This window comes from Streptomyces sp. NPDC057287, from assembly GCF_042667905.1.
In the GTDB taxonomy this organism is placed as follows: Bacteria; Actinomycetota; Actinomycetes; order Streptomycetales; family Streptomycetaceae; genus Streptomyces.
This window is the reverse complement of the sequence record NZ_JBHUYV010000013.1, coordinates 57,672-115,342: the sequence shown is the minus strand read 5'-3', so window position 1 is coordinate 115,342 and position 57,671 is coordinate 57,672. Positions and strand designations below refer to the sequence as shown.

The 57,671-nt window shown below is 72.2% G+C and carries 34 protein-coding genes and 1 riboswitch (1 of these 35 only partly in view); of the genes, 12 read left to right on the top strand and 22 right to left on the bottom strand.

Features of this window, described 5'->3' with window-relative positions; translation table 11 throughout:
• Positions 1-157: 157 nt before the first annotated feature.
• Both ACFUNE_RS24610 and ACFUNE_RS24605 read right to left on the bottom strand, forming a co-directional pair.
• Positions 158-709: a PadR family transcriptional regulator gene (locus ACFUNE_RS24610; RefSeq protein ID WP_383571969.1), complete on the bottom strand. Its 552-nt coding sequence runs from the start codon at positions 707-709 to the stop codon at positions 158-160.
• Positions 710-742: 33 nt separating this feature from the next.
• Positions 743-2,758: an FAD-dependent oxidoreductase gene (locus tag ACFUNE_RS24605; RefSeq protein WP_383572293.1), complete on the bottom strand. Its 2,016-nt coding sequence runs from the start codon at positions 2,756-2,758 to the stop codon at positions 743-745.
• Positions 2,759-2,969: 211 nt separating this feature from the next.
• Between ACFUNE_RS24605 and ACFUNE_RS24600 the strand changes: the two genes are divergently transcribed.
• Together ACFUNE_RS24600 and ACFUNE_RS24595 are read left to right on the top strand one after the other, a co-directional pair.
• Positions 2,970-3,509, top strand: coding sequence for a DoxX family protein (locus tag ACFUNE_RS24600; protein ID WP_383571967.1), 540 nt, complete (start codon positions 2,970-2,972; stop codon positions 3,507-3,509).
• Between the two features lie 78 nt (positions 3,510-3,587).
• Positions 3,588-4,430, top strand: a complete 843-nt coding sequence (locus tag ACFUNE_RS24595; protein ID WP_383571964.1) for a DUF1206 domain-containing protein — start codon at positions 3,588-3,590, stop codon at positions 4,428-4,430.
• A 49-nt stretch (positions 4,431-4,479) separates the two neighbouring features.
• On the opposite strand, the gene ACFUNE_RS24590 is transcribed toward ACFUNE_RS24595, so the two are convergent.
• The 4 genes from ACFUNE_RS24590 to ACFUNE_RS24575 form a co-directional block, all read right to left on the bottom strand.
• Positions 4,480-5,859 carry a cryptochrome/photolyase family protein gene (locus tag ACFUNE_RS24590; RefSeq protein WP_383571961.1) on the bottom strand — a complete coding sequence of 460 codons (1,380 nt, stop codon included), beginning with the start codon at positions 5,857-5,859 and terminating at the stop codon, positions 4,480-4,482.
• Positions 5,856-7,367: an SDR family oxidoreductase gene (locus ACFUNE_RS24585; protein ID WP_383571958.1), complete on the bottom strand. Its 1,512-nt coding sequence runs from the start codon at positions 7,365-7,367 to the stop codon at positions 5,856-5,858. Before ACFUNE_RS24585 ends, ACFUNE_RS24590 begins: the two co-directional genes overlap by 4 nt.
• Before the next feature lie 142 nt (positions 7,368-7,509).
• Positions 7,510-7,734, bottom strand: a complete 225-nt coding sequence (locus tag ACFUNE_RS24580) for a twin-arginine translocase TatA/TatE family subunit (protein WP_383571955.1) — start codon at positions 7,732-7,734, stop codon at positions 7,510-7,512.
• A gap of 128 nt (positions 7,735-7,862) precedes the next feature.
• Positions 7,863-8,840 (bottom strand): sporulation protein, encoded by a 978-nt coding sequence (locus tag ACFUNE_RS24575; RefSeq protein WP_383571952.1) that lies wholly within the window; start codon positions 8,838-8,840, stop codon positions 7,863-7,865.
• Between the two features lie 155 nt (positions 8,841-8,995).
• On the opposite strand from ACFUNE_RS24575, the gene ACFUNE_RS24570 reads away from it, so the two are divergent.
• The 5 genes from ACFUNE_RS24570 to ACFUNE_RS24550 all read left to right on the top strand — a co-directional run bounded on the left by ACFUNE_RS24570 (position 8,996) and on the right by ACFUNE_RS24550 (position 14,387).
• Positions 8,996-9,490, top strand: coding sequence for a MarR family winged helix-turn-helix transcriptional regulator (locus ACFUNE_RS24570; RefSeq protein ID WP_383571949.1), 495 nt, complete (start codon positions 8,996-8,998; stop codon positions 9,488-9,490).
• A 94-nt stretch (positions 9,491-9,584) separates the two neighbouring features.
• Complete coding sequence (locus ACFUNE_RS24565) at positions 9,585-11,714, top strand: MMPL family transporter (RefSeq protein WP_383571946.1); 2,130 nt, start codon at positions 9,585-9,587, stop codon at positions 11,712-11,714.
• A gap of 127 nt (positions 11,715-11,841) precedes the next feature.
• Positions 11,842-12,510: a TetR family transcriptional regulator gene (locus ACFUNE_RS24560; RefSeq protein WP_383571943.1), complete on the top strand. Its 669-nt coding sequence runs from the start codon at positions 11,842-11,844 to the stop codon at positions 12,508-12,510.
• A complete protein-coding gene (locus tag ACFUNE_RS24555; protein ID WP_383571940.1) occupies positions 12,507-13,283 on the top strand; it encodes an SDR family NAD(P)-dependent oxidoreductase in 777 nt (258 codons plus the stop codon). Before ACFUNE_RS24560 ends, ACFUNE_RS24555 begins: the two co-directional genes overlap by 4 nt.
• Before the next feature lie 63 nt (positions 13,284-13,346).
• Positions 13,347-14,387 (top strand): NAD(P)-dependent alcohol dehydrogenase, encoded by a 1,041-nt coding sequence (locus ACFUNE_RS24550; protein WP_383571937.1) that lies wholly within the window; start codon positions 13,347-13,349, stop codon positions 14,385-14,387.
• Positions 14,388-14,520: 133 nt separating this feature from the next.
• Here ACFUNE_RS24550 and ACFUNE_RS24545 read toward each other — a convergent pair whose 3' ends face one another.
• Positions 14,521-16,005: a SulP family inorganic anion transporter gene (locus ACFUNE_RS24545; RefSeq protein WP_383571934.1), complete on the bottom strand. Its 1,485-nt coding sequence runs from the start codon at positions 16,003-16,005 to the stop codon at positions 14,521-14,523.
• A gap of 266 nt (positions 16,006-16,271) precedes the next feature.
• Complete coding sequence (locus tag ACFUNE_RS24540) at positions 16,272-16,664, bottom strand: hypothetical protein (RefSeq protein WP_383571931.1); 393 nt, start codon at positions 16,662-16,664, stop codon at positions 16,272-16,274.
• Positions 16,665-17,742: 1,078 nt separating this feature from the next.
• Here ACFUNE_RS24540 and ACFUNE_RS24535 point away from each other — a divergent pair.
• The 3 genes from ACFUNE_RS24535 (at position 17,743) to ACFUNE_RS24525 (ending at position 40,382) form a co-directional block, all read left to right on the top strand.
• Positions 17,743-17,961 carry an MbtH family protein gene (locus ACFUNE_RS24535; protein ID WP_383571928.1) on the top strand — a complete coding sequence of 73 codons (219 nt, stop codon included), beginning with the start codon at positions 17,743-17,745 and terminating at the stop codon, positions 17,959-17,961.
• A 402-nt stretch (positions 17,962-18,363) separates the two neighbouring features.
• Entirely contained in the window at positions 18,364-32,808 is a 14,445-nt protein-coding gene (locus ACFUNE_RS24530; RefSeq protein ID WP_383571925.1) for an amino acid adenylation domain-containing protein, read from the top strand.
• The gene (locus tag ACFUNE_RS24525; RefSeq protein WP_383571922.1) at positions 32,805-40,382 is read left to right on the top strand and encodes an amino acid adenylation domain-containing protein; all 7,578 of its coding nucleotides are present in this window, start codon (positions 32,805-32,807) and stop codon (positions 40,380-40,382) included. The genes ACFUNE_RS24530 and ACFUNE_RS24525 overlap by 4 nt, the downstream gene beginning before the upstream one ends.
• A gap of 30 nt (positions 40,383-40,412) precedes the next feature.
• Here ACFUNE_RS24525 and ACFUNE_RS24520 read toward each other — a convergent pair whose 3' ends face one another.
• The 14 genes from ACFUNE_RS24520 to ACFUNE_RS24455 form a co-directional block, all read right to left on the bottom strand.
• Complete coding sequence (locus ACFUNE_RS24520; RefSeq protein WP_383571919.1) at positions 40,413-41,279, bottom strand: energy-coupling factor ABC transporter ATP-binding protein; 867 nt, start codon at positions 41,277-41,279, stop codon at positions 40,413-40,415.
• Entirely contained in the window at positions 41,276-42,025 is a 750-nt protein-coding gene (cbiQ, locus tag ACFUNE_RS24515; protein WP_383571916.1) for a cobalt ECF transporter T component CbiQ, read from the bottom strand. The genes ACFUNE_RS24520 and cbiQ overlap by 4 nt, the downstream gene beginning before the upstream one ends.
• Before the next feature lie 6 nt (positions 42,026-42,031).
• Positions 42,032-42,400 carry an energy-coupling factor ABC transporter substrate-binding protein gene (locus tag ACFUNE_RS24510; RefSeq protein ID WP_383571913.1) on the bottom strand — a complete coding sequence of 123 codons (369 nt, stop codon included), beginning with the start codon at positions 42,398-42,400 and terminating at the stop codon, positions 42,032-42,034.
• Positions 42,400-43,113, bottom strand: coding sequence for an energy-coupling factor ABC transporter permease (locus ACFUNE_RS24505; protein ID WP_383571910.1), 714 nt, complete (start codon positions 43,111-43,113; stop codon positions 42,400-42,402). The genes ACFUNE_RS24510 and ACFUNE_RS24505 overlap by 1 nt, the downstream gene beginning before the upstream one ends.
• Positions 43,114-43,142: 29 nt before the next feature.
• A riboswitch (cobalamin riboswitch) is annotated at positions 43,143-43,349 on the bottom strand.
• Positions 43,350-43,573: 224 nt separating this feature from the next.
• A complete protein-coding gene (locus ACFUNE_RS24500; RefSeq protein WP_383571907.1) occupies positions 43,574-44,125 on the bottom strand; it encodes a hypothetical protein in 552 nt (183 codons plus the stop codon).
• 111 nt (positions 44,126-44,236) lie between these two features.
• Complete coding sequence (locus ACFUNE_RS24495; RefSeq protein ID WP_383571905.1) at positions 44,237-45,268, bottom strand: hydroxyacid dehydrogenase; 1,032 nt, start codon at positions 45,266-45,268, stop codon at positions 44,237-44,239.
• Positions 45,265-46,191, bottom strand: a complete 927-nt coding sequence (locus ACFUNE_RS24490; RefSeq protein ID WP_383571902.1) for a carbohydrate ABC transporter permease — start codon at positions 46,189-46,191, stop codon at positions 45,265-45,267. Before ACFUNE_RS24490 ends, ACFUNE_RS24495 begins: the two co-directional genes overlap by 4 nt.
• Positions 46,188-47,087 (bottom strand): carbohydrate ABC transporter permease, encoded by a 900-nt coding sequence (locus ACFUNE_RS24485; RefSeq protein ID WP_383571899.1) that lies wholly within the window; start codon positions 47,085-47,087, stop codon positions 46,188-46,190. The genes ACFUNE_RS24490 and ACFUNE_RS24485 overlap by 4 nt, the downstream gene beginning before the upstream one ends.
• A gap of 71 nt (positions 47,088-47,158) precedes the next feature.
• Positions 47,159-48,481 carry an ABC transporter substrate-binding protein gene (locus ACFUNE_RS24480; RefSeq protein ID WP_383571896.1) on the bottom strand — a complete coding sequence of 441 codons (1,323 nt, stop codon included), beginning with the start codon at positions 48,479-48,481 and terminating at the stop codon, positions 47,159-47,161.
• Between the two features lie 271 nt (positions 48,482-48,752).
• Complete coding sequence (locus tag ACFUNE_RS24475; RefSeq protein ID WP_383571894.1) at positions 48,753-50,528, bottom strand: beta-galactosidase family protein; 1,776 nt, start codon at positions 50,526-50,528, stop codon at positions 48,753-48,755.
• 36 nt (positions 50,529-50,564) lie between these two features.
• Entirely contained in the window at positions 50,565-51,623 is a 1,059-nt protein-coding gene (locus ACFUNE_RS24470; protein ID WP_383571891.1) for a LacI family DNA-binding transcriptional regulator, read from the bottom strand.
• A 163-nt stretch (positions 51,624-51,786) separates the two neighbouring features.
• Entirely contained in the window at positions 51,787-54,228 is a 2,442-nt protein-coding gene (locus tag ACFUNE_RS24465; protein ID WP_383571888.1) for a polysaccharide lyase 8 family protein, read from the bottom strand.
• Positions 54,229-54,551: 323 nt separating this feature from the next.
• Positions 54,552-55,838, bottom strand: coding sequence for an MFS transporter (locus ACFUNE_RS24460; protein ID WP_383571884.1), 1,287 nt, complete (start codon positions 55,836-55,838; stop codon positions 54,552-54,554).
• Complete coding sequence (locus tag ACFUNE_RS24455) at positions 55,835-56,374, bottom strand: ArsR/SmtB family transcription factor (protein WP_383571881.1); 540 nt, start codon at positions 56,372-56,374, stop codon at positions 55,835-55,837. The genes ACFUNE_RS24460 and ACFUNE_RS24455 overlap by 4 nt, the downstream gene beginning before the upstream one ends.
• Positions 56,375-56,590: 216 nt before the next feature.
• Here ACFUNE_RS24455 and ACFUNE_RS24450 point away from each other — a divergent pair, with 216 nt between their 5' ends.
• Complete coding sequence (locus ACFUNE_RS24450) at positions 56,591-57,094, top strand: GNAT family N-acetyltransferase (protein ID WP_383571878.1); 504 nt, start codon at positions 56,591-56,593, stop codon at positions 57,092-57,094.
• 108 nt (positions 57,095-57,202) lie between these two features.
• On the top strand, positions 57,203-57,671 hold the 5' end (the start) of the coding sequence (locus ACFUNE_RS24445; protein WP_383571875.1) for a hypothetical protein. 569 nt of this gene lie beyond the right edge of the window; the window shows 469 of its 1,038 coding nt (coding positions 1-469); its start codon is at positions 57,203-57,205; its stop codon lies off the right edge, out of view.

Sequence of the window (57,671 nt, the reverse complement as noted above, 5' to 3'; positions counted from 1 at the left end):
CTGATTCATGAGGAAGGAAGTGTCGAACAATGCCCCCACTGTGAGGAACGGCAGACGTCGGCCGGTGCGAGTGCGAGACGTCGCAGAACCGCCGCGCACCGGAAAACCGGTGCGCGGCGGTTCATTCGATACTCATGGCTGTCGTCCGGACCGGAAACTAATGGTTGTCGTCCGGCCCCGAACCGGTGAGGTCCTCGATCGCCCTGCTCAGCCAGCCCGTCCAGAACGTCTCCAGGTCGATGCCCCCGCGCAGCACCAGACGACGCAGCCGGTCCTCGTCGGCGGTCCGCTCCGGCGGGAAGTCCCGCGCCTCGATCTCCAGGTACTCGGCAAGCTGCTCCTCGTGCAGCGCCAGATGCCTGCGCAGCTCCCCGACGAGGCCCGGGGCGCCCACGACCGCCGCTGCTCGCATCCTCAGCAGCAGCGGATCGCGGACCGGCCGCGGGTCCTCGGCGAGCGAGACCCAGGCCGCCAGCTCCGCACGGCCCCCCGGCAGCACCTCGTACTCCTTCTTCTGCCCGCGGGCCGGCCGTGCCGTCGGCAGGGCCCGGATGTGACCGGCGTGTTCCAGTTTTCCCAGCTCGCGGTAGATCTGCTGATGCGTGGACGGCCAGAAGTAGCCGATCGACCGGTCGAACCTGCGCGTCAGTTCGAGACCCGACGACGGCTTCTCGAGCAGGGCGGTCAGGATCGCGTGGGGGAGTGACATGGAGTGCATCCTAGGGACGGTGCGACCCGGTGCTCAGAGCTCCGCGGCGAGCTCCGTGCCCTGGCGGATCGCGCGCTTGGCGTCCAGCTCCGCGGCCACGTCGGCGCCGCCGATCAGGTGCGCAGGGCGGCCCGCGGCGAGCAGCTCCTCGTACAGCTCACGGCGCGGTTCCTGACCCGCGCACAGGACCACGGTGTCGACCGGCAGCAGGCGCTGCTGGCCGTCCACCGTCAGGTGCAGGCCCTCGTCGTCGATCAGGTCGTAGGAGGCGCCCGCGATCATGTCGACCCCGCGGTGGCGCAGTTCGGTGCGGTGGATCCAGCCGGTCGTCTTCCCGAGTCCCGCACCGACCTTGGTCGTCCTGCGCTGGACGAGATGCACCGTACGCGGCGACTTCGGGCGCTCCGGCACCCCCAGTCCGCCCCGGTCCGCGTACTCCGTGTCCACGCCCCACTGCCGGAAGAAGACCTCGGGGTCCAGGCTCGCCGCGTCCCCGCCGTCGGTGAGGAACTCGGCGACGTCGAAGCCGATGCCGCCCGCCCCGACGACCGCCACCCGGTCACCGACCGGGGCGCCGTCGCGCAGGACGTCCAGATAGCTCACCACGCTGGGGTGCCCGATACCGGGGATCGCGGGGGTGCGCGGCTCGACCCCGGTGGCCAGGACGACCTCGTCGAAGCCGTCGAGCGCGGCGGCCGTGGCACGGGTGCCGAGCCGGAGCTCGACGCCCTCCTCGGTGAGGCGGGTTCGGAAGTAGCGCAGGGTCTCGTCGAACTCCTCCTTGCCCGGGACCCGGCGCGCCACGTTCAGTTGGCCGCCGATCTCGTCGGCCGCGTCGAACAGTGTCACGGCGTGGCCGCGTTCGGAGGCCGTGACCGCGCAGGCGAGCCCGGCGGGACCGGCGCCGACCACCGCGACACGCTTGCGGGTACGGGTCGGTGACAGCACCAGTTCGGTCTCGTGGCAGGCGCGCGGATTCACCAGGCAGGAGGTGATCTGCAGGCTGAAGATGTGGTCCAGGCATGCCTGGTTGCAGCCGATGCAGGTGTTGATGGCGTCCGCCCGGCCCGCGGCGGCCTTGGCGACGAAGTCGGGGTCGGCGAGGAAGGGCCTCGCCATCGACACCATGTCCGCGCGTCCCGAGGCGAGGACCTCCTCGGCCAGCTCGGGTGTGTTGATGCGGTTGCTGGTCACCAGCGGTACGGAGACGGCGCCCCGCACCCTCTCCGTCACCCAGGTGAAGGCGCCCCGCGGTACCGAGGTCGCGATGGTCGGGATGCGGGCCTCGTGCCAGCCGATGCCGGTGTTGATGATGGTCGCGCCGGCCGCCTCGATCTCGCGGGCGAGGTGGACGACCTCCTCCAGGGTGGAACCGCCGGGGACCAGGTCCAGCATCGACAGCCGGTAGATCAGGATGAAGTCGGGGCCGACCCGCTCACGGACCCGGCGCACGATCTCCACGGGGAAGCGGATGCGGTTCTCGTACGAGCCGCCCCAGCGGTCCTCGCGGTGGTTCGTCGCCGCGACGATGAACTCGTTGATCAGGTAGCCCTCCGAGCCCATGATCTCGACACCGTCGTACCCCGCGCGCCGCGCGAGCTCAGCGGCACGGACGAAGTCCTCGACGGTCTCCTCGACCTCGTCGTCCGTGAGCGCGTGCGGGGTGAAGCCGCTGATCGGGGCCTTCAGCGCGCTGGGCGCCACCAGATCGGGATGATGGGCGTAGCGGCCGAAGTGGAGGATCTGCATCGCGATCCGGCCGCCCGCCGCGTGCACGGCCGACGTGACCTCGGTGTGCTGGTCGGCCTCCGCCTCGGTCGTCATCTTCGCGCCGCCCGGGAAGGAGCACGCGCGCTCGCTGGGCGCGATCCCGCCGGTGACCATGAGACCGACGCCGCCCCGTGCGCGGGCCGCGTAGAAGGCGGCCATCCGCTCGAAGCCGCGCTCCACCTCCTCCAGGCCGATGTGCATCGACCCCATCAGCACCCGGTTCGGGAGCGTGGTGAATCCGAGGTCGAGCGGGCTCAGCAGGGTGGGATACGGGCTCATCCGGGTCTCCTCGCAGGTGTCGTCGAGCCAGTTGTAGACCACCCGCCCCTCGTTATGCAACTAGTTGCACAATGACGTACGTCGCAGTCCCCGCAAGGGCGGGACACGAATGGCGTAACACCACCTGACCCCACCGCCCGGACCGGACGACAGTGGATCCGTACGGCTGGACGCCGCAGCTCCGCTCCTCCTCGTCGACAGGAGACACCCCATGACGTGCATCAACCGACGTGACCTCGGACTCCTCGTGCTCAGGGTCGGCACGGGAGCCGTCCTGGCGGCCCACGGCAGCCAGAAGCTCGGCGGGTGGTTCGGCGGCGGAGGCATCGAGGGGACCACCGCGGCGATGGAGGCCATGGGCTTCCATCCGCCGAAGCACAGCGCTCTGGCGGCCGGGATCGGCGAGGCGGGCGGCGGGGTCCTGCTCGCACTCGGCCTCGCCACCCCCGCAGCGGGTGCCGCCGCGGCGGGCACCATGGCGGGTGCCGTCGCCGTGCACGCTCCCGCGGGCTTCTTCGCCATGGGCGGCGGATACGAGTACCCGGCGTTCCTCGGCTTCACCGCGGCCGCGATCGGGCTGACCGGTGCCGGACGCTACTCACTGGACCACGCCACCTGCCACGTCCTCGACCGGCCGTGGGTCGTCGCCCTCGCGTTCGCGGGCAGCGCCCTCGCGGCGGCAGCCGTCGTCGGCCGGCGCGCCAAGGTGCAGGCGGCCGCCGAGGACGAGCCTGGTGAGGAGGGCGTGTAGCTCTCCCGCGTCGACGGCCTCTGACGGATCGAACGCGGCTTCCGCATTGATCGCCGTTTCAGGGGCACCCGGCAGTGCATGAATGCGAACGCACTGTCGACGAACGCACGCGGCCAGGCCAGAAGAGCCGCCCGGAGCCGCGCCATGGACGTGGGGGCCCGTGCCGGGTTCGTGGCGCGGGGAGTGATCTACCTGCTGGTGGGTGTGCTCGCCCTGCGCATCGCCTTCTCCGACGGAGGCGGAAAGCAGGCCGACCGCGGCGGCGCCATCGCGGAGATAGCCGAGAAGCCCTTCGGGAGCGTCCTGCTCTGGGCGCTCGGCCTGGCCTTGGCCGGCATGGCCCTCTGGCGGCTCTCCGAGGCGCTCTTCGGCCAGGCGGGCCCCGACGGCGACAAGGCCCACAAGCGGGCCATGGCCGCCGGGCGCTTCGTCTTCTACTCCTTCGTGTCCTACTCCGTGCTCTCCTACGCGGCCGGTGACAAGGGCAGCGGCAGCGGATCCAGCGACAAGCAGACCGACGACGTCACGGCACGGGCCCTGGAGTGGACCGGTGGCCAGTGGATCGTCGGTGCCGCGGGCCTGGTCGTGGCCGGTGCCGGTCTCTGGATCGCCTTCCGGGCCGCCACCCGCAAGTTCCACAAGCACCTGAAGATGGCGGAGATGACGAAGAGGGTCCGTCAGGCCGTCGACGTCACCGGCGTGTTCGGCGGCGTCGTTCGAGGCGCTGTGTTCGCCACGGCCGGCGGGTTCGCCGTAGCGGCCGCTGTCCAGCACGAACCGGGCCGCGCCAAGGGCATGGACGACACTCTGCGCTCCTTCACCGAGACGCCCGCGGGCCCCTGGCTGCTCGCCCTCATCGCACTCGGCCTGGCCTCCTTCGGCCTCTTCTCCTGGGCCAACGCCCGCTACCGCAAGGTCTGATCCGGAGGCGGCGGCCCGGTCCGCCCGGGCCCTGCCCGCCTCTCCCTGCTCAGTCGAGGCCCCGGGCCTCCTTGAAGCGGGACAGCCCCTCCGGCAGCCCCACCAGCGGCTCCGGGTAGTCGTAGCGGGAGCGCTCCTGCCCGGGCAGCTTCCATGGTTCGTGCACGGCCGCCCCCGCGATCCCCGCGAGCTCGGGCACCCAACGGCGTACGTACGACCCGTCCGGGTCGTACCGCTTGCCCTGCGTCACCGGGTTGAGCACGCGGTTGGGGCGGCTGTCCGTGCCGGTGCCGGCCACCCACTGCCAGTTGAGCTGGTTGTTGGCCACGTCCCCGTCGACCAGCAGGTCCAGGAAGTGGCGCGCCCCGGCCCGCCAGTCCACGTACAGGGTCTTGGCGAGGAAGCTCGCGGCCAGCAGCCTCCCCCTGTTGTGCATCCAGCCCTCGTGGAGCAACTGCCGCATCGCCGCGTCGACCACCGGATAGCCGGTGCGGCCCTCCTTCCAGGCGGTCGTCTCCTCCTCGGCCTTCCGCCCCGTGCGCCAACGGTCCTGCCGCGGGCGGTAGTCGGAGTGGGAGGCCGCCGGACGTGCGGCCAGCACCTGGTGGTGGAAGTCCCGCCAGCACACCTGCCGCACGAAGGCCTCCGCCCCCGGTCCGCCCGCGGCGCGGGCGCGGTGGACGACCTCGGCGGGGGAGAGCGTGCCGAAGTGCAGGTGCGGCGAGAGCCGTGAGGTCGCGTCGCCCGCGAGGTCGTCGTGGAGGTCCTCGTACGACGCGAGCCCCTGCCGGCGCCACGCCGTGAACAGCTTGCGCCCCTCCACCTCCCCGCCCTCGGCCAGGCCCGGGGAGAGTCCTCGCGCACCGTCCCGCGAGGGCAGTGCGGCGGACGCGGGCCCCTCCGGTACGCGTACGGTGCGAGGCGCGCGGAACGGCTCGCGGAGCCCTTCCTCGGACCACCGGCGGAAGTACGGTGTGAAGACGGCGAAATGGTCCCTGTCCGCGCCGGAAGGGACCACCGCGCCGGGCGCGACCGCGGTGACCACCGCGTCGTGCACGCTCAGCCCGCAGTCGGCGGACGCGAGTGCCTCGCGCAACCGCTCCTCCCGGCGCTGCGCGAAGGAGCTGACGCCCGCCGCCATGTGCACCGTGCCGGCCCCGGTCTCCGTGACGATCCGGCCGGTCTCCTCCGCCACGTCGCCCTCCCTGACGACCAGACGCCCGCCCCGCTCGCGGAGCCCCGCGTCCAGGTCCCGCAGACAGTCGGCCAGGAAGGCGCGGCGGTTGGGGGTGCCGAACCCGGCGGCCTCGACGGCGTCGTCCAGCACGAAGAGCGGGACCACCTCGTCGGCCGACGCGAGGGCGGCGTGCAGCGGCGGGTGGTCGTGGAGCCGCAGATCGGAGGTGAACAGAACGACGGCCACGGTCATTTCGTCACACCCGTCGTTCCACGGACCGCCGCCTGGGCGATGTTGCGTGCCATCCCGCCGAAGACCACCGCGTGGAAGGGCGACACACTCCACCAGTACGCGTGGCCGAGCAGCCCCGCCGGATGGAACACGGCACGCTGCCGGTAGTGGGACCGGCCGCCCTCACCCTTCTCCGCGTACATCTCCAGCCAGGCCAGACCCGGCAGCCGCATCTCCGCGCGGAGTCTGAGAAGCCTGCCCGGTTCGATCTCCTCGACCCGCCAGAAGTCCAGGGAGTCCCCGACCCGCAGTCGCTGCGCGTCCCGCCTGCCCCGGCGCAGCCCCACACCGCCGCTCAGCCGGTCCAGCCAGCCCCTGACCGCCCAAGCGAGAGGGAAGGAGTACCAGCCGTTGTCACCGCCGATCCCCTCCACGACCCGCCACAGGGCCTCGGGGGAGGCGTCCACGTCGAGCTCGCGCACGTCGGTGTACAGGCTCCCGCCCGCCCAGTCGGGGTCGGTGGGGAGCGGATCGCTGGGAATGCCCGGGATGGAGGCGGAGGACCACCGTGTCGTCACCCTCGCCTCGCGCACCCTCTGCAGGGCGAGCGAGAGAGCGGTGTCGAACGAGAAGGGCTGCCCGGGGCCGTCGGGCACATGGCGTGCGATGTCGTGTTCGTGGCACACGACCTCGTAGCGCAGGGACTCCGCGAGCGGCCGGGCGATCGACGCGGGCACGGGGGTGACCAGACCGACCCAGTGGCTGGACAGGCCCGGCGACAGCATCGGCACCGGGAGGATCAGCCGGTGGCGGAGCCTGGCGACGTACGCGTACTTCTGCATCATGTCGCGGTACGTCATGACGTCCGGTCCGCCGATGTCGAAGGCGCGGTTCACCTCGGCGGGCATGCGCGCACTGCCCACGAGGTAGCGCAGGACGTCCCGGACCGCGATCGGCTGGATCCGGGTCGAGACCCAGCTGGGGGTGACCATGACCGGCAGCCGCTCGGTGAGGTAGCGCAGCATCTCGAAGGACGCCGAGCCCGACCCGAGGATGACGGCGGCGCGCAGCACGGTCGTCGGCACACCCGAAGCGAGCAGGAGGTGGCCGACCTCGGCGCGCGAACGCAGGTGCGGGGACAGCTCCTTCTCGGGGACGTCGGCAGGGGTGAGCCCGCCCAGGTAGACGATGCGCCGGACGCCGGCCGCGCTCGCCCGCTCCCCGAAGATCCTCGCCGCCTCGCGGTCGGTCTTCTCGAAGCCCGGCCCGGAGGCCAGTGCGTGGACGAGGTAGTAGGCGACGTCGATGTCGCGCATCGCGGCGCCCAGCGACTCCGCGTCGGTCACGTCCCCCTTGACCACCTCGGCCTCGCCCGCCCACGGGTAGTCCCGCAGCTTCTCCGGGGTCCGCGCCAGGCAGCGCACCCGGTGGCCGGCCTCCAGGAGCTCGGGTACGAGGCGTCCCCCGATGTATCCGGTCGCGCCCGTCACCAGACACCGCAGTCCGCCGCTGTCGTCCTTGCTCTCCATGGCCCCTCGCTCCGGCTCGTGTGTCCTTCCACCACCGTGTCCCCGTAAGGAGCATTCCGCATGCCCGCGGGGCCCGGACACGCCGAAGCCCACCCCACCGGGTGGCGGGGCGGGCAGGGGATCGGACAGGGGACCGGCGAGGTCAGGGCTTCTCGGTGGCGGTGCCCCGGATGACGCGCGGGCCGCCCGCGGCGCCGTCGGCCCCCGGCTCGGCCGGGGGGACGCCGTCGGACTTCAGGGCCCGCGCCTCGCTCTTCAGGATCCGGGCCGACTTGCCCAGGGAGCGGGCGAGTTCGGGCAGCTTCCTGGCACCGAAGATCAGCACGGCGAGGATGAGGAAGATCGCGATCTCGCTGATTCCGAACATGACGGTGTCTTCTCCCTGGTGGGTGTGAGGCGCTCTCCCGTGGCCCCCGGAATTCTCCCGGAGCTGCGGGGCGCGCCAAATCTACAGCACTGTAGAAGGTGGCGGCAGGGCGTCTCCCGGCGCGGGCCTCAGTCCTCGCCGCCGTCCTCTTCGTCCTCGTCGCCCTCGAAGAAGTCGCCGACCTCGTCGACGACTTCGGCGGCGACCATCCCGCCGACCATGCCGACGGCGAGTCCCGCCGCTCCGGCGGCGACCGCGGTGCCCGGGCCCGGGCCGGGATGATGCCGCGACTCCCCGTCGCCGTGCCCATGGACCTCGGCGGCGCCGTGCGGCGCGCGGGCGTCGATCATCGACCGGACCCGGTCGTCCACCTCGACGGCCCAGTCGCGGTCCCGCACCTCGTGATGGCCGACGGTGAAACGGCCGAGTGCGTCGCCGCTCCCCGAGAAGTGGCCTCCGCGCCTGTCGGCCTCCAGGACGACCTCCACGCCCGCGGGCCCTGCCAGGAACGTCACCTCGATCTCGTCGATCCGGTCCGCGTACCGAGGGGCGGGCGAGAGCTCGATCTCCTGGTAGAAGGGCAGTCGTTGACCGCTGCCGCGGATGTGGCCGAGCTCCAGGTCGGCGGACCGGAAGCCGAAGCCGAGCTGTCCCAGCGCCTCCAGCACGGCCTCCTGGGCGGGCAGTGGGGCCACTGCGAGGCGGTCGAGGTCGCCCTTGTCCCTGGCGCCCGCCACGGAGAGCTCCGTGCGGACGCCGAGGGCGATCCCGAGGTCCTGACCGTGGAGCTCGGTCACCGGGGTCTCCCACGGGAGCGTCACATCGAACGGGACGCGGTGCTCCTCGCCCTCGGGCAGCACGAAGCCGCCGGCGACGGTGAAGCGCTCGAAGACCACGGCCCCTTCGGCCTCGCCGTCCTCGTGCTCCGCCTCGACACGGGCGACCAGCTCCAGGGTGATGTGCTCGATCGTGAAGTCGGCGTCGCCGCCCTTGAGCCGGACCTCGCCGCTCAGTCGGCCACCGGGGACGGCGCCACCGGGGCGCAGCACCGTGTCCACGGTCGGGCCACCCACGCCGAGCGAGCCGAGCAGCTTCTTGAACACCATCGTGGCGTTCACTCCTTCTTCCGTACGCGGAGAACGCGTTCAGCCGTGTTTCTACACAACTGTAGAAGTATAGGTCCGGGACGGGCTGCGGAAGCGGCTCTCGCGCAGGCCGGCAGGAGATCGGTGTCCCGTCGTGCGCGCCCTAGTATGGGGCGGTGGACAGTGCAGACGACCCTCGCGACGGATCAGCCGTGGATATGGCGGGGGTGTCGGAACTCCAGGCGCTCGCCATGGAGCTGCGCCGCATGAACGGCGAGATCAACCGGCTCGTTCACTCGTTCGCGCACGCGCAGGGCCTGCATGCGACGGATGTGCAGGCGCTCGGCGCGATCCTCGACGCGGATGTGCCGCTGACCCCCGGACGGCTGCGCGAACACCTCGGCCTGACGTCCGGCGCGGTCACCGCGTGCCTGGACCGGCTCGAGCGGGCGGGGCACATCAGGCGCGCGCGGGAGAGCTCCGACCGGCGTGTCGTGCACCTCTACTACGAGTCCGGGGCCAAAGCGGCCGCGCGCTCGTTCTTCATGCCCCTCGCGGAGGCGGCGGCCGGCGCGCGGTCCGCGTCCGGGCCTCATGAGCTGGAGGCCGCGCTCCGTTTCCTCGGACGTATGAACGGCGAGCTCACCCGTATGCAGGTTCCCCGGCGCTGAATCCCCTTCCGGGTGCGGGGTGCTCTGCGGGCCATGTAATCTCAATCATTGAGATACATCATGATTGAGAGATCGCGGCCGACCCAGGAGTGCCATGTCCACCGCATCGAAGCCGGCCCGCCGGCTGATCCTTGTACCCGTCTTCCTCGTCCTCGCCTGGCTGGTCGTCGGTGGGGCCTTCGGCTCGTACGCCGGGAAACTGGGGGAGGTCGCCACCAACGACCAGGCCGCGTTCCTGCCGCAGAGCGCCGAGTCCACCCGGGTCGTCGAGGCCCAGAAGGCGTTCAGCCGTCAGGAGACCGTGCCCGCGATCGTCGTCTGGACGTCCGACGAGGGCGGTGAGGAGCTTGGTCCGGAGCAGCAGAAGGCGGCGACGGCGGCCCTCGCCTCGCTGGAGGGCGGCCCGGGCGTGACGGGCAAGGTGAGCCCCGCCCTGCCCTCCGAGGACGGAAAGGCGCTGGAAGGCGTCGTCCAGCTGCGGCCGGACCTGGGGGACGAGCTCCCCGACTCCCTGGCCCACATCCGGAGCGCCGCGCAGGACGTCCCGGGGACGACGGTCGGGCTGGCGGGCCCCGCGGCATCGCAGGCCGACCTGTCTGACGCCTTCGCCGGCATCGACGGACTGCTGCTCGGTGTCGCCCTGGTGACAGTGCTCGTCATCCTGCTCCTGGTCTACCGCAGCGTCCTGCTGCCCCTGATCATCATCGTCGGCGCCGTCTTCGCGCTCGGTGTGTCCTGCGCGATCGTCTACGTACTGGCGGACCACGACATCGTCCGGGTCGACGGGCAGGTCCAGGGCATCCTGTCGATCCTCGTCATCGGAGCCGCCACCGACTACGCGCTGCTGCTCACCGCCCGGTTCCGCGAGGAGCTCTCGCGGAAGCCCGACCGGTGGACCGCCATGCGGGCCGCACTCCGTGAGTCCGCCGGGCCGATCGCGGCGAGCGCCGCCACCGTGGCTCTGGGGCTGCTCGCCCTCCTGCTCAGCGATCTGACCAACAACCGCGCGCTCGGACCCGTGGGCGCCATCGGCATCGTCTGCTCCGTCCTGAGCGCTCTCACCTTCCTCCCCGCCGTCCTGGTCCTGCTCGGCAGGGCCGCGTACTGGCCGTCCGGTCCCAAGAAGGGGAAGGCCGAGGCCGACTCCGGCTCCACGGGAATCTGGTCGCGGATCGCGGGACTCGTCGACCGGGCCCCGCGCAAGGTGTGGGCCGTCACGCTGATCGGGCTCCTGGCCTGCGCGGCCTTCATGCCCACGCTGAACTCCAAGGGAGTGCCCCTGGAGGAGATCTTCGTCAACGACGCGCCGTCCGTCGCCGCGCAGGAGACCCTGGGCCGGCACTTCCCCGGCGGATCGGGCAACCCCGCCGTCGTGATCGCCGACGCGAACCGGTCGCAGCAGGTCGTCGCCGCCGCGAAGGACGTCCCGGGCGTCGCAGGCGTGTCCGTGATGACGGCCTCCGGCCGCCCGGGTGGCGGAGAACCGCTCGTCGTGGAAGGCCGGGTACGCATCGATGCGACGCTGGCCGACGCGGCGGACAGCGACGCAGCCAAGGCGACGGTCACGCGGCTCCGCGAAGCTGTCCACGCGGTGTCCGGGGCCGACGCGCTCGTCGGCGGCTACACCGCGCAGCAGTACGACACCCAGAAGACCGCCGAGCACGACCGCAACATCATCGTGCCGGTGGTGCTGGTCATCATCCTGGTCATCCTGATCGGGCTGCTCCGCTCGCTCCTGATGCCGCTGCTCCTCGTCGCGACGGTGGCGCTCAACTTCCTCGCCACGCTCGGCATCTCGTCGCTGGTCTTCGAGCACGTCTTCGGCTTCAGCGGCACGGACTCCTCCGTACCCCTGTACGGATTCGTCTTCCTGGTCGCCCTCGGCGTCGACTACAACATCTTCCTGATGTCGCGGGTCCGTGAGGAGTCGTTGATCCACGGCACGCGGCAGGGCGTGCTGCGGGGACTCACCACCACGGGTGGCGTCATCACCTCGGCGGGTGTCGTCCTGGCGGCCACGTTCGCGGCCCTGGGGGTCATCCCGCTCGCCTTCCTGGTCCAGATCGCGTTCATCGTGGCGTTCGGCGTACTGCTGGACACGCTCGTCGTGCGGTCGCTCCTGGTGCCCGCCCTGGTCAGGGACATCGGGCGTACGGCCTGGTGGCCGGGTGCGCTGAGCCGGGCGCCGAAGGAGGCTCCGGAGACGCGGGAACCCCTGTCGTAGGGGATCGCCGACGGAGGCCCGGGGTGACGTGCTGTCACCCCGGGCCTCCGTGCGTCGCCGGACGCCCGCAGGATGTCCCGGCGGGACAGATGTCCCACTGGGACATTTAAAGGTGTACGGTACAAGCATGAAGGAAACAGGGAACGTCCCGGAACGGCGCAGCCGGAAGGCGCGCAGGACCCGGGACGCGCTGGCGGGGAGCGCGCTCGAGCTCGTACTCGAACGTGGTCTGCGGAGCGTGACGGTCGAGGAGATCGCGCAGGCGGCCGACGTCGACCGGCGCACCTTCAGCCGGTACTTCCCGAACAAGGAGGCCGCCGTCCTCGACGCAGTACGGGGCGACGGCGACAGCATCAACCGAGCGCTCCGCGAGCGCCCCCCGGCCGAGCCACCGCTCACCGCCTACCGCAGGGCCGTCCTCGACTGGCTCGACGACCCGGAGGCGGAACCCTGGCACCGGCGGCCCCGCATCTTCGACCTGCTGGTCATGGCCGAGGAGGAACCCACTCTGTACGCGGCGTACCACCACATCCGTGTGGACGCCCAGGAGGAGTCGGTGGCGATTCTCGCGGAACGCCTCGGGGTGGACCCGCGGCAGGACCTGCGTCCCGCCGTGGCCGTCGCCGCGGGAGCCGGAGCGCTCCTCGCGGCCCAGGCGGCATGGGTACGGGGCGGCCGGCCGGCCGCCCTGCCCGAACTCGTCGTACAAGCCTTCGACGCCCTCTCCACACTCCTGCCGGCTTCCCGGCAGGACGGGCCGGCGCCCCACAGCACCACGCAAGGAAGCACCACATGAGCACCAACCTCCCCACCGCCCACGAGGCGGAGTTCACCGGCAAGGTCGCCTTCGTCACCGGCGGTGCGTCCGGCATCGGCCTCGCCCTCTCCCGGCGGCTCGCCGCGAGCGGCGCGGCCGTCGTCGTCGCCGACTACGACGAGGCGAGCGCCCACAAGGCCGCCGACGACCTGCGGGCCACCGGCGCGCGCGCCGCAGCGGTCACCCTCGACGTCACGGACCCCGCGTCCGTCGAGGCCGGCGTAGGCTTCGCCGTCGACACGTTCGGCGCCCTCCACCTCGCCGTGAACAACGCCGGCATCGGCGGTCCCGCGCAGCCCACCGGCGCCTACGCGATCGAGGACTGGAACCGGGTCGTCGCCACCAACCTCAGCGGCGTCTTCTACTCGATGCGCCACGAGCTCCCCGCCATCCTGGCCTCGGGCGGCGGCGCGGTCGTCAACATGTCGTCGATCCTCGGCACCAACGGCTTCGCGAACTCCCCGGCGTACGTCGCCGCCAAGCACGGTGTCGTCGGCCTCACCAAGACCGCAGCACTCGAATACGCGGCACAGAACGTCCGCATCAACGCGGTCGGCCCGGGCTTCATCGACACCCCGCTGCTCCGCGACACCGACGGACCGGCCCGCGACCACCTGATCTCCCTCCACCCGGCCGGTCGTCTCGGCACGTCGGAGGAGGTCGCCGAGCTCGCCGCCTTCCTCCTCTCCGACCGCGCCTCCTTCATCCACGGCAGCTACCACCTGGTGGACGGCGGCTACTCCGCCTCCTGATCCCGGGTGGCGCCACGCCACCACGGGGGTCACAAAGGAAGCACGGAGAAACGAAGGAGAGCCATGAAAGCCGTTCAGTACCGCACCATCGGCGCCGCACCCGAGGTCGTCGAGATCCCCGAACCGGTCGCGGGACCCGGCCAGATCCTGCTCAAGGTGAGCGCCGCAGGCGTCTGCCACTCGGACATCGCCGTGATGAGCTGGCCGGCCGAGGGATTCCCCTACGAGCTGCCGCTCACGCTCGGCCACGAGGGCGTCGGCACCGTCGCCGCGCTCGGTGAGGGCGCGGAGGGCGTCTCGGTGGGGGACGCGGTCGCCGTCTACGGCCCGTGGGGCTGCGGCACCTGCGCGAACTGCGCGGAGGGCCGGGAGAACTACTGCCTGCGCGCCGCCGACCTCGGCATCAACCCGCCCGGACTGGGCAACCCCGGTGCCATGGCCGAGTACATGATCGTGGACGACGCCCGTCACCTGACGCCGATCGGCGACCTGGACCCGGTCAAGACGGTCTCGCTGACCGACGCGGGCCTCACCCCGTACCACGCGATCAAGCGCTCGCTGCCGAAGCTGCTGCCGGGCGCCACCGCCGTGGTCATCGGCACCGGCGGCCTGGGCCACGTGGCCATCCAGCTGCTGCGCGCCATGACGGCCGTGCGGGTCATCGCACTCGACGTCACCGAGGAGAAGCTCGCCCTCGCCAAGGCCGTCGGCGCCCACGAGGCCGTGCTGTCCGACGAGAACGCCGCCGCCAAGGTCCGGGAGCTCACCGGTGGCATCGGCGCCAAGGTCGTGTTCGACTTCGTCGGCGCCGAGCCCACCGTGAAGACGGCCGGTGCGGTCGCCTCCGTCGACAGCGACGTCACCATCGTCGGCATCGGCGGCGGCCTGCTGCCCGTCGGATTCGGTGTCCTGCCGTTCTCCACGTCGGTCACCGCACCGTACTGGGGCTCCCGCGGGGAGCTCGCCGAAGTGATCGAGCTCGCCCACGCCGGTGCCGTCGACGTCCACGTCGAGACGTACTCCATCGACGAGGCGCCGCTCGCCTACGAGCGGCTGCACGCGGGCAAGATCAACGGCCGCGCGGTCATCCTGCCCAACGACTGACCCCGACGGCCGGCCCTCGTGCCCGACAGCGGCGGACGCCCGCCGGGACGCCTGTTCGAGGCGCCCCGGCGAGTCGTCCGTGCTCGCCGCCCGTCCGTGTGCACAGCCGCGCGGCCTTCCCGCGCCCGTGCTCTCAGGGGGCGGCCGTCACCACGTCCGACCGGGTCAGCCGTACGGGTTCGGTCCCGGACGAGCTGTGCCGCTCCGCCCAGCTCTCGAGCGCCGTACGGCACGCGTGGTCCAGATGGTGCAGGCCGGAGAGGTCCAGGTCGATGGGCCGGTCCTCGGGCAGGGCCTCCAGGCTGTCGAGTATCTTCGGCAGCCGAAGGAACGTCGCATTGCCCGACAGACGGGCCCGGACGCGTCCGCCGCTGCTGTCGACGACCTCCAGCTTGATGTGCGAGGCGTCCCAGGCCGCCTTGGCCACCGACAGCGCCAGGCCGGTCAGCACACCCTCGAACATGTTCACCGTCACGATCGCCAGGGCTGTGACGACGAGGATCAGCGCCTCACCCCGGTGCTCACGCCACAGGGCCACGAGGGAGCGCAGCGGAATCAGCTTCCACCCGGCGTGGATGAGGACGCCCGCGAGGGCGGGCAGGGGGATGAGCTCCAGCGCGGACGGAAACAGTGCCGCGAAGAGGAGCAGCCACGCACCGTGCAGCACCCGGGAGGCCCGGGTCCGCGCGCCCGCCTGCACATTGGCGGAACTGCGCACGATGACCGCGGTCATCGGCAGCGCGCCGAGGAGCCCGCACACGGTGTTGCCCGTGCCCTGGGCCATCAGCTCCTTGTCGTACCGGGTGCGCGGCCCGTCGTGCAGCCGGTCCACCGCCGCCGCGCTGAACAGGCTCTCGGCGGAGGCGATGAGGGTGAAGGCCGCCACGGTCCCGAGCAGGCTCAGGCTCGCGAGCCCGCCGAACTCGGACAGCGCGGGGACCTGGACGGCGTCGAGCAGCCCCCGGACCTGGACCGTCTCGACCTGCAGGTCGAACGTCAGTGAGGCGAGTGTCGCGAGACCGACCGCGGCGAGTGCGCCCGGCACCGCCCGCACCCGCTTCGGCAACCTGGTCCACACCACCACCAGGGCGATGGTCGACGCGCCGACCGCGAGGGACGTGAGCGCCGCGGGACTCGACACGGCGTCGGTCAGCATGCCCGGAATACCGGCCATCTTGCCCGTGCCCGTGGCCGGCGCCTCGACGCCGGCGGCCGCGTAGAGCTGGCCCGCGATGAGCACCAGCCCGATGCCCGCGAGCATGCCCTCGACCACCGACAGGGAGATGGCCCGGAACCAGCGGCCCAGCCGCAGCGCGCCCATGGCCAGCTGAAGCAGCCCCGTGGACAGCACGATCACACCGAGCGCGGGCAGTCCGAAGGACTGGACGGCCTCGAAGACGAGCACGGTCAGACCGGCGGCCGGCCCCGAGACCTGGAGACTGCTGCCGCGCATGAAGCCGGTGACGAGACCGCCCACGATGCCGGTGATCAGCCCCAGTTCGGCCGGGACGCCGGAGGCCACGGCGACTCCCACGCACAGCGGCAGGGCGACCAGGAAGACGACGAGGGAAGCGGCGAAGTCCTGCCGCAGGTGGGGGAATGTGGCGACGCGGTCCATGGCGGCCCTCATCCCGTGCTGAAGGGGGCCGAGCGCGCGTCGCCGGGCTGGAGTGCCCGGAGGGTGCTGACGCCGGTGGTTGGGTCTTCTGCCGAAGGGTGGTCGAAGAGTGTTTGCATGCCAGTGATTCCTCCTGGCGCGCCGAAGGACGGCGCGCCGGTACGCGTACGAGAACCGGGGGCCGGGCGGGCAGGTCGAGACGGCCCCACGCCGCCGGGTCACACAGGACTGCGGGCGGGGGCAGGTCTCCGAGCGCCTCGGTCAGCTCAGCAGCGGAACACCTGAAGCACGGAGGTGGAGTGGGCGTCCGAGGATCTGGACGTGTGATGGGCGTTGCCCATCGCCGCTACGGCCGCCGGTGCGAGCATGCCGTCGGCGTCACCCGTCACCGCGGAACGCGAGGGCGTCTCGGGAACGGGCACGGTGGCGGAGCGATGCCGGTCGCGATGGCGCAGGACCCCGTTCGGGTCGCCGCCGCGGTCCGGGGTGCCGCAGGTGCCGTACTCGCCGTGCGCGGCGCCCTCGGCCGCCTCCGGTACCCGGTCCGCCGGCATCGCCGTCGCGGACACGTGGGGGTGCGGTGAGGGAGTGCCGGAGTTCGGGGCCAATAGGAGGCCTATGAGGAAGGCGAGAACGAACCGGACCACCGCTGCTCGCACCCTTCACCTCCTTGTGGACTTCGCTCCGTCCCTCGGGACGCTAACAGGCCCGAGGGCTTATGGAGTTAACCCCTTGTGAAGAGTCTGAAAGTCGACGCCAGGTGAGTCGAATTATGCGAGAGACGCCTGTGGCCTGGGGGTATGCCACGCGACCGGTTCTCAGCATTTGAGATCGCCCGCAGCTGTGTGGCTATTGCATATGCCGGACGATCGGCAGCCGTCATATTCGCACAATGGTTCGGCGTTGAGCGAGTGTTAACCTGCCGGAAAGGTGATCGAAGGCGAGTGGAACTTCGGCCGATCAATGCCCCGTTCCGGGGAGTTGGCCCTGCGGTGGATGGCCTGTTCCACCTGTCGCGACAGACCCCGGACGGCTGCCGGGGGGCGGCGGGGCGCCCGTTCCGGCCGTCCGGGCCGGGTGCTGAGCGGCGGAGGGCCGAGGGGCCTGTTGCCGGCCTCCGCCCGTCGTCGGCCGCCCGCCACCGGCCACCTGTCACCGGCCGCCCGCCACCGGCCACCGGCCCCCCGTCATCCGGCGCTCTTCGTCGGCTTCGTGACGAACGGTTCGCTCGGATGGCGCTCGGATGGCGAGATGCATGGGGCGCATGCCCGGCGCACGGGGGCTCGACGCGCATTCAGGGTGCATACGGGGAGTGAGCGGGCGCGTGCGCGAGATTATCCGGAAGTGTGTGGGTCATAGCCAGAGATAACGGCGCAATGAGGACATGGGCGTGACTTGATGTTTGCGCAGCGGGCCGGTTGGCATATGTCCAGGGCGAATTCTGTTCCCCCCGTCCCATTGCGTACTCGTGGGTAACGGGATGAATTAACCTCTCGGTTCCCGCTGTTCCTCTAGGGTGACTGGCGTGAACGGGCGTGACCGGGGAAGTCGTCTCCCGATCGCCGGTTTACCGTCGGTATTCGAGCGGGTAGGGTGTCGCCGCTCCGCGTGGCCGGATCGCATGCGGAGGGCTGGGGGATCGATAGTGGGACTACCGCCGAAAATGGCCGGCTTGACCATGTCCGGAAACGAACGAAGAACTTTCCATGCGAATGGTGAGAACAGGTGGGGGACGCCGTGACCAACCCTTTCGATGACGAGTCGGGGCGGTTCGTGCCGCTGGTGAACGAGGAGGGCCAGTACTCGCTGTGGCCCGCGCATCTCGATATCCCGGGCGGCTGGCGGGTCGACGGTCCCGAAGGGTCGCGTCAGGACTGTCTGGATGTGATCGAGCGGGCCTGGACCGACATGCGGCCGGCCAGTCTGGTCAGGTCCATGGGGGCTGACGCCGGATAGACCGTGGTCCGGGGCGGCGAGAGCGTCGCGCCCGGAGCGAGCAGTGCCGTGGTGATCAAATCGGACCAACTCCGCTCTCATTTTGATCGATATTGATCAAACGCGTAAACAATTGGCCTTCGCTCGCACGCTGATACCCCGTCATGCGTGTTGTTCACGCGTTATTCATCAATCATCCGTAGGCCTCGCCGTGGCCTGCCCTCGATACGTGAAGCCACGCATGTCTCATTCCGGGTCGTCGCGATCCGGTACGAGCCCCTGAGAGCACCGGAGGGGCATCGGTGGCGCAGCTTCCGTCCCCGCGTCGGTCGACCGTACCCAATGGCCGGCGTGAAGGTGTGGCCGGTTTTCGACCCGCCTTGTTCGCCATCCCCGAAAACTCTCCCCAAAGGTGTCGCCGGCATGCATGAAAACCGCTCCCCCTCGTCGAATGCGGATCCCGAGGAGTTCCTCGGACTGACTGCGGCCCAGCAAGGTGTCTGGTACGGACAGTTGGTCGACCCGGACAGTCCGAAATACAACATCGGGGAATGCTTCGAGATTCAGGGCGACCTCGACGAGGGATTGTTCGCCGCCGCGCTCGGCCGGGCCGTCACCCTGTGTGACAGTCTCAACGTCGAGTTCGTCACCGCAGGGGAATCGGTTCGTCAGCGCGTCGTCCGCTCCGGGACCGGAGGGACGGACCGGCTCCGCCTGGTCGACGTGTCCGGTGCCGCCGACCCCGTCGCCGCCGCCGAGCGCTACATGACGGACGACATGGCGACCGTCGACCGGCTCGACGCCCCGCACCACCACTTCGCGCTCCTGCGTCTCGACCACCGGCTGCGCTACTGGTACCTCCGCTACCACCACATCGCCGTCGACGGCCTCGGAGGCGCGGTCTTCGCCCGCACCGTCGCCGACCTCTACGCGCGGGCCGTCCGTGGGGAGGACCTCGCAGCGGCCGAGCTGCCGGCCGCACCCCTGAGCGACCTCATATCCGACGAGGCGGCCTACGACGGTTCGGCCCGTCAGGAGGCCGACCGCGCCTACTGGACGCAGAAATTCGCCGACCTGGCCAACGATGGACCGGCGGCCCCGGGGAGCTCCCGGAACGACGCGGACACGCGCGGTGGCACGTCGCTCATCCGCAGGCGGACCGATGCCCCGGTGCCGGCCGAGCCCGCCGGAGCCGATGTCCAGCTGCACAACGGTGAGACCCTGCCCGTCGCCGTCCTGGACGGCTTGCGCCGGCTGGCGTCCGGCAGCCGCACCAGCTGGACCGCCGTTCTCGTCAGTGCGGTGGCCGCCTACGCCGCCCGGGTCTCCGGGACTCAGGACGTCAGCGTGGGCCTCGCCTCCAACGGCCGCCACGGGGGACTGCGGCACGTCGTCGGCATGACCGCCAACATCCTGCCGCTCCGGCTGACCATCACCCCTGACACCACGGTCGGCGCGCTCGTACGCGCCGTCGCCGACGAGATGCGCGGCGCCCTGCGCCACCGCCGCTTCTCCCGCGAACAACTCGCCCGTGAACTGAACATGGCCGACGAGGCGGCGCGTCTGACCGACGTCGTCGTCAACATCATGGGCTACGACTACGACCTCGACTTCGGCGGCAGCCCCGCCAGGTCACGCGTCCTGTCCATCGGTCCCGTCGACGACGTGTCCTTCTTCATCTCGGAGAGGTCCGAGGGCAGCGGGCCGCTGATCGGCTTCGACACCAACGCCCAGCTGTACCGCCCCGAGGACGTGCGGCTGCACCAGCGGGCCATCGTCTCCTTCCTGTCGGCCCTGTCCGGCGCGGCCGCCGACCTGCCCCTCCACGACCTGCCGTTCCTCGACGACCAGGAGGCCGGGGCGCTGCTCCTGCGGGGACGCGGCGCCGGGCTCCCGGCGGAGACCGTGGCATCGAGCCTGCCCGAGGTGTTCGGCGCGCGGGCCCGGCGGACACCGGACGCCCCGGCCGTGGTGGACGGCGCCGTCACGCTCACCTACCGGGAGGTGGCCCGGGCCGCGGAGGACCTGTCCTGCGCCCTGGCCGGATGGGGAATCGGCGCCGAGGACGGCGTCGGCGTGCTCGTGGGCCGCTCGGCAGCCGTGGTGCCGGCCACGCTCGGTCCGGTCGTGGCGGGCGCGGCCTACGTACCGATGGACGCGGCCTGGCCGCACGAGCGGCTCGCCCGCGTCGCGGAAGTCGCCCGTGTCCGCGCCCTGGTGGTCGACGAGGCCGCCGCCGGACAGCCCTGGGTGGTGGAGACGGCCTCCGTCATGCCGGTGGTCGTCGTCGACGGTCTCGGTGGTGTCGTGCGCGGTCGCCCGCCGCGTCCGGGACCGCCGCCGAGCACGGTCCTCGGCGGCCGGCTGGCCTACGTCATGTTCACCTCCGGCTCCACCGGCCTGCCGAAAGGGGTGGGTGTCACCCATGCCGACGTCCTGGCCCTGGCAGCCGACGCCACCTGGGCGGACGGCGTGTCAGACGCCGTCCTGCTGCACTCGGCCCAGGTCTTCGACGCATCGACCTTCGAGATCTGGGTGCCCCTCCTGAACGGCGGCCGCGTGGTCGTCGCACCGGCCGGCGTCCTGGAGGCACGGACCGTCAGGGAGATGACCGGCCGGCACGGGGTGACCGCGCTGTTCCTCACCACGGCCCTGTTCAACCTGGTGGCCGAGACGGACCCGTCGGCCTTCTCCGGTCTGCGCCTGATCGCCGCGGGGGGTGAGGCCGCCTCGCCGACCCTGATGCAGCAGGTGGCCGCCGCCTCACCCGCTACGCGCGTCCTGCACGTGTACGGGCCGACGGAGACCACGACCTTCGCCACGCACCATCCGGTGGCGGCCGGAACCGAGGGCGTGCCGCCCATCGGCCGGGCCCTGGACGGGATGCGGCTGTACGTGCTCGACGCGACCCTCGGCCTGGTGCCGCCGGGCGTCGTGGGGGAGCTGTACGTGGCGGGCCGCGGTGTCGCCCGGGGCTACCTGGGGCGCAGAGGTCTGACCGCCACACGGTTCGTCGCCGACCCGTACGACGTGTCCGGTGGCCGTATGTACCGCACCGGCGACCTCGTGCGCTGGACCGCCGGCGGTGAGATCGAGTACGTCGGGCGCGCCGACGGCCAGGTCAAACTCCGCGGCTTCCGCATCGAGCCCGCGGAGATCGAGAACATCCTGCTCACGGACGGGACCGTGCGCGCTGCCTGCGTACTGGTCCGCGAGGACGTACCCGGTGACCGGCGGCTCGTCGCCTACGTCGTGCCGGTTCCCGGCACCCGTCCGGACGGCGCCGCCCTCGCCCGCCGTGTCGGGAACGCCCTTCCCGCCTACATGGTGCCCTCCGTGTTCGCTCCCCTCGACGCGCTTCCCCTCAACGCCAACGGGAAGGTCGACCGCCGCGCGCTGCCCGCGCCCCGCGCCTCCGCCACCGCTGCCGCGGGACGCGCCCCGCGTACCGCCTACGAAGAGGTCCTGGCCGGGCTGTTCGCCGATGTCCTGGGTGTGGAGGCCGTCGGTGTCGACGACAGCTTCTTCTCCCTGGGAGGCCACTCCCTGCTCGCCACCCGCCTCACCGGCCGCGTTCGGGCGGCCCTGGGCACCGAACTCACCCTGCGGACGCTCTTCGACCACCCCACCGTCGCCTCCCTCGCGACCGTCCTGGACACCGCAGCCCCGGCCCGGCCCGCGCTCACCCCGCAGCGGCGGCCCGAAGCGGTGCCCCTGTCCTTCGCACAGCAGCGCCTGTGGTTCCTCAATCAGGCCGAGGGCTCGGGAGACACCTACAACATCCCGCTCGTCCTCGAACTGGACGGCCCGCTCGACGCGGGAGCCCTGCGCGGTGCCCTGGCCGACGTCGTCGCCCGGCACGAGAGCCTGCGCACCGTCTTCGCCGTCCGCGACGGGGTCGCCCGCCAAGTCGTCCTCGACGCGGATGTCGCGGGATCACTCGTTCCCCTGGCCGTCGAGTCGGCCCCCTCGGAGGAGGACCCCGCCGCCTGGGCCGAGGAGGCGGTTCGCCTCTTCGCCGCCGCTCCCTTCGACCTCACCGGCGACACGCCGGTCCGTGCCCGGCTGCTCCGCCTGGGGCACACCCGCCACGTCCTCGCGCTCGTGCTGCACCACGTCGTCGCCGACGGCTGGTCCCTCGCACCGCTCAGCCGTGACCTCGGCGCCGCCTACCGCGCCAGGACCGAGGGCGGGGGCGCGCCCGACTGGCCCCCGCTGCCCGTCCAGTACGCCGACTACGCGCTCTGGCAGCGCGGGCTGCTCGGGGAAGACGATGCGCCGGACGGCCTGGCCGCACGCCAGCTCGCCTTCTGGCAGGAGGCGCTCCGAGGGGCCCCCGGTCTGCTCGACCTGCCCCTCGACCGGCTGCGACCGGCTGCTCCCAGCCACCGGGGCGACACGGTCCCCTTCGAGCTGCCCGCTGCCGCGCACACGGCGCTCACCCGGCTCGCCCGTGCCGAGGGCTGCACCCCCTTCATGGTGCTCCAGGCCGCCCTTGCCGTGACGCTGCGGGCCCACGGCGCAGGCACCGACATCCCGCTGGGGACGGCGGTGGCCGGACGCACCGACGACGCCCTGGAGGATCTGGTCGGGTTCTTCGTCAACACGGTCGTGCTGCGCACGGACCTCTCCGGCGACCCGACCTTCCGTGAGCTGCTCGGCCGGGTGAAGGAGTCCGGCATCGCCGCCCTCAGCCACGGCGACCTCCCGTTCGAACGGATAGTGGAGGCGCTCAACCCCGAGCGGTCGGCCGACCACCACCCGCTCTTCCAGACCATGCTGGTCCTCCAGAACCAGGAGCGGGCGGGGCTCGAACTGCCGGGAGTCACCGTCCACGACCGGTCCCGGCACACCGGCGTCAGCAAGTTCGACCTGACGTTCTCGCTGACCGAGGCCGCCGGCGCCGGTGAACCCACCGAACCGGCAGGGACCACCGCGGAGCCGGAGCACGCCGGCCTCGGTGGGTACCTGGAGTACGCCACCGACCTCTTCGACGCCGCCACCGCCCGCGCCCTGTGCGACCGCTTCGCCCACCTCCTCACCCGGGCGGTGGCCGACCCCGACCGTCCCATCGGCGATCTCGACCCGCTCACACCGGGCGAGCGCGGCCGGCTCCTCGCGCTGGGACGCGGCGCGGAGCGGACGCACCCCGCCCCGAGCGCTCCCGAAGCGGTCCGGGAGTGGGCGTCACGCACCCCCCACGCGGTCGCCGCGCGGGACGCGCACACGAGTCTCACCTACGCCGAACTCGACGCCCGTGCCGACGCCCTCGCCCAGCTCCTGCGTGAGCGGGGCGCGGGCCGTGAGGACCGGGTGGCACTCGCCCTGCCGCCGTCGGTGGACACCGCCGTCGCCATGCTGGCCGTCCTGCGGGCGGGTGCCGCCTACCTGCCGGTCGACCCGCAGTATCCGCCGGCCCGCATCCAGCACATGCTCGACGACGCCCGGCCCGTCCTGCTTCTCACCACCGCGGACGTCCGAAGGGACCTGCCCGTACACGGCATACCGTGGCTCGCCCTCGACGACCCGTCCACCCTGACCACCGGCCCCACCACGCCCACTGCCGCTCCGGTCGCACCCCACCCGGCGGATCCCGCCTACGTCATCTACACCTCCGGCTCCACCGGCCGGCCCAAGGGAGTGGTGGTGCCGCACGCCGCCCTGGCCGGTCACATGGCCTGGATGGCGCGGCACCTGGGCATCACCCGGGAGGACCGGGTCCTCGCCCGCACCTCCACCAGCTTCGACGCCTCCGTGTGGGAGCTGTGGCTGCCGCTGATGAACGGCGCCGAAGTCTGCGTACTGCCGGCCGAATCCAACCAGGATCCCCGGACTCTCGTCTCCTGGATGAGCCGGTACGACGTCACCGTCGCCCAGTTCGTACCGTCGCACCTTGCCCTCGTCCTCGCCGAGGCGGCGCACTCCGCGCCGCTGCCGGGACTCCGCGCCGTCCTGTGCGGTGGTGAACCGCTGCCGCGCGCCCTCGCCGACGACGTCGCCGGTCTGTGGCGGGCCGAGGTGCACAACCTCTACGGGCCGACCGAGGCGACCATCGAGGCCACCGCCCACCGGGCCGGCGGCCCCGGGGACGCCGGGACACCGTCCGAGACCGTTCCGATCGGCCGCCCCGTCGACACCATGCGCGCCTACGTGCTCGACGACAGGCTGCGGCCCGTACCGCCCGGAGTCACCGGCGAGCTGTACCTGTCGGGTGCCCACCTCGCCCGCGGCTACCTGGAGCGCAGGGGACTGACCGCCGCTCGGTTCGTCGCCGACCCGTTCGACGCCACCGGCGCCCGCATGTACCGGACGGGCGACCTCGTGCGAGGGAACCGGGACGGTCTGCTCGACTACGTGGCGCGCGCCGACGACCAGGTCAAACTCCGTGGTTTCCGCATCGAGTTGGGTGAGGTCGAGGCGGCACTCCTGGCCAGACCCGGCGTCACGGCCGCGTGCGCCATGATCCGCGAGGACATACCCGGCCGGCGCCGCCTCGTCGGCTACGTCGTCGCCGGTGACCCGGCTCCTCGCTCCGCCGCCCTGCGCGACGACCTCGCCGAGACGCTGCCGCACCACATGGTGCCCGGCGCCGTCGTCGTCCTGGACGACCTGCCGCTGCTGCCGAACGGCAAGGCGGACCGGCGCGCACTGCCGGAACCCGACGCGGACACCGACACCCCCGCAGGCCTGGGAGGGAGCACCTTCCAGGAGGACCTGCTCGCCGGGATCTTCGCCGATGTCCTGGACCGGCCGGTCGTCGGCCCGCACGACAGCTTCTTCGACCTGGGCGGTCACTCGCTCCTCGCCATGCGTGTCGTCAGCCGCGTCCGTGCCGTCCTGGGCGCCGAGACCACCGTACGCACGCTCTTCGAGCACCCGACCGTGTCGGGGCTGGCCCGCGTCCTCGACACCCAGCGCCGCGCGCGCCCACCGGTGGTACCCGCGGTACGGCGCCCCGATCCGCTTCCGCTGTCCTTCGCGCAGCAGCGCCTGTGGTTCCTCAACCGGCTCGAGGGACCGAGCTCCGCCTACAACATCCCGCTCGTCCTCGAGCTGGGGGGAGTGCCGGATGTCGACGCCCTCCGAGCCGCCGTGCGCGACGTCGTGGAACGGCACGAGGCACTGCGCACGCTCTTCCCCGAACGGGACGGTGTACCCCACCAGTCGGTCCTCCCCGCCGCCGACGCCACACCGCGCCTGCCCCTCGTGACCACGGCTCCCGCCGATCTGGAGGCACACGTCCTGGCCGCCGTGCGCGAGCCGTTCGACGTGGTGACGGACCTCCCGCTGCGCGCCCTGCTGCTGCGTTCCGCACCCGGTCACCACGTCCTGGTCCTCGTCCTGCACCACATCGCGGGCGACGGCTGGTCGCTCGCCCCGCTCGCCCGTGACCTGGGTGAGGCCTACCGGGCACGGGCCGGGGGCGTCGAGCCCGGATGGACGGAACTCGGCGTCCAGTACGCCGACTACACCCTGTGGCAGCACGCGGCCCTGGGGGACGACACGGCGCCGCAGAGCGTGCTGCGGCAGCAACTCGACCACTGGCACACGGCGCTCGCGGGTCTGCCCGGCCTGATCGAGCTGCCGCTGGACCGGCCGCGCCCGGTCACGACCGACCCGAGGGGGGCCGTCCACACCTTCGAGGTACCGCCGGACCTGCACTCCCGTCTCCTGAGCCTGGCCCGGGAGTCGGGCAGCAGCCTCTTCATGGTGCTCCAGGCGGCGGTGGCCACTCTCCTGCACCGCCACGGCGCGGGTGACGACATCCCGCTCGGCTCGCCGGTCGCCGGCCGCTCGGACGAGGCCCTGGAGGACCTGGTCGGGTTCTTCGTCAACACACTCGTCCTGCGCACGGACCTGTCCGGCAATCCGTCCTTCCGTGAACTGCTCGTGCGTGTGCGGGAGTTCGACCTGGCCGCGTACGGGCACCAGGACGTGCCCTTCGAGCGCCTCGTCGAGAGCCTCAACCCCGTGCGGGCACGCAACCACCACCCGCTGTTCCAGACCATGCTGGTCCTGCAGAACCAGGAGACGGCCCGCGCCGATCTGCCGGGCCTGACCGTCGAGGGGCGGCTCGTCCACAACGGCCTCAGCAAGTTCGACCTCACCTTCGCCTTCACCGAGGAGCGCGCCGAGGGCGTGCTCGACGCCGGGATCGAATACGCCACCGCGCTCTTCGACCGGACCACCGTCGAAACCCTGGCGGCCCGTCTCGTCCGCCTCCTGGAACAGGTGGCGGACGACCCCGGCCGGCCCCTCGCGGGCTACGGCCTGATGACGTCGGACGAGCAGACCCGCGTACGGCACTGGGGCACCGGCCTTCCCCTGCCCTCCGATCCCGCGGCCGCCACGCTGCCCGCGCTCTTCGCGGCCCAGGCCCTCCGCGCTCCGGAGGCGGTGGCCGTCGTCGGCGACGACACCGCCCTCACCTACGCCGAACTCGACCGTCTGTCCGCCGAACTCGCCGGCGCGCTGGCGGGCCTCGGCGTCGGCCCGGAGGACGGGGTCGGCGTCCTGCTCGGCCGGTCGCCGGCCGTGGTGTCGGTGTCCCTCGGAGCGGTCCGTGCGGCAGGCGCCTACGTCCCGCTGGACGCCCGCTGGCCCGAGGAACGGCTCGACCAGGTCGCCGGGGTGGCGTCCGTACGGGTGCTCGTCGTCGACGAGGAGGCCCTCGCCTCCCCCTGGGTGACCGCTGCCGCCCGCCGGATACCGGTCCTGGCGGTGGACCGGGCCGGCCGCGTCCTGCGGGGCGCGCCCGAGCGGCCCGGTGTCCCCGCGCCCGTACCAGGCCCCGGGGCCCTCGCCTACGTGATGTCCACGTCCGGCTCCACCGGCCTGCCCAAGGGGGTCGGTGTCACGCACGCCGACGTCGTGGCGCTGGCGGCGGACTCCGCCTGGGACGACGGCGCCGCCGACGCGGTCCTGATGCACTCGGCGTACGTCTTCGACGCCTCCACCTTCGAGATGTGGGCCCCGCTCCTGCGCGGCGGCCGGATCGTCGTCGCGCCGGACGGAGTCCTGGAGGCCCGTGTCCTCGGCGACGCCGTCCACGAGCGGGGAGTGACCGCCGTCTTCATGACCACGGCCCTGTTCAACGTGATGGCGGAGACCGATCCGGGTGCCTTCGCCGGCCTCCGCCTCGTGTGCGCCGGAGGGGAGCTGGCCTCTCCGGACGCGATGCAGCGGGTGGCCGGGACCGCCCCCGGCGTGCGCGTCCTGCACGTGTACGGCCCCACCGAGACGACCACGTTCGCCACCCGCTACGACGTGACGGCCGGCCTGCCCCCGGGCCCGCCACCCATCGGGCGCGCGCTGGACGGCATGCGCCTGTACGTCCTCGACGGCTCCCTGGGACCCGTCCCGCCGGGCGTCGTGGGCGAGCTGTATCTCGCCGGACGCGGTGTGGCACGCGGGTACACCGGCCTGCCCGGCATGACCGCCACGCGCTTCGTGGCCGATCCGTTCGACCCGGCGGGCGGGCGCATGTACCGCACCGGCGACCTGGTGCGGTGGACCCGCGACGGGCAGATCGCGTACGTCACCCGCGCCGACGGCCAGGTGAAGCTGCGCGGCTACCGCATCGAACTGGGCGAGATCGAGTCCGTGCTGGCCTGCTGCGACGGAGTCGCCGACTCCTTCGTGGTCATCCGCGAGGACACCCCCGGCGACCGGCGGCTCGTCGCCTACGTGGTCCCCGGGCCCGGGGCGCGTCCCGAGCCCGGCGAGCTCGCCCGAGCGGTCGGCCGGTCCCTGCCCGCCTACATGGTGCCCTCCGCCTTCGTCCCGCTCGACGCCCTGCCGCTGACCGTCAACGGCAAGGTGGACCGCCGCGCCCTGCCCGCACCCGGCCATCACGCTCCGGACCGGGGGCGTGCGGCGCGCACCGCACGCGAGGAGATCCTCTGCGCCGTGTTCGCCGACGTGCTCGGCCTGGACGGCGCCGGAGTCGACGACGACTTCTTCGCGCTGGGCGGCCACTCCCTGCTCGCCACCCGGCTCGCCGCGCGGATCCGTACCGCGCTCGCCGTGGAGGTCCAGGTCAAGGCGGTCTTCGAGCACCCCACCCCGGCCGCGCTCGCCGCCGCGCTGGACGGCGCCGAAGAGGCCAGGAGGCCTCTGGAGCGGGCCCCGATCCGCCCCGATCCGCTTCCGCTGTCCTTCGCACAGCAGCGCCTGTGGTTCCTCGGCCGGCTGGAAGGGCCCAGCGCCACCTACAACGTGCCCCTCCTGCTCCGCCTCGACGGTCCGCTCGACGTGGAAGCCCTGGAGAGCGCGCTCGCGGACGTCGTCGGCCGCCACGAGAGCCTGCGCACCGTGTTCCCCGACACCGACGGCGTGGCACGCCAGCTCGTCCTCGACGCCGACGGCGCCGACCTCGATCTGACGCCGTACGACACCGAACCGGCCCGCCTCGGCGAGGTCCTGACCGCCGAGGTGGCGCACACCTTCGACGTGAGCGCGGAACTCCCCGTACGGGCGCGGCTGGTGAGGACCGGTGCCGAGAGCCACGTCCTCGTCCTGGTCATCCACCACATCGCGGGCGACGGCTGGTCGCTCGCCCCGCTCGCCCGCGACCTCGGTGAGGCCTACCGGGCACGGACCGAGGGTGTCGAGCCCGGATGGACGGAACTCCGCGTCCAGTACGCCGACTACACCCTGTGGCAGCGTGAGCTGCTCGGGGACGAGGACGACCCGTCCAGCCCGGCGGCCCGGCAGCTGGACTTCTGGCGCACCGCCCTGGCAGGAGCCCCCGACCTCCTCGATCTGCCCTACGACCGGCCTCGCCCCGCCGTCACGGCCTACACCGGGGACGCGTTCGCGTTCCCCGTCGACGCGGACACCCACCGGGCCCTGACGGACCTCACCCGTGCCCGCGGATGCAGCCTCTTCATGGTGCTCCAGGCGGCGCTCTCGGTGCTCCTCTCCCGCCACGGCGCCGGTGAGGACATCCCGCTCGGCACCGCGGTCGCGGGGCGCACCGACGAGGCCCTCGACGACCTGGTGGGATTCTTCGTCAACACCCTCGTCCTGCGCACCGACCTCACCGGGGACCCCACCTTCGGTGAGGTGATCGACCGCGTCCGGGAGTTCGACCTGGCCGCGTACGCCCACCAGGACGTGCCGTTCGAGCGGCTCGTGGACGCGATCAGCCCCGCCCGCGCCCAGAACCACCACCCGCTGTTCCAGACGATGCTCGTGCTCCAGAACCAGGCGGACGCCACCGTCGACCTTCCCGGTCTCACGGTGACGGAAGAACACGTGCACACCGGGATCAGCAAGTTCGACCTGACCTTCACCTTCACCGAGAGGCACGACGGGGCGGGCGGACCGGCCGGCCTCGAGGCCGTCCTGGAGTTCTCCACCGAACTCTTCGAACCCGCCACCGCACGGACCCTGGCGGCCCGGCTGACCCGCCTGCTCGCCTCGCTCGCCGCCGACCCCGGCCGGCGCGTCCACTCCGTGGACGTCCTGGAGGCGGCCGAGCGGCAGAGCCTCGACCGCGCCGCGCACGGACCGGCCCGGCACGTGACCGCGCGCACGGCACCCGAGGCGTTCAGCGCGCAGTGCGCACGGACGCCCGGTGCGACAGCGGTGCAGGAGGGCACGGGCGGTCTCACCTTCGGCGAACTCGACGTGCTCTCGGACGATCTGGCACATCACCTGCACGGCAGGGGCACAGGCCGGGGCGACCTCGTCGCCCTCGCCCTCGAAGGGACCGCGGACCAGGCCGTGGCGATGCTGGCGGTGGTCAAGGCGGGAGCCGCCTACCTGCCCGTCGACCTGGAGTACCCCGAGGCACGCATCGCGTACATGCTCGACGACGCCCGCCCCGGGCTCCTCCTCACCCACGGCACCGCCCGTGCCGGGCGGCTCGCGCCGTCCGTCCCGTGCCTCCCGCTCGACGACCGGGCCGCCTGGTCCACCGGAGGCACCCCGCCCGCCGACGCGGCGCCGGACCCTCTCGACGCGGCCTACGTGATCTACACCTCGGGCTCCACCGGACGGCCCAAGGGCGTCGTCGTCACCCACGCCTCCCTGACCAACCACATGGCATGGATGGCGGACCACGTCGGCCTCACCGACGACGACCGCATCCTCGCCCGGACCTCGCCGAGCTTCGACGCCTCGGTCTGGGAGACCTGGCTGCCCCTCCTGCACGGCGGTGCCACCTGCCCCGTGCCCCAGGCCGCCAACCACGACCCCGCCGGGCTGCTGGCCCGGATGCGCGACGCGGGCGTCACCCTCGTCCAGTTCGTGCCCCCGCACCTCTCGCTCGTCCTCACCGAGACCCGCCCCGGCGAAGCACCGGCGACCCTGAGGGCCGTCCTGTGCGGCGGCGAGGCCCTGACCCGGTCCCTGGCGGAGCGCGTCGCACAGGCCTGGCAGGTCGAGGTGCACAACCTGTACGGGCCCACCGAGACGACCATCGACGCGGCCGCCCACCCCTACCGGCGCGGGGCCCCGGGGAGCCCGGCGGGGGAGGGGAGCGTGCCGCTCGGCCGCCCCGTCGACAACACCCGCGCCTACGTCCTGGACCCCGGACTCCGGCCGGTCCCGCCCGGCGTCACCGGTGAGCTGCACATCGCGGGCGACGGACTGGCGCGCGGCTACCTGGGACGCCCCGGCCAGACGTCCGCGAGGTTCGTCGCCGATCCGTTCGGGCCCGCCGGAAGCCGGATGTACCGCACCGGCGACCTCGTCCGGCGGGACGCCGACGGCCTGCTCACCTACGTGTCCCGCGCCGACGACCAGGTCAAGCTGCACGGCTTCCGTATCGAACTCGGTGAGATCGAGGCGGCTCTCACCGCTCTCGACGGCATCGCCGCCGCGTGCGCCCTCGTCCGTGAGGACCACCCGGGTGAGCGGCGCCTGGTCGCCTACACCGTGCCGGACCCACGTGGCGGCACCCCTGCGCCCGACGAGGGCGAGGTACGGGCCCGCCTGGCGTCGGCGCTGCCGCCGTACATGGTGCCCGCCGTCCTCGTCACCCTCGACGCGCTGCCGATGACGCCCAACGGCAAGACCGACCGGCGCGCCCTCCCCGCCCCGGAGCGCCCTGCCGCCACCCGTCCGGGCGGACAGCCGCGCACCGCGCAGGAACGCGTCGTCCGCGACGTGTTCGCCTCGGTGCTGCGCGCCCCCGACGTACGCACCGACGACGACTTCTTCGCCCTGGGCGGCGACAGCATCCTCTCCATCCAGCTGGTCAGCCGCGTCCGGGAGGCCGGCCTGGCCGTCACCCCGCGCGACGTCTTCGTCCACCGCACGCCCGAGGCCATCGCGGCCGCCGCCACGACGCTCGACCGGGCCGTCACCGCACCGGCGGGACAGGGCACGGGGACGATGCCGCCGACCCCCATCGCCGCGTGGTTCCTGGAGCGGCCGGGCGCCTCGGACGGCTACAACCAGTCGGGGGTGCTGCGCACACCCGCGGGAGCCGACGAGGGCTCTCTCGTCGCCGCACTGCAACTCCTCATCGACCACCACGACATGCTCCGTCTGCGGGTCGTACGCCCGGCGGAGGGCGAAGCCATCCTCGAAGCCCTGCCACCCGGTACCGTGCCGGCCGGCCGCCGCTTCACCCGGATCGACGTCCGCGGTCTCGGCGCCGACGCCGTCCGCGCCGCGGTCACCGGGGCCGGCGAAGAGGCACGCAGGCGACTGCGCCCCGCGGACGGGGACGTGGTCGAGGCCGTCTGGTGCGACGCCGGCCCGCACGCACGCGGACGGCTGCTGCTCGTCGTGCACCACCTGGCCGTCGACGCGGTCTCCTGGCGCGTCCTCGCCGACGATCTGGCGACCGCCTGGCAGGCCGTCACCGGTGCGGCGGCCCCCGGCAGGAGCGCCACCACGGCGGCGCTGTCCCCCGTCACCACGTCCTACCGGGACTGGGCGCGACTCCTCGCTGAGCAGGCGCTCGACGCCGGACGTGAGGCGGAACTCCCTCTGTGGGAGTCGGTGTCACGGACCCCGGACCCCCAGCTCGGGTACCGGACGCTCGACCCCCACCTGGACACCGCCGACCGGACGCGGACCCTGGTCACGCACCTGCCGGCCGCATGGACGAAGCCGCTGCTCACCACGGCCCCCACCGCCTTCCACGCGGGGGTGGACGATGTCCTGCTCACGGGCCTCGCTCTCGCCGTCTGCTCCTGGCGGGCGGAACGCGCCACCGTGCCCGGCGGAGCCCCGCCGGACGGCACCGGCGTGCTCCTCGACCTGGAGGGCCACGGCCGCGAGCAGATCGCGGACCACATCGACCTGTCCCGCACGGTCGGCTGGTTCACCAGCCTGTACCCGGTGCGGATCGACCCCGGGCCCGTCGACACGCGTGATCCCCGCCTCTTCGGCTCCGCGCTGGTCGAGCGCGCCGTCAAGCGCGTCAAGGAGCAGTTGAGAGCCGTCCCCGACCACGGCGTCGGCTACGGAATGCTGCGGCACCTCAACGCCGCCACCCGGCCCCGGCTGGCCGGCGCGCCCGAACCCCAGATCGGCTTCAACTACCTCGGCCGGTACGCGGCTTCCCCGGAGGGGGAGGGCTCCGACTGGGATGTGGTGCTCGACGGCGGCGGCCCGCGCAGCCAGGACCCGGACATGCCCGTCCACCACGTCCTCGACATCAACGCGCACACCGAGGACCGTCCGGACGGTCCACGTCTGGTGACCCGCTGGACCTGGCCCAGCGACCTCCTCAAGGAGGAGGACATGGAGGCGCTGTCCGACGCCTTCACCCGGGCCCTGCGGGCCATCGCCGAACACACCGAACAACCCGGCGCGGGCGGCTGGACGCCGTCCGACCTTCCCCTGGTCTCGCTCGACCAGACCCAGATCGACCGACTTCAGAACATGTGGGGTGGACGCAAGTGACAGGGTTCCAGCTGGAGGACGTGCTGCCTCTGACGCCGTTGCAGGCAGGCATGCTCTTCCACGCGCTGTACGACTCCCGGGCCGTGGACGTCTACACCGCGCAGTTCGTCTTCGACCTCGAGGGCTCCGTCGACGTCGCCGCGCTGGGCGCCGCCGTCGCCGGTCTGCTGCGGCGGCACGCCAACCTGCGGGTCGGCTTCCTCCACGAGGGCCTGGACGAGCCCGTGCAGGCCGTCGCGGCCGAGGTCCCGGTGCCGCTGGAGGAGCTGGATCTGACGCTTCCGGACGGGACGGGCACGGCGGGGGAGCGGCTCACCTCGTTCCTCGCCGCCGACCGCACCCGCCGCTTCGACCTCACCGCTCCGCCGCTGATGCGGTTCACGCTGGTGCGCACCGCGCCGCTGCGCCACCGGCTGGTCATGACGAGCCACCACATCCTGCTCGACGGCTGGTCGATGCCCCTGCTCGTGCAGGAGCTGTTCGAGCTGTACGCACGCCGCGGGGACGACAGCGCCCTGCCCCGCGTCGCCCCGTACCGCACCTACCTCGCCTGGCTGGCCCAGCAGGACCGCCCAGCCGCGCTGGACGCCTGGCGCACCGCCCTCGCCGGGATCGAGGCGCCGACCCGGCTCACCGGGCACGGCGGGGCGCACGTGCCGGACTCCGGCGAGCTGCCCGGAACCCTCGTCCTCACCCTGGATGCGGCCACGACGCACCGGCTTCGCGAGACGGCCCGCGCCCACCGGCTCACCCTCAACACCCTGGTCCAGGGCGCCTGGGGGCTGCTCCTCACCCACCTCACCGGGCGCGGCGACATCGTGTTCGGGACGACCGTGTCCGGGCGCCCTCCGGAGATTCCCGGCATCGAGTCGATGGTCGGCCTCTTCATCAACACGGTGCCGGTGCGGGTCCGCCCGGAGCCCGGCGACACCCTGGGCGCGCTCCTGGCCCGGCTCCAGGAGGAGCAGGGCCGCCTCCTCGGCAGCCAGTACGTGGGCCTGACCGAGATACGCGGCGTCACCGGCCTGGACGAACTCTTCGACACCCTGGTCGTGTTCGAGAACTACCCGATGGACGCCGAGGCCCTGCGCACCGCGCAGCAGAGGCTTCCCGGGCTCGCCGTCACGGGGTTCAGCGGCACCGACGCGGCCCACTACCCGCTCACCCTCACGGTCGCCCCCGGCGACGCCCTGAAGATCACATTCGGGTACCGGGCGGCGGTGCTCGACCGCGACGAGGTGACCCGTACAGCCGCCCGCCTGCAGCGTCTGCTCATGGTGATGGCGGACGGGCTCGACCGCCGGGCGGACGCCGTCCCCGTCCTCCTGGAGGGGGAGCGCGACTCGCTGATCGCCCAGGGGCGCGGCACCGAACTCACGTGCGCCACGGCGGACATGAGTGTTCCGGACGCTTTCGCCCGGCGGGCCGACCGTCACCCGGACGCGGTGGCCGTGACCGGCCCGGGCGAACAGTTGACGTATCGTCAGGTCCAAGAGGTGTCGGCCGAGCTGGCCGGGTCCCTGGCAGGGCTGGGTGTCGGCGCGGAGGACGGCGTCGGGATTCTCATGGGACGCTCGGCCGCCCTGGTCACCGCCTCACTGGCCGCTCTGCGCGCCGGCGCGGCCTACGTACCCCTCGACCCGAACTGGCCCGTCGAACGGCTCGTCCGCGTCACCGGGACGACCCCCCTGCATGCCCTGATCGTCGACGAGTCGACCCGCACGCATCCCTGGGTGCGGCAGCTCGGTCCCGATGTGCCGGTGGTGTGCGTCGACGCCGCCGGGCGAGTCAGGAAGGGCGGACCCGACGCTCCGGGAGCCCTCGCCCCCGTCACGGGCGGCGCCCGGCTCGCGTACGTGATGTTCACCTCCGGCTCCACCGGCCTGCCCAAGGGCGTCGGTGTCACCCACGCCGACATCACCGCACTCGCGGCCGACCGCACCTGGGACGGCGGGGCCGTCGACGCCGTCCTGCTGCACTCGGCGTACGTCTTCGACGCCTCCACCTTCGAGATCTGGGCCCCCCTCCTCAACGGCGGCCGTGTGGTCGTCGCTCCCGAGGGCACCCTCCAACCCGCCGTGCTACGGGACCTGGTGGGCCGGCACGGCGTGACGGGGGCGTTCCTGACGACGGCACTGTTCAACGTCTTCGCCGAGACCGACCCGGGCGCCCTGGGCCTGCTGCGCCTGGCCGCCACCGGCGGCGAGGCCGCCGCCCCCGGGGTCCTCCAGCGTCTCGCCGCCGGCCACCCGGACACGGCGTTCCTCCACGTCTACGGCCCGACCGAGACCACCACCTTCGCCACCCGCCGTCGTGTGCTCCCCGACGACACCCCCGACGGCGTGCCCTCCATCGGACGGCCGCTCGACGGCGTGTGCACGTACGTCCTGGACGGATCCATGCGGCCGGTCCCGTCCGGTGCCGAGGGCGAACTGTACGTCGGGGGCCCCGGTGTGGCGCGCGGCTACCTGGGACGTCCCGGCCTCACCGCGACCAGGTTCGTGGCCGACCCGTTCGCGGGCGACGGGACACGCATGTACCGCACCGGAGACCTCGTGCGCCTGAGCGCCGACGGCACCCTGCACTACGTGGCCAGGGCCGACCAGCAGATAAAGCTGCGCGGCCACCGGATCGAACCCGCCGAGATCGAGGCGGTGCTCCGCGCCGAACCGTCCGTGCGCGCCGCCTGTGTGCTCGTCCGGGAGGACCGGCCCGGCGAGCGCACCCTCACCGCCTACGTCGTCCCCGCCCCCGGGCACGTCCCCGACCCCGACCGCCTGGCCTCGCACGTCGGACGCCACCTGCCCGCGTACATGGTGCCGGCCGTCGTCCAGCCGCTCGACAGGCTGCCGCTCACCCCCAACGGCAAGCTCGACCGGAAGGCCCTCCCCGCGCCCGCCGCCCCGTCGGCCGCCGTGCACCGGCCGCCGCGCGACGCGCACGAGGAGATCCTCGCCGGGCTGTTCGCGGAGGTGCTCGGTGTGGCCCGCGTCGGGATCGACGACAGCTTCTTCGCACTCGGTGGCCACTCCCTCACCGCCACCCGGCTGGCCGGCCGCGTCCGCACTGCCCTGGGCACCGAGACCGAGATCCGCACCCTCTTCGAGAACCCCACCGTCGCGACACTGGCCGTCGCGCTGCGGGACGCGGACCGTACCGCCCGCCCCGCACTCGTCCCGCAGGAACGCCCCGCCGAGCTCCCGCTGTCGTACGCCCAGCAGCGGCTTTGGTTCCTCCACCGGCTCGAAGGGCCGTCCGCCACGTACAACATCCCCTTCGTCGTGCGCCTGGAGGGACCGCTCGATCCGGACGCCCTGCGCCGTGCACTCCACGACGTCGTCGTACGGCACGCCGCCCTGCGCACCGTCTTCCCGGAGCGGGAGGGCGGGCCGGTCCAGCACATCACCGCCCCGGACGACGTCAGCCTCCCCTTCACCGTCGAGTCCGTCGGCGAGGACGGCCTCGCCGGCCGGATCGGAGAGGCCGCGACCGCGCCGATCGACATCGAGCACCGCCTCCCGGTCGAGGCGACCCTGCTGCGCCTGTCCGACGAGGTGCACGTCCTGGCCCTCGTGATCCACCACATCGCCGCCGACGGCTCGTCACTGGCACCCCTCGCCCACGACCTCGGCGTCGCCTACCGTGCCCGTGCCCGCGCCGAGGCACCCGTGTGGGCCGGCCCGTCCGTCGACTACGCCGACCACACCCTCTGGCAGCGCCGGCTGCTGGGCGACGAGCACGACCCGGAGAGCCTCGTGGCGCGGCAGCTCGCCCACTGGAGGAAGGCGCTGGACGGGCTGCCGCAGATGGTCGACCTGCCGTGGGACCGGCAGCGCCCGGCCGTGCCCCGGCACCTGGGTGCCACCCACGACTTCTCCCTCGACGGCGGCACCGCCCGGCAGATCGCCGCCCTCGCCCGCACCGGAGGCTGCAGCGTCTTCATGGTGCTCCAGGCGGCGCTGTCGCTCCTGCTCTCCCGCCACGGTGCCGGTGACGACATCCCCCTGGGCACGGCTGTCGCCGGACGCACCGACGAAGCAGCCTCGGACATCGTCGGCCTCTTCGTGAACACGCTCGTGCTCCGCACGGACCTGACGGGCGACCCGACGTTCCTCGAACTCCTCGACAGAGTCAAGGAGTTCGACCTCTCCGCATACGCGCATCAGGACGTCCCCTTCGAGCGCCTGGTGGAGCTGCTCAACCCCGCGCGCTCGCAGAACCACCATCCGCTCTTCCAGACGATGCTCATCCTCCAGAACCACGCCCCCGCGGCTCCCCTGGACCTCCCCGGCCTCACCGCCGGCGGCGTGCCGCTCGACCCCGGGGTCAGCAAGTTCGACCTGTCGTTCACCTTCACCGAGACGTACGACGAGAGCGGCGCGCCCACCGGCATGCGGGCCGCCGTCGACTACGCGACGGAACTCTTCGACGCCGCCACGGTCCGCGCCCTCGCCGACAGGCTCGTCCTGCTCCTCGACGCGGTCACAGCCGACCCCGGCCGCCCGCTGCGCTCCTACGACGTCCTCACCGCCGGCGAGCGCACACTCCTCGCCGCCCGGGGGACCGGACCCGTCGAGGACCTGCCCGCCGCGACGGTCCCCGCGCTCTTCGAGGCATGGGCGCGGCGGACCCCGGACGCCCCCGCCGTCCGTGACGCCGCCACGACACTCACCTACGCCGAACTCGACGCCCGCGCCGACGTGCTCGCCCACCACCTCACGGCGCTGGGCATCGGCCCCGAGGACCGGGTGGCCGTGGCCCTGCCCCGCACGCACGACCTGGTCGTGACCCTCCTCGGCGTGCTCAAGGCCGGGGCGGCGTACGTGCCGCTCGACCCCGACTACCCGGCCCGGCGCCTGTCCTACATGCTCGACGACGCCCGGCCGCGCCTGCTGCTGACCACCCCCACGGTCCACCCCCGCCTGCCCGCGTCCGCGGTGCCGTACCTGCACGTCGGAGACCTGGGGGCCGCCCCGGCGTCCGTGCGGACCCGTCCCGCCCCGGTGCCGCGCCCCGCGAACCCGGCGTACGTCATCTACACGTCGGGCTCCACCGGCCGGCCCAAGGGAGTCGTGGTCACCCACCAGGGCGCCGGTGCGATGGCCAGGACCCAGATCGAGCGGCTGCGCGTCGCCCCCGGCAGCCGGGTGCTGCACATGGCCTCCGTCAGCTTCGACGCGGCCTTCTGGGAACTGTGCATGGGGCTGCTCTCCGGGGCCTGCCTGGTGATCGACGAACGGGACGCCCTCCTGCCGGGGCCCGCCCTCGCGACCCTGATCCAGGAACGGGGCATCACCCACCTCACGCTGCCGCCCGCCGTCCTCGCGGTGATGCCGCCCGCCTCCCTGCCCGCCGGGACGACCGTGGTCCTCGCCGGGGAGGCGTGCTCGCCCGCCCTGGTCCACGACTGGGCGCGGGACCGGTTCCTGGTCAACGCCTACGGCCCCACGGAGACCACCGTCTGCGCCACCATGAGCGGCTTCCAGCACGAGGACGGGCTGCTCGCCCCCGACCGCAGCGTGCCGATCGGAGTCCCCGTCAACGGCACCCGGGTCCATGTCCTGGACGACCGGATGGCCCCCGTGCCGCCCGGTGTCGTCGGCGAGCTGTACGTGTCGGGCGAGGGGGTGGCCCGCGGCTACCACGGCCGTGCCGCCCTGACCGCGTCCCGCTTCGTGGCCGACCCCTTCGACCGTACGGGGGGACGCATGTACCGCACGGGTGACCTGGTGCGGTGGACGGCCGACGGGGAGCTCGTCTACGTCTCCCGCGTCGACGACCAGGTCAAACTCCGTGGCTTCCGCATCGAACTCGGTGAGATCGAGACCGCGCTGACCGACCTGCCCGGTGTCGCTGCGGCCTGCGCCGTCGTCCGGGAGGACCGGCCCGGGGACCGCCGCCTGGTCGCGTACACGGTGCCCGCGGACGGCTCGGCAGGCCCCGGCGAGACCGAACTGCTCTCCCACCTCGCCACGGTCCTGCCCGGCCACATGGTCCCCGCGGCCTGCGTACGTCTCGACGCCCTGCCCCTCACCCCCAACGGCAAGACGGACCGGCGGGCCCTGCCCGCGCCCGACCGGGGCGCACGGCCGGGGGGCCGGGCGCCCCGCACCGCCCGCCAGCGGGCCCTGTGCGAGGTGTTCGCCCGGACGCTCGGCGTGCCCGAGGTAGGAGTCACGGACGACTTCTTCGCCCTCGGCGGGCACTCGCTGCTCGCGGTGACCCTGGCCCGGCGCATCGACGAACGCTGCGGCCGACGCCTCAGCCTCCGGGCCCTGTTCTCGGCGCCGACCGTCGAAGGAGTCGACCGCCTCCTGGGGCACACCGCCGGGGAGGACGACCAGGAGCAGACCGAAGGACCCGACCTCGCGGCCGAGGTGAGGCTGCCAGCGGACATCACGGGTACCGGCCGCCCCGGTGCCGCTCCGGAGCCCCTCACCTCCCGCCGAGTCCTCCGCCCGGGCACCCGGCCGTTCCTGACCGGCGCCTCGGGCTTCCTCGGCGCCTTCCTCCTGCGCGACCTCATCGAGACCACCGACGGCCCGGTCGACTGCCTCGTACGGGCCGGGGACGAACGGCGCGCGGCACACCGGCTGCGGGCCAACCTGGAGCACTACGGCCTGTGGCGCCCCCGGTACGCCGAGCTGGTCCACCCCGTCCCCGGCGACCTCGCCGCCCCGGGCCTGGGCCTCTCGCCGGAGGACCGGTCCGCCCTGGTCCGCCGCCTCGGCCCCGTCCTGCACAACGGCGCCCACGTCAACTTCGCCGCCGGGTACGACGATCTGCGCGCCCCCAACGTGGCCGGCACCGAGGAACTGCTGCGCCTGCTCGCCGACTCCGCCTCACCCGGGATGCACTACGTCTCGACCACCAGCGTCTACGCCCCCGTGGGCGGCTCCGGGAACCTCACCGTCACGGAGTCGAGCCCGACGGGCCCGGCGTCCGGTCTGCCGGACGGGTACGCACAGAGCAAGTGGGTCGCCGAGGGCCTGGTCGGTCTGGCCCGCGAACGCGGGCTGCCGGTGACCGTCCACCGCCCCGGCCGCATCAGCGGCGACACCGTCACCGGTGCCTGCCAGGACCGGGACCTGCTCTGGCAGCTCATCAAGGGGTGCCTCCAGGCGGGAGCGGTGCCCGACCTGCCGTACGGGACGACGGACTGGGTGCCCGTGGACCACGTCAGCGCCTCGGTCGTCGCGCTCGCCCTGACAGGCCGGGACGGAGCGGAGACCTACCACCTCACCAACCCGGACGCGCCCGGGCTGGACCGCGTCTTCGAGGTGGCGGCCCGTCTCGGGCACGACCTGCGCACGGTCCCTGCCGAGCAGTGGCAGGCCCTCGTCGCGGGACAGCACGACAACGCGGCGCAACTGTTCCTCGGCGACGACGAGGGGCGGACCCGGCACGACACGCAGGACCGCCGCCGCTTCGACTCCAGCCGGACGGCCGGGGCCACGGCTGCCCTGGGGCTGCATCTGCCACCGCTCACCGACGAGGTGCTGACCCGCTACCTGACGTACTTCCATGGAACAGGGTTCCTGCCGGCCCCGCACGGGGCCCCGGCCAGGCGGTAGCTGCGCACGGCGGGGCCTCGGGCCCCGCCGTCAGCCCCCCGACGGGGCCCGGTCGGCGGCGGCCGGCGGGACGAAGTCCGCCGCGAGCTGCTCCGGGGTGCGGGGGCCCACCGCGGTCGCGTCCAGCAGGCCCTGTGCACGAAGCAGTTCAGCGGTCACGATGCCCCAGGGCAGTCGAAGCCCCGCCTCCCGCAGGAGATCTGTCCGGGCCAGCGTCGTGGGGGCGGGCCCGGCGCGGACACCGGCCGGGGTGAGGAGCGCGACGTCGTCGGCCCACCGCAGAGCCAGGTCGACATCGTGGGTGGCCATCACGACGGTGGTGCCACTGCCGCGGAGGGCGCCGAGGGTGGCGAGCAGCCGCTCCTGACCGTCCGGATCGAGCCCGGCGGTCGGCTCGTCGAGGATCAGCACACGGGGCCGCATCGCCACCGCGCCCGCGATGGCGGTCCTTTTGCGCTGCCCGTAGGAGAGGAGGTGGGTGGGCCGGTCGGCCAGGGCGGTGATGTCCAGGGCGGCCAGCGCCTCGTCCACCCGGACCCGCACCTCCGCGTCGGGCAGGCCGAGGTTGAGCGGCCCGAACGACACGTCCTGGGACACGGACGCGGCGAACAACTGGTCGTCGGGGTCCTGCACCACCAGCTGGACCGTCGTGCGCAGCCGGGTCAGTCCTTTGCGGTCGTACGTGACGGGGCGGCCCTCCACGGTCAACTGGCCTGCCGCGGGGCGCAGTCCACCGCTGAGCAGCCGCATCAGTGTGGTCTTTCCACTGCCGTTCCTGCCGAGCAGGGCGAGCGCGCGCCCTTCGCGCGCCTCGAAGTCGAGGCCGCTGAGCACGGTGGGGCCGTCCTCGTAGGCGAAGGACGCGCCCCGCAGGGCGAGCAGCACGGAATCGCTCATGACAGCAGCCTTTCCAGGACGAGGGTCAGGACGACGAGGGCCACGAGCAACACCGCGCTCGCGGCCGTGAAACGGGCGGAGACGCGGGCCTCGGGCACCAGGACACGCAGGGTGCCGTCGTAGCCGCGACCGGCCAGCCCCGACTGGAGCCGCGCCGCGCGGTCGAAGGCCCTGACGAACGCGGTGGCCCCGAGCCCCGCCAGGGACCGCCAGGCCGCCGCCCGGGTGGTGTGGCCGAGCCGGGCCGCCTGGGCCTCCCGGATCCTGCGCATCGAGTCGAGGAGCAGGAAACTCATGCGGTAGGTCACCAGGGCGACGTCCACCACCGGGGCGGGGACCCCCGCCTTGACCAGGCGCGGCAGCAGGTCGGACATCGGCGTGGTGAAGGCGAACAGCAGGACACCGAGTGACGCGGCCGAGGTGCGCAGGAGCAGCTCCCCTGCACGGACCGGCCCTCCACCGGCCAGGGCGACGAGCCCGTCCGGCCCGCCGACCTGTACGAGGAGTGTGGCCGCGCCGGTGACACAGAAACCCAGAGGCACCCGGTAGGCCCGCCACAGCTGGCGGGCGGGCACGCCGGCCGGGCCCAGGAGTACGGATACGGCTGTGACGAGGACCAGGGCGGCGCCGGGCCACGGCGGAAGCGAGATCGCCAGCACCGTCAGTCCCAGCCCGAGCACGGCCTTGTCCACGGGATGGCGGCGGCGCCAGCGACTGCTGTGCGCCGCCGCGTCGATCGGCAGCATGTGGACTCAGGTCCTCCGGGCCGCGGACTCCTCGGAGCGTTCGGGGGCGCCCGCGCCGTCCTGCGGCGCCGTCGCGCGCAGTTCGCCCTGACGACGCCCGCGCCGCAGGCCGAAGTAGTACGCGAGGACCCCCGCGCCCAGCGCGGCCTGGAGGGCGAACAGCGCCGACTCGATCTCGCCGGACGGGGGTTCGTACAGCGGGGAGAACCAGGGCTCGTAGTCGGGATCGATCTCGGTGATGGCCGTCTCCGCCTGCGCGTCGGCGCCCGCGAACGGCTCCTTCTCGTCGTCGCCGAGCCCGAGGGCCAGCGGCAGTACGGCCAGTGCGGCCACGACGAGGAGGAGAAGGGCGTTGATCTTGGTGTTCCTGTTCATCAGGCCACCGCTCCTGTCTTCTCGTCGGCCTCGGCGCGGGCCTGCTGCTTGCCGGCGAGGAACATGCCGAGCCTGGTCAGATCACCCTTGCTGGACTGGACGAGGAGCCGCATCACCAGCACGGTCAGGAGCCCCTCGCTCACCGCGAGCGGGATCTGGGTGACCGCGAAGATGGAGCCGAACTTTCCGAGCGCCCCCAGGAACCCGGTGCCCGGGTCGGGGAAGGCGAGCGCCAGCTGGACGCTGGTGACGCAGTAGGTGGACAGGTCGGCGACGAACGCCGCGAAGAACACCGCCACCATCAGCGGCACGGTGTAACGGCGCAGCAGCTTGAAGACCGCGTACCCGGCCCAGGGCCCGACGATCGCCATGGAGAAGACGTTGGCGCCGAGCGTGGTCAGACCGCCGTGCGCGAGCAGCAGCGCCTGGAACAGCAGGGTGATGGTGCCCAGCACCGCCATGATCGGCGGGCGGAACAGGATCGCCCCCAGCCCCGTACCCGTGGGATGGGAGCAACTTCCGGTGACGGAGGGTATTTTCAGGGCGGACAGGACGAACGTGAAGGCCCCGGAGGCCCCCAGGAGCAGCGTGCTCTCCGGGTTCTCCCTGACCTCACGTGTGAGTGACCGGACTCCGTGGACGACGAACGGCGCGGACGCGACACCCCAGGCGATCGCGTGCGCCGGAGGCAGAAATCCCTCGGCAATGTGCATGGCTCAGCAGACCCTCTCCAGCACCTCGTGGATGGTTGAAGTGCCCTGGCCGGTCTCCTGGCTGACGGGTGACACCGCCCGAACTCCGCCTTCCCGGGTCACAAGGACCCAGTGGCTGCCCGCGAGGGCTGGAGCCGGACTTCCCGATCACAGTGGCGAGGGCCGCACCGGCATCACACCGGATTTCCCGTTCACCAAGGCGTGGCGACAGTAGTGCCAGGTGGGGGGCGATGACAAGCAGGCCCACCCCGCCCGCAGCCGCGGGATCCCCACGGCCGTGACCTGCCTGTACGGGGCAGCCGTACGGCGGGCGCGGCGGGACGGAGCGGCCCCTGCCCGCCCCTGGCCCGGCCCGCGCCCGCCGGAAGCCCCGCACCGGCGCCGGCCGCCGGGTTCCGCCGGCGGGGACACGGCTCCGGCGGTGTGGACAAACTCACCTTCCACTTGACGGTGGACGCCGTCAGCCGACGTGCCGTCGCCCCAGCAGCCGGGCCTGCTCCTTCTTCAGCACGGAGAACTCCCGGCGCGCGTAGTCGGCGAGCTCCTGGCCGGGGAACCAAACCACCGAGAGGTGCTGGTCGTACGTCCCCCGGTCCCAGCGCGCGGCCGTTACCTCGTAGCCCGAGACATGCGCGCACAGGTCCAGGAGAAGGGGCGGCATCTGCGGGTCCCTCAGCAGGTCCGCGTGGTGGATGACGAGGTCGCGCATCGCCCGGATGTTCGGCAGGAAGACTGTGGTCATCCACAGACGCCACTCCTCGAGTTCCTCCTCCGAGGGCGGCGTCCCGTGATCGAAGGGCGACCTCCCGTCTGGGCGTGCATGGCGCTCCGCGAACGCGGCGAAGGTCCGGCCGCTGGCCTCGGTGAGGGAGAACAACGGGCCGTAGAAGTCGCTCAACTGGCGATTCACCCGGGCGAGGCGCTCCTGACGCTGCGACAGGCGCAGGCTGTTGAGGTAGGTGACGAGGTAGCCGACGAACGCCAGCCCGACGGTGACGATCACAGCGGTCATGAGGGGCGATGGTAGCGACCGGGGCGACTCTCCGGCAGTGGCCCCGGCCGACCGGCCGGGCACACGGGAGAGCCCGACCGTGCGGCGGTCCGGCCCACGCGCCCCGCCGGCTCACGCCGTGTGCGTCAGCGTCTCCCCCCGGACGGGATCGGCGTAGGGCAGGCTGTTCCCGTACCTCTCCAGCTCGTCCAGCGCGGCGTGCGTCATGCGGGCGAGCTCGTTGCCGAGCGAACCCGCGATGTGCGGGGTGAGCAGGACGTTCGGAAGGTCGTAGAGCGGTGACTCCGCGGGCAGGACCTCCGGTTCGGTCACGTCGAGCACCGCGTCGAGCCGGCCCGACACCAGCTCGTCCGTCAGCGCTGCCGTGTCCACCAGAGAGCCCCGGGCCGTGTTGATGAGCGTGGCGCCGTCCGGGAGCAGCGCGAGCCGTCTCCGGTCGAAGAGATGCCGGGTTTTGGGCAGCTCCGGCGCGTGGATGGTCACTACATCGCTGGAGCGGGCCAGTTCGTCGAGCGACACCGATCGCGCGCCCAGCGCAGTCGCCCCGGCCTCGTCCACGTACGGGTCGTACAGCAGCACCCGCAGGTCGAAGGGGCGAAGCAGCTCGATCACCCGCCGCCCGATGCGGGACGCCCCGACGACCCCGACCGTGCGGCGGTAGTTGCCGCCGCCGCCGATGACGTCGATGGCATTCGTCCGGGCGCGCCGCCGGCCGTACTCACGCCGTGCGGCCAGAACCCGTTTGCCGGCGAAGAGGACCGCCGCCACGGTGTACTCGGCGACCGGCAGCGCGTTCGCCCCCGCGGCGGACGCGACGGTCAGATTCCGCTCCCAGCAGGCATCGGTGATGTGATGCTTCACCGAACCGGCGGCGTGGACGACGGTGCGCAGGCGCGGGAGCAGCTCCAGCACCTCGGCGGTGAGCGGCGGGCACCCCCAGCCGGTGAGCAGCACCTCGGCCTCGCCGAGCGCACCGGCCACGGCCGGGTCGCCGAAGTCGTCGACCACGAGCGAGGGATCGGTGTCGGCGACCGCGACCAGCCGGGCGAGGGACTCCTGGTCGAAGAGCGCGTCCCGGACCGACGGTTCCATGGCGAGAACCGTGCGGGGCCGGTGGGGGGCGGTGCGGGACGAGGACGTCATTTGACGGCTCCTGCGGTGAGGCCCGAGCGCCAGAAGCGCTGCAGCGATACGAAGGCGACGGCGAGCGGGACGACGGACACCAGCGAACCGGTGATGACGAACGAGTAGAGCTGCGGCTCCTGGGGGAGCGTGGCGTTCCAGTTGAACAGGCCGAGGCCGACGGGGTAGAGCGCCGAGTCGTTCAGCATCACCAGAGGCAGGAAGAAGTTGTTCCAGCTGCCGGTGAACGAGAAGAGGAAGACCGTGACGAAGGCGGGTGAGAGCATCGGCAGGGCGACGGAGCGGAAGGCGCGCAGTTCGCTCGCGCCGTCGATCCGGGCCGCCTCCAGCGTCTCGCCGGGGACGTGGCTCTCCGCGAAGACGCGTGCAAGGTACACGCCGAAGGGATTCACGAGGCCGGGGATCAGCACCGACCAGTACGAGTTGACGAGCCCGACTTCGGACGCCATCAGGTACATGGGCAGGGAGATGACCGTGTGCGGGACGAGGATGCCGAGGAGCACCAGCCCGTAGAGCTTCTCCTTGCCCCACCAGTCGTACGTGTGGAAGGCGTAGCCGGCGAGCAGCGAGATGAGGGTGGAGGCGAGCGCGCCCACCACCGAATACAGCATGCTGTTGGCGAGCCAGCGCCCGAAGACGCCGTCCTGGTAGGTGAACAGGTCGGCGAGGTTCGTCAGGAGGTTGAAGTCGGCGAGCTCGAAGCCGGGGCTCGCGAACAGGTCTCCGTTGCTCTTCGTCGCGTTGACCAGCAGCCAGCTCAACGGCATCAGCGTGTAGACGGCGACGATGCCGAGCAGGGTGGTGACGACGGCCTTCGACGACCAGGACGGCATGGTGGTCCGGGATGTCCGGGTGGGGTCGGGGCGTTCGGGGGACGAGGTGGGCGGCAGGGTGCGCGGGTGCGTCGCGGTGGCCACGGTCATGCCTCCTTCCAGCGGTTGCCCAGCTTGGTGATCACGAAGGAGAGGCCGGCTCCGAGCAGTGCCAGCAGCAGCGACGCGGCGGCGGCCAGGCCGTAGTCGTGCTCGGTGAAGGCGGCCCGGTAGATGTACATCACCGGACTCCAGTCCTGGGAGACGGCGGACGACCGGCTGCGCAGGACCTCCGGCTCGTTGAAGAGCTGGATGGCGCCGACCGCGGTGAAGAGCATGGTCAGGACGACGGAGGAACGGATCATCGGCAGCTTCACGGACAGAGCGGTGCGCAGCTGGCCCGCCCCGTCGACGACGGCGGCCTCCAGGGTCTCCTTCGGGACCGCCTGCAGCGCCGCGTAGAAGATCACCATGTTGTAGCCGATCCACTGCCAGGCGGCGGCGTTGGCCATCGAGAAGACCACTCCGTCCGGGCCGAGGAAGTCCCACTCCACGCCGAGCGTGCGCAGGAGGTCGATCACCGGGCTGAGCCCCGGTGTGTAGAGGAACCCCCAGATGATCGCGGCGATCAGACCGGGCACGGCGTGGGGGAGGAAGTACGCCAGCTGGAAGAACTTCTTCGCCCTGGCCATCGCCGAGTCCACGAGCAGGGCCAGGGCCAGGGCGCCGCCGACCATCACGGGGATGTAGATCAGGCAGTAGAGGGCGATGTGCAGGAACCCGCGGTGGAAAGAGGGGTCCCCGAGGGCGCGCAGGTAGTTGTCGGCGCCTACGAACAGCGTCTCCGTGCCCCCGAAACCGAGCCCACTGGTGGCCTGTTCACGGAACAGGCTCATCCACAGGGAGTACCCGACGGGAACGATCAGCGTGGCGACGAACAGGATGAAGAAGGGGGCGACGAAGAGGGCCGGAGTGCTGCGCTGCCCGCGGCCGAGCCGGGAAGTCATCGGCGGTTGCTCCTTGGGTGGGTGGTATGCCGGGGCGGGTGCGGGACCCGCCCCGGCGGTCCGGATCGCGCCTACTCGGCGAGCTTCAGGCCGCGGTCGGTGATCGCCTTCTCGGCCGCCGCCTGGCCGGCCTGAAAGGCCTTCCAGAACTCCCCGGTCCTCTGGACCTTGCCGAACTCCGCCTGCATGGTCATCGTCGTGGAGTTGTGCACGGGGCTCCAGGTCCAGCCCTCGGTGATGAGGGGCACCTGGGAACCGGCGACGTCGTAGACGTTCTGACCGGCGAAGAACGAGGAGTCGAAGGTGGACCTGGCGGCGGTGCGCAGGTCCTCGTCCGCGGGCAGGCCGCTGGACGTCCCGGCGGCGAGGCGTGCCTCGACCGCTTCCTTGCCGGTGGTGGCCCAGGTGATGAACTCGGCGGCGGCGTCGGCCTTGTCGCTGTCCTTGGTCACGGCGAACGCGGAGCCGCCCACCGACCCGGTGGCGGGCGTTCCCCAGTGGGGGAGCGGGGCCTCGGCCCACGTGCCCTTCTGCCCGGGGTAGGTGGTCTTGAGGGACCCGGCGCTCCACGAGGCCCCGATCAGGGCGATCGCCTCGGAGTCGGTGACGGCCTTCGTCGCCTCCGGGCTCCACGCCTTGTGGTTCAGGACCAGATCGTCCTTGACCAGGTCCTTCCAGTAGTCGGCGACCTTCTTCGTCGCGGAGTCGGCGATGTCCACCTTCCACGCGTCGCCGGACGTGCCGTACCAGTGGGCGCCCGCCTGCTGGGCGAGACCGGCCCAGGTCGCGGTGTCGTCACCCCAGAAGTCGAGCAGCCTCGCCTTGCCCTTGGAGGCGCTCCTGACCTTCTCGGCCGCCGTCCGGAACTCGGCCCAGGTGGTGGGGACCTCGATGCCGTACTTCTTGAACAGGTCGGTGCGGTAGTAGAAGGTCTGCGGGCCGACGTCGTAGGGGGCCGCCCAGGTCTTCCCCCCGAGGGTGACCAGGGACCGTACGGATTCGGGCGCGTACTCCTCGACGGACTTCCCGAGCTCCGCGCTGGAGTCGCGCAGGAGCCCCTGGGTCACGAGGTCGGGCAGAGCCTGGTACTCCAGGTTGACGACGTCGGGGGCGTTCCCCGCCTTGACCGCCTTGGCGATCTTGTCGTACCCGCCGTTCAGTCCCGCGGGTATCTCGGCGTGGGTGACCTTGATGCCGGGATGCGTCTTGTTGAACGCGGCGGTCATGTCGGCGGTGCCGGGCATCCAGGACCAGTAGGAGATCTCCACGGGCTTGCCTTCGGACCCGGCCTTCTCGGAGGTGGCCCCCTCCCCTCCACATGCGGTGACCAGGAGGGCCAGGGACGCGGCGGCGGCCGCGAGGGCCGTGGAGGTCGAACGAGTGGTGCGCTGCATGGCGGTACTCCTACGAGAGGCCTACAGAGGACGGCGAGTTGACGGACATCTTTCGACCATGAGCGATCAGAGTCAATAGGAAATGAACAAACGAACATCAAGAAGCGGTATCGATCACCTGGCTGTTCGTCCGTGCGCAATGAGGGGCGTCGAAGGCGGGAGGAGGACGGAACGGCGGCGCCCAGGCACCCGGACATGGCAAGGCCCCGGGCAGGGCACCCGGAGGTGTCCTGCCCGGGGCCCTGCCGCCGGTCAGCCGTCGCTCACTGGTTCAGCCGAGGTCCGGGGCCTCGCGCAGTTCCACGACCGGACGCCCGCAGCCGTCCAGCTCGAGCACGACGATCTCGTTGCGCCCGGCACGCAGCAGCGGCCACGGCACGTACAGCGTCCGCTGCGGGCCCCGCGACTCCCAGTAGCGGCCCAGGCAGAAGCCGTTGACCCACACGTAGCCCTTGCCCCAGCCGGGCAGCGCGAGATATGTGTCGCCCGGTTCCGTCAACTCCAGGAACCCCTGGTGGAACACGGGCCCCGCCCGCCCCCCGGTCTCCTCGCGGGGAGCGTCCCACGGCAGACCGTCCGGCGTCCCGTGACCGAGCGGCACGGCGCGCGCGGTCCAGCCGTGCAGCATCTGCTGGGTGTGCAGGACGCGGCGCACCCCCTTGCGGTCCCCGAGTCCGACCCCGTAGTTGACCCGGCCCATCGACTCCACCAGGAGCTCCACACGGGCCCGTTCCCCGTCCACGCGGACGCCTTCGACGGATTCGGCACCGCTCCGCTCCAGTACGCCCACGGGCTCGCCGTCCACGTAGACGTGCGCGCGGTCGGCGAGTCCCTGGACCGACAACGGGTACGGCCCGCGCGGTCCGGGGATCCCGGACGTGTACAGCACGAGTCCGTGGGCGATTCCCAGCTCCTCGAAGGACGGCGGTTCGGCGGCGTGCACCTCCTGGCCGGCCACCACGTCCATCACGTCGAAGAGCGCGACCGCCCGGGTGAGTTCCACGGTCGCGGCGGGCAGCAGGGGCGCGGGGGCCTCCGGCTCGGGAAGCGGGCCCTGCGCGTACCGCGCGAGTACGTCGCGGAAGGCGAGGAACTTGTCCGTCACGCACCCCCGCTCGTCGATGGGGGCGTCGTAGTCGTACGAGGTCACCGTCGGCTCGTAGTGCGCACCCGTCGCCGGATCCCGAGTGTTGGCCCCGGCCCAGGTCGAGAAGTTCGTCCCGCCGTGCGCCATGTAGAGATTGACCGAGGCGCCTGCCTCCAGGATCTCCTCCAGCGTGTCCGCGGCGTCCCCTGGCTCACGTACGACGTGCTCGGTGCCCCAGTGGTCGAACCAGCCGCACCAGAACTCCATGCACATGGGCGGATCCTCGGGACGCACCCGCTTCAGGCCGGCGAACGCCTCGGTGGCGCGGCTGCCGAAGTTCACGGTGGCCAGATGTCCGGCCGCGGCACCGCCGGTGAGGAAGAAGTCGTCGGGCCCGTCCGAGGTGAACAGCGGTACGTCGACCCCGCGTGCCCGCATCCCCTCGGCCAGGTGCTCCAGGTAGCCGCTGTCGGTGCCGTAGGAGCCGTACTCGTTCTCCACCTGCATCATCAGGACGTTCCCGCCCCGGGTGACCTGGTGCGCGGCGACCAGCGGGATCAGCCGGTCGAACCAGCGGTCGACGTGCGCCAGATACGCCGGGTCCTGGCACCGCAGCGCCCGGACCCCGGGGTCGGAGAGCAGCCACCAGGGCAGGCCGCCGTGCTCCCACTCGGCGCAGATGTAGGGGGACGGCCTGACGACGGCGTACAGCCCGGCCTCGCGCGAGGCTTCCAGGAACCGGTCCAGATCCGCGATCCCGGTGAAGTCGTACTCCCCGGGGCGCGGTTCGTGGAGATTCCAGGGGACGTACGTCTCCACGGTGTTGAGCCCCATGGCGCGCAGCATCCGCAGCCGGTGCGGCCACTGCTCGGGCAGGACGCGGAAGTAGTGCAGCGCGCCCGACAGGACACGAAGAGGGCGGCCGTCGAGGGAGAAGCCCTCGGGCGATATGCGGAACATGAGGGTTCTCCGGTGGGCGTGCCGTGTGAACGGGGATCAGCTGGACGAGCGGACGTGCAGCTCCGGCAGGATCGACACCAGGTGCCGGGGACGTGCGGGGTCCGCGATGCGTTCGGCGAGGAGAGCCACCGCGGAGGCGCCCACGGCGAGCTTCGGAGGTGCCACCGCGGTGAGCGGGATGTCGGCGAGCGAGGCGACCTCGTCGTCGTAGGCGACGAGGGCCAGGTCGCGGGGCACGTCGATCCCCCGCGCCCTCAGCCGCTGCAGCAGGACGATCGCGTCGTGGTCGTTGTGGATCAGGCCGCCGTCCAGCCTGCCCGCCGCCGCGGCGGCGGCGAAGGCGTCGAGGACCTCCTCGCGCCGGGCCGCGTCACCGGCCGGGGGCGGCATGCGGAAGAGCCCGTCGGCGGGCGCGTCGAGCCCCGCAGCCGCAAGGCCCTTCCGGTATCCCTCGACGAGCGGACCGCTGTGCGGGCTGTCGTCGCGTACCAGAAGGCCGATCCGCCGACGCGTCCGCGCCAGATGGTGCACCGCCAGCCGGGCGCCGTGGACATGGTCGGTGACGACCCGTTCCGTGCCGGACAGCTCGTCCCCGGGCCGGCGCTCCAGCAGCACGTGGGGAATCGTCAGTTCGCCCAGCCAGGGTGCGGCGGCCGCGGGGTCGCAGGTCGCGACGAGGAGACCGTCGAGTCCGTCGGAGAGCATGCGCCGGGCCTGGACGTGCTCGTCGTCCGGGTTGTACTGCGAAATCCCCAGGACGAGCCGGATGCCGCGCTCACCGGCGGCCTCCTGGGCCCCTTTGATCACTTCCGGGTAGTAGTAGTCGGCGGCGGGCACGATCAGGCCGAAGGACAGGGGCCCGCGGGCTGCCGATGCCCGGGCGGGCCCCTCCGCCCCCGTCGTCTCGGCGCGGGTCTCCGGCAGGACGGCGCCGCCGTGGACCCGGGCGACCAGCCCGCGGTCCGCGAGGATCTCGATGTCTCTGCGGACCGTGACCGGCGAGACGCGCAACTCGTCCGCGACATCGCTGACCCGCAGCGTCCCCCGCTCGCGCAGCCTGCGGAGTATCGCCTGATGCCTCTCTTCGGCGTGCATTGCTCGACTTCCCCTCTCCTGGCCGGACCACGGGTCAGTGTAGCCGCCTGATGAGCGGATGTGTACGTTCTTGTTCGAACAGTCACGTAGGAACGTCGGCACTCCCATGTCCTGCCCGAGCCTTCTCCCACAGCATTGCGCCCGAGTCTTCTGCTCGCGCGTCCTAACCGAGTCGGACCGTGGTCCGCAGGGTGCCCCCGGCCGTCGCCGAGAGGTCGCCGAAGGTGAGTTCCAGCCGGGTACCGGTGGAGGAGCCGGTCAGCGGTCCGGGCCTGGTGATGACGGAGCGGACGGGACGGTCCCAGGTGATCCTGACGTTCTTCTGCAGCCGAGTCGGATCGCTGACGCAGATGACGGCGGTTCCGTCATGCCGCTCCCTCACCAGTACGGAGACCGGAGCGTCGGCGGAGAGGTGTCCGAAGCTGCCCGCGGCCCAGAAGTTGGCAGCGGTGAGCCCGAGCGCCGGGATCCGCGCACCGTGGACGTCCGCGGTGCGCGCCGAAGCAGTCAGCCATCGTCCGAGGGCGCCGGCACGCCGTGCGGTGGAGGCTGCGGAGGCCCCCGGCAGCAGGATGTAGGCGTACCCCTCGTCGACCGGATCGGTGCCGTGGTCGAACCAGAGTGTGGTGTAGCGGCTGGTGATCGGGGTCGTCGAACCCGATGCGCTGTTGATGTCGTGCCAGGCACCCGTGCGCTCCTCCCTCAGCGCACTCAGGGGCATCCGGTCCGGGAAGACGTAGCCACCGTGCCCGGCGATGTGGGCCCAGCCGGCCCGGGGGATCCTCGCCGACCAGGGGAACACCGTCGGCTGCCGACGGCCGTCCACCGTCAGGGCGTTGGTGCCGTTCACGCCGAGGTGCCGGTTCTCCACGACGGTCTCGACGGCAGTCCCGTCGGCGGCGCTGATGCCGGAGCCGAGGCAGATGACTGCGTCATCGACGAAGAACCATGACTTCAGCGCCTCCAGAGTGGATGACAGCCCCTTCAGCTGCTGTCCGAGCATCGCGTACGAGCCGTCACCGGCGCCGCCGACGAAGTCCACGTCCGGCCGTGCGGCTCCCCATGTCCCGCCCTCTCCGTCGGCCAGCCGTTTGGCCGACGCGGTGGTGCCGGGGAGCCGGTAGGGGTCGACCGTCGGCCAGAACCGGTCGGAGTACTGGTCGTCGGCGAAGTCCCCGCCCCACCAGTAGAGCATCCCGGATCCGGTGTGCCAGCCGCGCAGGTTCTCCCCGTTGCCGTTCTCGTAGTAGGTGATCCGCCGGGAGGCCATCGAGACCGAGGCGACCCAGTCGGACCGGCGGTGCACGGCCCGGTCCATGGCGGGGAAGACCAGGCTGCCGTCCGGCTGCGTCAGAGGGGTGACCGAGCTGTCGTCCAGTACGCCGTTGAGCAGTGAGAGTCTGGCGACGGAGAGCATGGGATCGGTGACCGGCGACCGGTAGGAGCCGCGCTGGATCCACCCGCGCACCAGCCCGCGCCAGCGCCGGTTCTCCTCTGCGCTCGCCGCCCGGCCGAGGGCGACGACGGAGGCCATGACCGCGTGGCCGCGCAGCTGGTCGTCGTTCTGGCCGGCGGCGTTCCCGGGCTCCAGCCCACGGGCTGTCGCCCGGCCGGAGACACCGTCCATGAACAGCCCGTTGTGCAGGAACGGTGCGTAGGCCGCCTCCACGGCGTCGAAGATGATCTGGCGGCCGGCATCGGTGATCTCCCAGGCCGAACCGCTGAGCAGCGCGAGCAGTTTGCTCAGTCCGTCGAGGAGGACCGCTCCGTACGAGCCGGTGTACGGCACGTAGGTGTGCTGGATGACCGAGCCGTCGGCGTACAGACCGTCGCCGCTGGTGACGTACGGGAAGACCGGAGCGATGGCGCTCGCCGCGAGGGCGACCTTCCCCGCGTCCTCTCCCAGGATTCCGCGGATCGCCAGCACCCGGCACAGGTCGATGCGGTTGGCTCCGGTGGACGTGCCCGTGTACGAGGCGACCACGCTGTCCGGGACGAACGCGTCGACCGCGCGGCAGTAGGCGGCGATCTGATCGGCGGAGAGCTCGTCACGGACCAGGAGGGCCGTGTCCAGCAGCGCCTGTGGGCCGCCGATCTGCCAGTTGTACCAGTTGCCGTACCTCGGCTGTCCTTCGTTGTAGATCCGGGCGTTCATGTGGTCCAGCCCCGCAACGATCTTCGCGGCGACGGCGGGGTCCCCGGTGATGCCCGTGCCCGGCTGGGACCACGCCTCGGCCATCGTGTACAGCCGCTGGTAACTGGTCTGGATCCTGGAGGAGTAGGTGTACGACTCGGTGTCGAGGTCGGGATCCGGGTCGGCCCAGACCGCGTCGGGGAAGAGGGAGCCGTCGGCCGGAGCCATCAGCTTCGCGTGGGCGGAGGCCTGGGCGCCCAGGGCGGCGAGCTTGGTGCGGAACGGTTCGGCCGTCGGTCTGAAGTCCTGGCCGAGGAGCAGCGAACGCCAGGTTGCGCGCAGCGCGGCGAAGTCGGCGGACGACGAGCCTTCGGCCGCGACGGCACTCGTGTGCATCGCTCCGACGAGGCCGACGGCGGTGGCGGCGCCTGATATCTGCACGAACATGCGACGGGAAAGCGAGGACGGCATGGTGCCTCCGAGCCCGGGAGATCGACGGTGGGGCTCTTGAGCGTTCCTGCACACGCCCTTCCGGCGACGGGTAACTCAAGAGCGACACGTTTCTAGCATCTTCGATCGAGATCGACAATGGAACGTGCAATACGAAAGGCAACACACATGAACGAAAGCGGGGCATCGCTGATCGCGTCCGGTGAGTGCCTGCGGGGAGCGCCGCCGCCGCGCGGTGCGGCGCAATGGGCGAGATCGTCGCGAGCGCCCCGGGCGCCGGGCGTCGCGGCGTCGGGATGGGCGGAGGGAGCACACGAGCCCCGCCCCGTCGGGCCCCGGGCTGCCTACAGAGCACCGTTCCGAACGGGGTCCCGGGATTCCGGTTGATCCGGATCATCGTTCGGGGCGGTGGCACGCAGGGCTGCCTCGACCCGGCGGTTGCTGGTCATGGTCGACGTGACTGCGGTCATGGTGAGGAGGAGGCCGGCGGCGGCGCAGAGCGGGGTGCGCACGTCGTAGGTGGTGGCCAGCCAGCCCCCGAGGAAGGCGCCGAACGGGGCGGCGCACATGGCGAGCATGCGGGAGGTGGAGGCGACCCGGCCCATCAGGTGGGCGGGGACGATCGCCTGACGGAGGGAGGGGCCGAGCACCATCGTCGCGCCCATGCCGGCTCCGCAGACGGCGAGCGCGAGGCCTGCGACGTACGGGTTCGGGGCGACGGCGAGGCCCAGGACGGCGAGTCCTTCGGCTGCGGCCGTGCAGGTCAGTGCTGTGCCTGTGCCGAGCCGTCGGCCGAGGAAGGAGGCGATGCCCGACCCGAGCAGACCGCCAGTGGCCTCCGCCGTGAGGAGCAGACCGAAGCCGAAGGTGTCGATGCCCAGGCGGTCGTGAGCGAAGAGGGCGAGTACGGTCTCGACGGCGAGGAAGGCGATGTTCCCGACCGCCGGACGCAGGGCGAGCCCGAGCAGTAACCGGTTCCGGAATACGTACGAGGCGCCGGCCCGCGCCTGCCGCAGCAGCGACTCGCGTGCTTGCGGTACGGGTCGGGGTGCGGCGGGCAGTGACCGTACGAGCAGTGCGGAGAGCGCGAACGACACCGCGTCGGCGAGCAGCGGGACCGCCCGTCCGAGCGCGAGCAGGGCACTGCCCGCAGGCGGGCCCGCGAAGCCGGACGCGGCGGTCTGGGCGCCGCGCAGGCGGGCGTTGGCGCGCTCCAGGAGCGCGGGGTCGCGGCCCAGCAGATCCGGCAGATAGGCGGTGGCGGCCGTGTCGAAGAAGAGTCCGCCGAGGCCGAGCAGGAAGGCGACGGCCGCGAGCAGCGGGATGCTCAGTGCGTCGAGCGCGGCTGCTGCCGCCGGTATCGCCAGGAGCGCCGCACGCACCGCGTCCGTGACCCACATGGTGCGCCGGCGGTCCCAGCGGTCCACCATCGCACCGCCGAGCACCCCGAAGAGCAGCCACGGCAGTGTGCCGGCGGCCGTGACCACGGCGAGCGCCATCGGATCACGCGTCAACGTCAGCGCGATCAGCGGCAGCGCGGCATGCGACACCCCGTCACCGAGTGAGGACACCGTCTGCGCAGTCCACAGCCGTCGGAAGCCGATCGGCAGCTTGCGTACGTCCGAGTTCACTCGGTGCCCCCTTCGGTCTGCTCACGCGGTGACGGGTGGAAGAGTGCGAAGACGAGTGACGCGTCCGGCAGCGAGGGATCGGACAGCTCCCGGAACTCGTCCGCCAGTGCCTCCAGCCGGGCTCCCAGCTCCGTGAACTGCTCCTCGGTGAGCCGCAGATGGGCCATCCGTACGTGCCGCTCCGCATCCGCCGGCGCTGCCTCCAGGTCCCTCACCGCGTGCCGCATCAGCAGGTCAGGCCCTCCCTCGCCCGGATCCGGCAGCACGATCGTCCGCGCGGCCATGGCGTAGTACCGCTCGGTGACTCCCCGGACCTTCCGCGTCCGGACCACCGTCACCAGGCCGGCCCGTTCGAGCAGCCGTACGTGGTAGCTGGAGCTTCCCTTGGCGAGGCCGATTCGAGCGGCGATCTGTGTGATCGTCGCGGGCTCGAAGCGGAGCACGGCCATGATCCGGTGACGCGTGAGATTGGAAACGGCCCGCAACTGCTCGGCGGTGGTGACGTGGAACGTCTCGGGGAGGTCGTCGGTAGGCATGTGGCCAATGGTCAACGTTTCTTGACCATTGGTCAAGGGGGTTGCGGAACCGGCTGTCCAGCACCTGAGGCCGACCTGGCCGCGCCGAGAGTCCACCTGCCTCGCCGAGATCGCGCACCCGGTGTCCTGGCTCCCGCGGCAGCCGGACACGAAGTGCGGCTGGAGCACCGGAAATCCAGCTGAACTCCCTGACGGCCCGTGGGGCAGAGTGGAGGCATGACTTCTTACGAGACGATGCCGTTCCACCTCGAGACCGAGCGGCTTGTCCTGCGGCCGTGGGCCGAGTCGGACGCTCCCGAGTTCTGTGCCCTCCTCGCCGAACGCGGCAAGGGGACCCCCGAGGTCGAGCGGATCCGTACGTCCATCGCGGAGCTGCTCACCGCGACGGCGACCACGGGGATCGCCCTGCTGCCCGTCCAGCGCCGCGAGGAAGGCGATTTCATCGGCTACTGCGGGCTGATCATTGGCCGCTCCACGCTGGAGGAGCCCGAAATCGCGTATGAGCTGTTCCAGCGCGCGCACGGGTGTGGCTACGCCACGGAGGCGGCCGGCGCGGTGCTCCGTGCTGCCGTCGCGACCGGGCGGAGACGGCTCTGGTCGACCGTCGGCACGTGGAACACCCCGTCGCTCCGCGTTCTTGAGAAGATCGGGTTCGAGCGGGATCACGTCTCCACGGAGGAGAACGGTGAAGTGGCCTGGCTCACCCGCTCGTTGCCGTGAGGAGGAGCCCGGTCTCAGGGCTTCCTGATCAACCGGTCCTGAGCGGCCGATTGCTGAACCTGCCGGTGAGGTCCGTCGGTTGTCAGTGCCCGCTCGTACATTGAAGCCATGGAGATCACTGAGCGGACACTTGCGGAGGCCTGGCAGCGGACGGCCGCGCGCCACGCCCTGCTCGACGAGGTCGGGCTACCGCCCGTGGCGCTCTCGGAGGAGGAGCTGGAGGAGTGTGCGGAGCGCGCCGAGGAGGCGGGGGACGACGGCCTGTGCCTGCTCCTGGGCCAGGACGGCACGGTGCGCGGCCATCACGGCCCCTACCGGGAGGTCTTCGCCACCCGCGACCTCGAGCAGGTGCTCTACCTGATCGCCGAGACCGCGATGAGCCGGCGCGGCGGCACTCCGGAGGAGGCGGCCGACTTGCTGGACCGGATCGACCCGGCGTGGGGGAGACGGTTCCGCGGCGGCGGCCTGGACGACCCGGGGGCGGTCGAGGCGTGCGGGCACGACCCGCTGGAGGGGCTCGCCTGGATAGCGGGGCCCTGGCGTGAGCAGGATCCCTACACGACGCTCGCCTTCTTCC

What these genes read in the sequence shown, in the direction of transcription:
- ACFUNE_RS24605 (WP_383572293.1), bottom strand. Translation starts at nt 2,758, where the DNA reads ATGAGCCCGTATCCCACCCTGCTGAGCCCGCTCGACCTCGGATTCACC.
- ACFUNE_RS24510 (WP_383571913.1), bottom strand. Translation starts at nt 42,400, where the DNA reads ATGAACAGGAACACCAAGATCAACGCCCTTCTCCTCCTCGTCGTGGCC.
- ACFUNE_RS24575 (WP_383571952.1), bottom strand. Translation starts at nt 8,840, where the DNA reads ATGGTGTTCAAGAAGCTGCTCGGCTCGCTCGGCGTGGGTGGCCCGACC.
- ACFUNE_RS24550 (WP_383571937.1), top strand. Translation starts at nt 13,347, where the DNA reads ATGAAAGCCGTTCAGTACCGCACCATCGGCGCCGCACCCGAGGTCGTC.
- ACFUNE_RS24465 (WP_383571888.1), bottom strand. Translation starts at nt 54,228, where the DNA reads ATGCCGTCCTCGCTTTCCCGTCGCATGTTCGTGCAGATATCAGGCGCC.
- ACFUNE_RS24545 (WP_383571934.1), bottom strand. Translation starts at nt 16,005, where the DNA reads ATGGACCGCGTCGCCACATTCCCCCACCTGCGGCAGGACTTCGCCGCT.
- ACFUNE_RS24590 (WP_383571961.1), bottom strand. Translation starts at nt 5,859, where the DNA reads ATGACCGTGGCCGTCGTTCTGTTCACCTCCGATCTGCGGCTCCACGAC.
- ACFUNE_RS24560 (WP_383571943.1), top strand. Translation starts at nt 11,842, where the DNA reads ATGAAGGAAACAGGGAACGTCCCGGAACGGCGCAGCCGGAAGGCGCGC.
- ACFUNE_RS24595 (WP_383571964.1), top strand. Translation starts at nt 3,588, where the DNA reads ATGAATGCGAACGCACTGTCGACGAACGCACGCGGCCAGGCCAGAAGA.
- ACFUNE_RS24555 (WP_383571940.1), top strand. Translation starts at nt 12,507, where the DNA reads ATGAGCACCAACCTCCCCACCGCCCACGAGGCGGAGTTCACCGGCAAG.
- ACFUNE_RS24490 (WP_383571902.1), bottom strand. Translation starts at nt 46,191, where the DNA reads ATGACCGTGGCCACCGCGACGCACCCGCGCACCCTGCCGCCCACCTCG.
- cbiQ (WP_383571916.1), bottom strand. Translation starts at nt 42,025, where the DNA reads ATGCTGCCGATCGACGCGGCGGCGCACAGCAGTCGCTGGCGCCGCCGC.
- ACFUNE_RS24470 (WP_383571891.1), bottom strand. Translation starts at nt 51,623, where the DNA reads ATGCACGCCGAAGAGAGGCATCAGGCGATACTCCGCAGGCTGCGCGAG.
- ACFUNE_RS24455 (WP_383571881.1), bottom strand. Translation starts at nt 56,374, where the DNA reads ATGCCTACCGACGACCTCCCCGAGACGTTCCACGTCACCACCGCCGAG.
- ACFUNE_RS24530 (WP_383571925.1), top strand. Translation starts at nt 18,364, where the DNA reads ATGCATGAAAACCGCTCCCCCTCGTCGAATGCGGATCCCGAGGAGTTC.
- ACFUNE_RS24565 (WP_383571946.1), top strand. Translation starts at nt 9,585, where the DNA reads ATGTCCACCGCATCGAAGCCGGCCCGCCGGCTGATCCTTGTACCCGTC.
- ACFUNE_RS24450 (WP_383571878.1), top strand. Translation starts at nt 56,591, where the DNA reads ATGACTTCTTACGAGACGATGCCGTTCCACCTCGAGACCGAGCGGCTT.
- ACFUNE_RS24600 (WP_383571967.1), top strand. Translation starts at nt 2,970, where the DNA reads ATGACGTGCATCAACCGACGTGACCTCGGACTCCTCGTGCTCAGGGTC.
- ACFUNE_RS24480 (WP_383571896.1), bottom strand. Translation starts at nt 48,481, where the DNA reads ATGCAGCGCACCACTCGTTCGACCTCCACGGCCCTCGCGGCCGCCGCC.
- ACFUNE_RS24500 (WP_383571907.1), bottom strand. Translation starts at nt 44,125, where the DNA reads ATGACCGCTGTGATCGTCACCGTCGGGCTGGCGTTCGTCGGCTACCTC.
- ACFUNE_RS24580 (WP_383571955.1), bottom strand. Translation starts at nt 7,734, where the DNA reads ATGTTCGGAATCAGCGAGATCGCGATCTTCCTCATCCTCGCCGTGCTG.
- ACFUNE_RS24505 (WP_383571910.1), bottom strand. Translation starts at nt 43,113, where the DNA reads ATGCACATTGCCGAGGGATTTCTGCCTCCGGCGCACGCGATCGCCTGG.
- ACFUNE_RS24520 (WP_383571919.1), bottom strand. Translation starts at nt 41,279, where the DNA reads ATGAGCGATTCCGTGCTGCTCGCCCTGCGGGGCGCGTCCTTCGCCTAC.
- ACFUNE_RS24495 (WP_383571905.1), bottom strand. Translation starts at nt 45,268, where the DNA reads ATGACGTCCTCGTCCCGCACCGCCCCCCACCGGCCCCGCACGGTTCTC.
- ACFUNE_RS24585 (WP_383571958.1), bottom strand. Translation starts at nt 7,367, where the DNA reads ATGGAGAGCAAGGACGACAGCGGCGGACTGCGGTGTCTGGTGACGGGC.
- ACFUNE_RS24485 (WP_383571899.1), bottom strand. Translation starts at nt 47,087, where the DNA reads ATGACTTCCCGGCTCGGCCGCGGGCAGCGCAGCACTCCGGCCCTCTTC.
- ACFUNE_RS24610 (WP_383571969.1), bottom strand. Translation starts at nt 709, where the DNA reads ATGTCACTCCCCCACGCGATCCTGACCGCCCTGCTCGAGAAGCCGTCG.
- ACFUNE_RS24475 (WP_383571894.1), bottom strand. Translation starts at nt 50,528, where the DNA reads ATGTTCCGCATATCGCCCGAGGGCTTCTCCCTCGACGGCCGCCCTCTT.